Below are 57,671 nucleotides of genomic sequence, written 5' to 3'. Positions count from 1 at the left end.
TTACCGTGACAGGATATCGCAGATCCGTAAAGGCGCATGGGTGCTGTTGCAGACGGCGATCATCACGGTGCTTTACGTGCTTCGCAAGCCTGCCGGGCGTTTCGACCCTGTTCAATACAAGCGTTCTGTCGCCAGCAACACCGATTTCCGCAAGTTCGACGATGGGCTGAAGATGACGGTGGATGTTGATCCGGAGCGTATGAAGACAATCAAGGCCAGACTGGAAGGCGCTGCGCGTGAAGGTGTGTGCTGGTATGGTCTGCACGAGCAGGATACGGCTCTTATGACCTGTATCGTGCCGTCACCACTGTCGAAAGACCACATGCATTTTGTCGATGGCGGGGAGGGTGGCTATGCCAAGGCGGCGGCCAGTCTCAAAATGCAGATGCAGCCTGCTACCTGACATTATTGAAAACGCCACGTGTCGAGAGGAAACGTGGCGTTTTACGTTGCTTCATCAGGGCGCGTACAGCTCTCGTGAGGCTGAGCAAANCCCGATGTTCGCGCTATCATTNAGGCAGCTGTTTTCTCGGTGCTTGCAGGTGCGCAGTAAATGCCTTCGAGCGTCGCCAGAATTTTTTNCACCGATTCAGACGTGCTGGAATAGTAGATCGTCTGTGCGTCGCGACGTGTCTTGACGAGGCGTTGGGCGCGCAGTTTGGAGAGATGCTGGGAGAGAGCAGACTGGCTGAGGCCAACCTGTGTTGCGAGTACGCCGACCGGTACTTCACCTTCGACCAAGCTGCACAGGATCATCAGGCGTTTTGGATTTGCCATTGCGGAGAGAAGACCAGCTGCCGCATTGGACTGTTCTGATAGCGATTCTGTATTCATATTCTTACTTCTCCTGAGTTAAGTCCTGCTCGGACCATCTCAATGGCAAATCGAAATTTTATATGAGCTAAGTGTATCGATTCGGTATTATCGTTGTATATACCTAAATCTAAGGTACAGCCTACTCTTTATTAGAGATATATAAAATTCTAATGTTTTCGTCACCTCTTCACTAAAATAGTAAAAAATTCTATTTTAGTGAATCTTAAAATCCTTNGTTGTTATTTTTTTNGTATAATTAACGAAAATAGGAATTTCGTACCAAAAAANTTAGACGCAACGTATGAGCGAGCATTTTTGAGTTTTCGTGTCTTTCCCCTAAATTTCGCACTTGGTAAAAAAAGTGGAAAGCAGTCTGACAGATTCGGCGGGGGCGAACGGTCTCAAGGGACTCCATCTCATCACGGTTCAATTTGAAAAATTGCCGTGTTTTGGGATTTGCGGCAACGGGGCAGTATCCCACCCCGCAGCCATCTGTGTTATTTTCGTCTATGAAGTGTCAATCCACGAACCACGTCATCTGCTGAAACAGTCCCCACGACCGAACCGTTGTCGACAATCCCGATCGCGCCTGGTTGTTTTACCAGTGCGTCCAGAATATCGACCAATGGTGAGTTTGGGCGTGCGGTGCCGGAAACAGACAGTCCGGCGTTTTCAGCCGTCACGCCNGGGCGCATCACATCTGCTGCCGTCAGCATGGTGATCGGGTTCATGTTCTGCACGAAATCGGCCACGTATTGATTGGACGGGTTTTTGACGATGTCCTGAGGCGTCCCACATTGGATGATATGTCCGCCATCCATCATCGCAATCCGGTTGCCGATCCGGAAAGCTTCATCCAGATCGTGACTGACGAATAGGATGGTCTTTTTCAGGCGGCTCTGGAATTCCAGAAGTTCATCCTGAAGACGGCTGCGGATCAGGGGATCGAGTGCCGAGAACGGCTCATCCATCAGCAGTATCGGTGCGCCGGTGGCAAAGGCTCTCGCCAGCCCCACACGCTGTTGCATGCCACCGGACAATTCGCCCACCTTGCGTGTTGCCCAATCCGAGAGATTGACGAGCTCCAGTTGTTCCGCCACGCGCTTTTTGCGCTCGGCATCGGGCATGCCTGAGAGTTCGAGACCGAACCCGACATTGTCGGCCACATTGCGCCATGGCAGCAGTCCAAACTGCTGGAACACCATGGAGACCGTGTGCATACGAAGATCACGCAGCGCCTTTGTCGATGTTTNGTAGGGATCGATATAGCCCGACGGCGTTTTTACGCTGACATTGCCGCGAACGACGGGTGCCAGCCGGTTGACGGCGCGCAGAAGCGTGGACTTTCCCGAGCCGGAAAGCCCCATCAAAACGAGAATTTCCCCTTCTTTCACCGTCAGCGAGGCATTTGCCACGCCCAGCACAAGGCCGGTTTCCGTGTTGATTTCTGCTCTGGTTCGGCCTGCATCTATCAGGGNCAGTGCCGGACCGGGGTTGCTGCCGAAAACGATGTCGACGTTTNCAAATATGATTGCATCACTCATCCCTCATCCTCCGAACCAGGTAAGCGGAAAAGACGGTCGAGAATGATCGCAACGATGACGATGCAAAGCCCGGCCTCGAAACCCATGGCGATATTGACGGTGTTCAAAGCCCGTACCACTGGCACGCCGAGGCCGTTTGCGCCGACAAGTGCGGAAATGACCACCATGGACAGAGACAGCATGATGGTTTGCGTCAGCCCTGCCATGATCTGCGGCGTGGCGAAAGGCAATTCCACTTTTCGCAGCACCTGTGATGGTGTCGCGCCAAAGGCGACGGCAGCTTCCACAAGGGCGGGCGGGGTGGAAATGATGCCAAGCCGAGTGAGGCGGATCGGTGCAGGCAGGGCGAAGATGACCGTTGCAATCAGCCCTGGAACCATTCCCAAGCCGAACAGCACGAGTGCTGGAATGAGATAGACGAATGTCGGGATTGTCTGCATCAGATCAAGGGCCGGCCGCATGAAGGCGTAGACCCATTTGCGTCGTGCAGCGAGAATGCCAAGCGGAACGCCGACGACCATGCAGACAGCACTGGCCGCCAGAACCAGAGCTAGGGTTTCCGTCGTCGCCTTCCAATATCCAAGGTTGATGATGAGCAGCAACCCGAGTGCGGTAAACAACGGCATGCCGATGGATCGGCGCAGCCACGCCGAAAGTGCCGTTAAAATGGCAACGATGATAAGCGGATGCGGTGCCTGTAAGACATAGAGGACAGCGTTGATCACGCTTTCGAAANTGAAAGATAGCCAATCAAAGAAAAAAGAAAGATTTCCGGTCAACCAGTCGACAGCCTCCTTGGCATATCGACCGATCGGTAAACGATTTTGAGAAGCGCTGAGCCATTCCACGGTAAGAACAAACCTTTCGTGAACGGAGTCGTGATCGTCTTCCGACCCTTTATGAGATCGGAAGACGGGTTCAATGCAGAGTCTTCAAAGGCTAGAGGCCGATATTCTTCTTTGCAGCGGCCAGCGCATCTTCGCTGCCATCCTTGGTCTTTACGCCTGCAAGCCATGGCTCGATGGTTTTGGGATTGGCCTTCAACCACTCGGTGGCTGCAGCTTCAGCTTCAGTGCCGTCATTGAGAATCTTGCCCATGATCTCATTTNCCATGGGCAGTGTGAATTGCAGATTTTNCAGGAACGTTCCAACATTCGGGCATTCCTGCACATAGCCTGCACGGGCGTTGGTGTAGATCGTCGCACCGCCAAGGTTGGGGCCGAACACGTCATCACCGCCGGTGAGGTAGGTCAGTTTGAAGTTGGAGTTCATCGGGTGGGGTTCCCAGCCGAGGAACACGATTGGGTCGCCGGATTTTTCAGCGCGGGCAACCTGTGCCAGCATGCCCTGTTCGGAAGATTCCACGACCTGGAAGTCTTTCAGGCCGAATGTACCCTTTNCAACCATGCCCAAAATCAGGCGGTTTCCATCATTGCCCGGCTCGATGCCATATATCTTGCCGCTCAGTTCATCGCTGTGGGCTGCGATATCCTTGAAGTCCTTGATGCCCAGTTCGGCACCCTTCGTATTGGTCGCCAATGTGTATTTCGCGCCAGTCAGGTTTTCGCGCACCGTTTCCACAGATTTATCATCGCGGTAGGCTTTGATATCGCCTTCCATTGTAGGCATCCAGTTGCCGAGGAAAACGTCGATATCCTTATTTTNCAGGGAGGTGTAGGTGACGGGAACCGAAAGAATCTTCACATCAGTTTCGTAGCCCAGGCTCTTCAGAATGACGGAGGCGGTGGCCGTGGTGGCTGTGATATCGGTCCAGCCGACATCAGAGAAGCGGACCGTCCCGCAACTTGCCGGTTCTGCGGCAGAGGCAGTGTTGGTGAAGAGGGCCATTGCAGAAACTGCTGCGGCAAGGGCCAGACAGCGGTGATTTTTTGCAAGCATTGCTTACTCCCTGTTTTTTAAGTTCCCTAACCATTATCAATATCTTCGACGCGTAATCAACTAGTGCTTGTTTGCGTGCCTTGCGGTGCCGTTTGCGACGCGCGCAGAAAATTGTGCAATGCAACATGGCGGATCGGATTGCGAAAACTGTGTTTTTCGTCATTCCACTCTTGCCCTTTGCATCGCCCAACCTGCACAAGACCCTCAATAAGCGACGCGGAGGGCATGATGGCCAAGCTCTACTTCAACTATGCGGCAATGAATGCTGGCAAATCCACCATGCTGTTGCAGGCATCCTATAACTACCACGAGCGCGGCATGCGCACGGTCATCTTCACGGCAGCCTTCGATAGTCGCGCAGGGATCGGCAAGGTGGCGTCACGCATAGGGCTTTCGTCCGACGCGCTGGTCTTCGATGACAGCACGGATATTTTCGCCGAAGTGCAGCGCCTGTCCGCTGAAGAGAGTGTTGCATGCGTTTTCATCGATGAGGCCAATTTTCTGTCGGAGCATCACGTTTGGCAATTGGCCGACATTGCCGACAAGCTGGGCATTCCCGTCATGGCCTATGGTTTGCGCACTGATTTTCAGGGCAAGCTTTTCCCCGCGTCCAGAGAGCTTTTNGGCCATTGCCGACGAACTGCGGGAAATCCGCACGATTTGCCATTGTGGCCGCAAGGCTTCGATGGTCGCACGTTTTGATTCAGAGGGTAAAGTCGTCAAGGAAGGCGCGCAGATCGATGTCGGGGGCAATGAAAANTACGTATCCTTCTGCCGCCGTCATTGGGTCGAGGCCGTGAAGGGCTGAGGCAAATTGGCCGTTTGATTTTGGTCAAGGAATGTCCGCGCTCCGACGCGTAAAACCAGATGCGAAAGATCGCATCATCGCGGTTTCGCTCAGGAGTTAGGTTCATGCAGAATAATATTCTTCGTCTTTTGACCATGGCCGCCGTTGCCGGCTTTTTCACATTTCCCGCGTCTAGCGCCGATATTGAAATCAAAATGCTCAACAAGGGCTCAGATGGTCAGGCTATGGTGTTCGAACCGGCTGCGATCAAAGCCAATGTGGGTGACGTCATCACCTTCGTGCCGACGGACAAGGGTCATGATGCCTCAGTGGTGAAAGGCCTCATTCCCGATGGTTCTGAAGAATTCAAAGGCAAGATGAACGAGGCTTTGAAGATCACCGTTGAAAAAGAAGGTGCGTATGTTTNCAAATGCGCGCCGCATTTGGGTATGGGAATGGTGGCACTGGTTGTCGTGGGAACTACACCCGCCAATCTCGATGCGGTGAAGGCTGGCAAACTGCCGAAAAAGGCGCGTGAGAGACTGGACGCAGAGATCAGCAAACTCGAACTTTGAGTGCTGCTACTTTCCATCTCCCGCATTGAGAAAAGGTCGCGCATATTTATATGGGTGGCCTTTTACCACAAATCCGATTCGGGGGATGATGTTTCATGGCGAGATCGACGTCTTTCGACAGCGACATCGAGCAGGCAAGAGCCGATGCGGCGGCTGTCCAAGAACAGTCCTCCCGCCTGGCGCAATCCTTTGCAGCGCTTCCAGACGATGTTTCGGAGTCGGCTTTTGCCCTGGAAACTGCTCAGTTCACCGAATTGCAGGCGTTGGAAACGGCGTTTCAGGATCGTATCCTAACGCTGATCAATGGTTTTGGCACGCGGACAGACGCCGCCTATGCTGCCTTCGACAGGGTCGAGGACGTGACGAGGGCCCAGATACTTATCGCCTTTTTCAAGCGACGGAGGGCTGGTTCTTTCAAGGTCGTGCGCTCGCGAAAACTTGTTATCGCCGAAACGTTGAAAGCCATTCTTCTGGAGGCCGCAATCGTCCACAGCCTGCTTCAGGACCGGAAAGAACAGGCGACGGCGTTGCGCTCTGCCATTGAGCCTAACCTTGTCGCCAGCATGGAGACGCGTGGTGGCATTGTCTCTGCCATGGACAATGCCCGGCAANGGGACAAAGTTTTGGCCGCTTCGCTCGCCACCTTGCAACGCAAGATCGCCGACCCGTATGACGAGACCCGCCTGGACCAGTGGAAGGCCGAGGAAGCCGAGGCGACATCGCAGCGCGCGACCGTGTTGTCGGAGCGCAAGAGATTGAGCTCCAGGCACCAGGCACTCGACCATCAGGCAATTTTGCTTGGAAATATCATCGATTTGCTGAACGAAGAAATTTCCATGCACGCGCTTTTTCTCAATAAACTCAACATCGAAGCGGAACGGTGCATCCACCTCTATGACGCTGCGTTCGGTTCACTGGAGCCGCTTTTGGCAGATGCACAGTCCCATCTTCCCCACGCAGACGGAGAAGAAGAAGCGCCCATGCCCCTTGGCATTTTCAGCGAGCTTCTGACCCTGCATGGACAAGGGATCGTGACCTTGCAGGATATTCAGACGCGAAANCACCGGGCAGACGAGACGCTTCTTCGTCGCCGTGCGGGCGGCTTGGATACGACCGGCTGAGCAAACATCGCGGGAAATCTTGCGCCCATCCGTTGTATCGGACACGGTGGCACCATATGTGAGTGACAGCCGGTCTGCAGCGCTGACCGAGCGGTTGTGTCGCGCTGGAGTGTCATACGCTGGTTACGAGCGTGAAAGACGCTTCCGCCAGTGAAACCAAGGTATTTGCCCTGTTACAATCGAACGAGATTGGAACGGTCTATGCACTCAGGAGAGTTGAACGATGGTCGATCAGGTTATCGCGTTTTTCAAGCGCATTTTCGCAGCGCTTGGAAGAGGTGCGTCTGTCGTGATCGCATGGCTGTTCTGGCCTTTCCGGGCTGCTCATGGCTGGTATGGAAATCGAAATGGCGTGATCAAAATCCCCATTGCCATAGCGCTGGTATTTTTCATCGGACTTTATGGCTACTTCATCTGGCAGACACAGGTCTGGACGAATTTTAATCCAGACTATGTCAAGGATTACAAATTCGCCGAACGGACGTTAGCTGCAGGTCAGGAGTTGCCAGTTCCTGCTCCAATTACCACGGCCGCACCTGCTCCATCGACGACAGAACCGGCAGTTGCCGCCGCCAGGAGCTGCCAGAGCTCTGCCATCGTTGATGTGTCCGCTGGCCTGATCGACTATAACGTCGACCAGAATGCGTGGATTTCTTCGATGCTGCTGTACCGGCTGGGGCTATTCGGCATGGATTGGGACAGCACGCCGTTTCTGGATAACAAGGCGTCGTTCCAGCGTGGTGTCAATCAGGCAGTACGCCGTACATCAGTCGAACTGGTGGATTCGCTCGGTCGCGTTCGCGGCACCTCGGGTATCGATGCCAATCTGCAAAGCGCGCGCGGCAATCTTCAGTTCGATGAGTATTCCTGGTATTTCGGCCTGAACCCGTTCGGCCCAAAGACGCCGAGCCCGAGCTACTACCGTTCTGCAGCTGAAAGCCTTCGCAAATTCAATGCCAGTCTTGCGCTGTGCAATTCTGTTTTCGACGGCCGCGCCGATAACCTTATCCAGTTTGTGGACCGTATCGCCAACGACATCGGTGGCACCTCCGCCATTCTTCGCGAGCGTTCCGAAAACTACAATGGCGGCTGGTTCGATACGCGTGCAGATGATCGTTTCTGGTTCGCCTATGGTCAGCTTTATGGTTATTACGGCATTCTATCTGCTGCGGGTGCCGACTTCTCTCAGGTCATCCGCGAGCGTAACCTCACCAGCTTGTGGAACGACACGCTTCTTCAGACCCGCGCCGCATTGCGCATTCAGCCGATGATTATTTCCAACGGGGATGAAAGCGGCTGGGTCATGCCTTCGCATCTTGCAACGATGGGTTTTTACGTGCTTCGAGTGCGTTCGAACCTTGTCGAACTCCGGTCCGTTCTGGACCGTTGATAAAGCGGGCTGACACTTCGTTGGTCGAAGTGTCAGTTGATCAGCTTCAGCCGGATCGATTTTGCAACGAGTTGCGTGCGGTTGACGCAATCGAGCTTGCGGATCGCATTGTTCAGGTAGGCGTTGATCGTGTGGTCGGAAAGCGACAGGATCTGGCCGATCTCTGCGGACGTCTTGCCCTGTGAGGTCCAGTGGATGACCTCCAGCTCGCGCTTCGTCAAGGCGCGTGGCGCAACCATCTCCGTTCTGCGCATTCTCTCGTAAGCGTCAAATGCGTGAAGCGCGATCATACCGATTTCGTTGAGGGCAACTTGAGAAGGCTGGTCGCATTGACCATCGAACCGCATCAGGTGCCGGTCTCCGTTCAAGGCATTCGTTGGAATGATGAGGCCGTTGGAAATGCCATATTGGGTCAGGAGATCAACGATCGGGGCGGCGTCCGGCTGATCGGTGCCAAGGTCGGCCAGTGACCATGACTGCGGCATTATGGAATGTTTGACCTTTGGCAGGATAGGGCAAAAACGCAACAAGCGCATTTCATCGAATTCGCGAACAAAACGGATCGGTAGAGTCGTTTCCACAAGGTTCGGGGCGAGCAGATCGTCCTCCGGCCTCGGTACGCACATCAGGCTCACATAGGAATAGCCGAACTCTTTCGCCACGCCTTGGACAACCTGCAGCCAGCGAGGACGGCTTTCAGCTGCCGATATCTCCTTACCCAGTAGCGATTGCCGTTCAAGCGTAATCATCAGTGATTTCGATCGTGATAAATTTAATATGTTAACGGTGAGAAATATACCAATTGCCCGGAAATTCCACCCCTTAATTCCGATGTGGTTCCTGTTAACGGCTTAAAACCGTTGCGTTTTGATTCAAATTGAGGTGGCAAAAACGCCGGTTTTGCCTGTTTGACGTTTTTGATATGTGGAATCATCAGTTTTNCTAAAATAATCGCTCAAAGTTCCCGTCAATACGATCTCGGCGGGCCTTTTTCTCTGAAATTCACTATTATTCAAAGATCGTCAAATTCTCCGTTTTTAATCGTAGCCCGTAATCCGTTTCATCCGACATCGCGGCCGTTGAGACGGCGGTTGTCACATTTCTGCAACGCAGCATAATCGCTCTAAAGATGATATAAAAANTCATGTTTNATTAATTGACTCCAATACTCATGTTTTATAGTTCTCTGCCGACGGCGGGGCCGTAGAAATCAAGGGTATTTATCAAGCCACACTGCGACGGCGCTTCGTGTTGCCGCGCGCTTTCGTGTGCTTGCATCAGGGGGTAATCATGACGATCCGGGCTTCTCAATCCGCGTTGCTGCTCTGCACAAGCATGGCGCTTGTTTCCAGCTATTCCATCGGCCACGCGCAGGACGCTAACGTCCAGAACGGCCCGACGGTTCTTGAGCATATTACCATCAAGGGTAAACGCGTTAAGGCGGGAGACGCCGCTTCTGACACGCCTTTGGCCAGTACGATGGACGCCGAGGTCATTCGCAAGAAGGAAATCAGCAACGCACGCGACCTCGGCAACACCACAGAACCTGGCGTCGAATTGATTGAATCCAAGCCAGGTAAACCAGGTGGTTTGTTTATCAGAGGTCTTGGTGGAGCGCGCGTTACGACGCTGATCGATGATATCCCTGTTCCTTATTTCGAAAACTACCCGCGCGCTGGCGTTGCGACCACTTCCATGAGTGACACCAACAACAGTTACGATTTCTCTTCGCTTTCCCGAGTTGATGTTGTGCGCGGAGCAGATTCAAGCCGCATCGGGCCGGGTGCACTGGGTGGAGCACTTGTGTTGCGCACGCTTGAGCCCGAGGATCTAATAACGGAAGGACGCGATTGGGGCGGTGTGGCGAAGCTGACGTATGACAGCGAAGACAGAAGTTTCGGCGGCTCTGTCGCTGTTGCGAAGAAGATACAAAACACATCGGTTATGTTTCAGGGTGGTTACAAAAAGGGCGACGAGCGTAAAAGCCAAGGTACGGACGATATCATTGGCGTTAATCGCACCAAAGCCAACCCTTCTGATTACGATCAGTACAATCTGCTTTTCAAAATCCGTCAGGATCTCGAAGGCGGACACCGCATTGGTATGACGGCCGAACGCTTTAATCTCGACAGCACATCCGACTTGAAAACACTTCAGTCCGCCACCGGCCCAACGAGCAACCGAGTTGGCGACTATTGGGGGTATGACGATACTCGCCGCGAACGCGTATCGCTGGACTATGAATATGAGGCCCCGTCTACCGATGCGCAGGTCGACAGCGCGAGAATGTCGCTGTACTGGCAACGACTAGTCAAGGATGCCGGGTCTTACGGTACGCGTAACAACGGCAGCGATTATGGTCGCTACAATGAAATGGAAGAAAGCTCTGTCGGTTTGACGGGAAGCGCTGTTTCCGAGTTCACCACCGGCAATCTGAACCACGAAGTCCGTTTCGGCGGTAACCTCCAGTTTTCTCAAACCGAGCAATTCCTGACGGTCGTACCCTTTACGACAGTCGTTTCGCAGTCTGATATGCCAGATGTCGATGGAAAACGGCTCGGACTGTATTTGGATGACCGTATAGGTTTCGGCGATAGTGGTTTTGCGCTGACACCCGGCGTGCGGTTCGACTGGTATGATTACGAACCAAAGCCATCGTCAGGGTTCAGTAGCAACACCGGTTCGGGCGTTTTTGGACTACCGGAAGGGCAAGATGGTGTTCGCCTCTCGCCTAAGCTCTTGGCCACATATGATCTGACACCCGAAGTACAACTGTTCGGCCAATGGTCGATGGCTTACCGTCCGCCGACGGTCAACGAACTTTATGTCAACTTCACAAATGGAACGTTCTACGCCAATATCGGCAATCCCGATCTGAAGCCTGAAACCTCCCAGGGCTTTGAACTGGGCGCCAGCTATCAGGGCAATGATCTGACCGGAAAGATTACCGCGTTTCACAATATCTATTCCAATTTCATCGACGCATTTGGAACACCCGGAAACACCGCCGCCGGAGAACCGGCGACATTGTATACGTGGAGAAACCGAGACAAGGTCGAGATTTCGGGCGTAGAAATCAGCGCGCGTAAGGATTTCGGAAACGGCATCTTTGTTCATGGCTCGCTCGCCTATGCCTATGGCAAGGACAGCGATACCGGCGAGTTCATCCGCACAGTGGCGCCGTTCAAGTCTATTCTGGGTGTGGGCTACGAGCAGGAGCAATGGGGTCTCGACCTCTCCACCATTCTGTCGGCCGGTATGAGAGAAGACGGGCTCGCCACGACAATTACCGGGGCGACCTATCAGACATTCGACGCACCTGGTTATGGTATCACCAACCTGACGGCCTGGTGGGAGCCGGAGCAGACCAAGGGGCTCCGGATTCAGGCAGGGGTCTATAATATTTTCGACAAGACCTACTGGAATGCCGTCGGAACACGCGATGTAAGTACAAGTGGAGTAACGACTGCCAACCAACCGGTTGCGTTTTACAGCGAACCCGGTCGTTCATTCAAAATTTCTCTCACGCAGAAATTCTGATCGCAATCCCCTGACGTCAACAAAAGGCGGGGCTCATGCTCCGCCATTTCGCGTTCTTAACGGCAATACAAATATCCGCCCTTACGCTCAAGCACATCCATATGGAGGTGGTCTTGATGCGTCGCGTCGCTGCCGGGGGAGAGGACGGTGCGGAAGAACAGGCAGGCGGCGGTGGTGACTGTGCGTTGGAAAGCGCCTTCCATGGTACCGTCTTCGCCGCGAGACTTCATGACCAGCGGTTCGCCCTTGTCAAAGGTGAGTGTGGCGATATCGACTGCGTTGCCCTTGGCGTGTTCCGACATCTTGCCGGTTTCTGCGCTGTTGCGGTTGCGGCAGATATAGGTCGATGCGTTGCCGAAAGCGGTGACGTTTTTGCCCGGAAGCGCGATTTTCGCCGTTGGCACCACCACATTTTTTGCCCAGCGTGAAAGCGCAAGTGCGGCTTCACACCGCATGGTGCCTTCAGGCTCCAGTGTTATGCCTGGAATGACTGTCGATAGCTCCAGAGGCGAAGCGATGCCGCAGCCATCCTCTTCGCCTTTGATCGGCGGAAGTTCCTTGAACTCTGCGCCCAGCTCTTTCAGTTCCGTAAGGCAGGCTTTGAGCTCTTCCGGATTTNCTGCTTTCACCGGATCGCGCGGGGGCTCCTCCGACTTTTTTNCTTCTTCTTTTTTAGTTTCTTCCGGCTTCGGCACGGCGCTCTCTGCGGGCGGTTGAGCAGGCTGCTGCTCGTCCTTTTTCGTTTCTGCAGGTGCGGGTGTCACGTCCTCCTGCTCCGGTTTGGGCTGAGGAACCGGCACATCCTGTGGCGGTTGCGAGGCTGCAATCAGCAGCGCACTGGCTGCGACTATCATGAGACGATGAAGCATGTGACCGTTCGTTCCCCCGTTGCGGCAGACCCACAACGTTTCAACAGTCTTTCGGTTCAAATCCGCTTGCCATCGCCTGCGCTTGCGGCTAACAATTTGCGCCATGAACACACAGTCGAAGAACCTTGCAATCTGGTGGTGGGGCAGCTTTACGCGGCCTTGAGCACCCATGTCCTTTGACTAAGTCCAAGCCGCCCGAATTTTCAGGCGGCTTTTTTGTTATTATGCCGCCTGTCATCGGGCTTTAGAAACGGGAAGCGGAATAAATGGTAACGATTATTCAGGATGACGGGTCGGAAACTTACGAGACCAGAGGCGGCGTCAAAGTCACGCGCCAGCGCCGTGCTGCCGACTATGCAACGGCTATCGACAGCTACGTAACCGGCCTTGATGAACGTCGTGGCGCAGTGTTTTCCTCGAATTATGAATATCCCGGTCGCTACACCCGTTGGGACACCGCCATCATCGATCCGCCACTCGGCATTTCCTGTTTCGGCCGTACCATGTGGATCGAAGCCTATAATGGTCGCGGCGAGGCACTGCTGACGTTCATCACGGAAANGTTGAAAACGACGCCGGATCTGAAGCTTGGCACCTCAACCGCCCGCCGTCTGGACCTGATCGTCAACGAGCCGGACCGTGTCTTCACCGAAGAAGAACGCTCGAAGATACCAACTGTCTTCACGGCGCTGCGCGCTATTGTCGATCTATTCTATTCCAGCGCAGATGCGGCCATCGGTCTGTTCGGCGCTTTCGGCTACGACTTGGCCTTCCAGTTCGATGCCATCAAGCTTTCACTGGAACGACCGGAGGACCAGCGCGATATGGTGCTGTTTTNGCCGGATGAAATTCTCGTTGTCGATCACCACTCCGCAAAGGCCTGGATCGACCGTTACGACTTCGAAAAGGACGGCGTAACGACGCATGGCAAGGCGCAGGACATCGTGCCAGAGCCGTTCGTCAAGACGGACACCATTCCGCCGCGCGGCGATCATCACCCGGGCGAATACTCGGAACTGGTGACGAAAGCCAAGGAAAGCTTCCGCCGTGGCGACCTGTTCGAGGTCGTGCCAGGACAGAAGTTCATGGAACGTTGCGACAGCAATCCCTCGGCTATTTCGCGCCGCTTGAAAGCCATCAATCCGTCTCCCTATTCCTTCTTTATAAATCTGGGCCATCAGGAATATCTGGTGGGCGCGTCGCCGGAAATGTTCGTGCGTGTGTCCGGTCGCCGCATCGAGACATGCCCGATTTCCGGCACCATCAAGCGTGGCGAGGACCCGATTGCCGATAGCGAGCAGATCCTCAAGCTCTTGAATTCCAAGAAGGACGAATCCGAACTGACCATGTGTTCGGATGTGGACCGCAACGACAAGAGCCGCGTGTGCGAGCCGGGTTCCGTCAAGGTCATCGGCCGCCGCCAGATCGAGATGTATTCCCGCCTCATCCACACCGTGGACCACATAGAAGGCCGCTTGCGGGATGATATGGATGCATTCGACGGCTTCCTGTCGCACGCATGGGCCGTTACCGTTACCGGTGCGCCGAAGCTGTGGGCCATGCGCTTTATCGAAGCTCATGAAAAGAGCTCGCGCGTCTGGTATGGCGGCGCCATCGGCATGGTTGGTTTCAACGGCGATATGAACACGGGCATGACGCTGCGCACCATCCGCATCAAGGATGGTATTGCCGAAGTGCGGGCAGGGGCAACCTTGCTCAACGATTCCAATCCGCAGGAAGAAGAGGCCGAAACCGAACTAAAGGCATCTGCCATGATTTCAGCTATCCGAGACGCGAAGGGCCAGAACTCCGCGGTAATGCAGCGGGACTTGGCCAAGGTGGGAACTGGCGTTAAAATTCTGCTGGTGGACCACGAAGACAGCTTCGTGCACACGCTCGCCAATTATTTCCGCCAGACGGGCGCGACCGTTTCCACCGTACGTTCGCCGGTGGCGGCAGAGGTGTTTGATCGCTTCCAGCCGGACCTTGTCGTTCTCTCTCCCGGACCCGGCAACCCCAGCGATTTCGATTGCAAGGCGACGATCAAGGCGGCTCGTTCCCGCGATTTGCCAATCTTCGGTGTCTGCCTCGGGCTNCAAGCGCTTGCGGAAGCCTATGGCGGTGAGCTTCGCCATCTGGCAGTTCCCATGCATGGCAAGCCGTCGCGTATCCGCGTGCTGGAACCCGGTCTGGTTTTCTCCGGTCTCGGTAAAGAGGTGACGGTCGGTCGTTATCACTCGATCTTCGCCGACCCTGCTACACTCCACCGGGATTTCATCATCACGGCGGAAAGCGAAGATGGCACGATCATGGGCATCGAACATTCCAAAGAGCCGGTTGCGGCAGTTCAGTTCCACCCGGAATCGATCATGACGCTGGGTGGCGATGCCGGCATGCGGATGATCGAAANCGTGGTCACGCATCTGGTGCGCAAGGCAAAGACCAAGGCCGCCTGACCTGGCCCACGAACAACGGCGGCGTTATGAAACGCCGCCGTCTCCTATGATCCGCGCAGGTGATGCACAGTGAAGATTTNCAAATATCTATGCATCGCCGTGGCCTTGATTGTCGCAAGCCTTGGCGCTGGAACCTTGCTGCCAAAGCCGCTCACCCACAATCAATCGACGGTCGTGGACGCCACGTCCCGCCGCGTTTTGGTTCTCAGCAATCCCATCCACACTGACATAGCCCTTCCTGTTGATGCAGAGCTGCTGGCGCAATTTGCGTTTCTGCGCGATGGAAATCTCGACATCGATTTCCCCGGTGTTCGGTATCTCGTTTTCGGCTGGGGAGGGCGGGCTTTCTACACACAGACGCCAACATGGGCCGATCTGAAGCCGTTCCCCCTGCTCAAGGGCCTAACGCTCGACCATTCGGTCATGCATATCGCTCTTGCAGGAGATATCCCTCTCACGGACGCGAGTGTCACGTTGCTTGATCTTTCGGGGNAGGAGCATCGAAAACTCGTCGATTTCATCGTTGGCAGCTTTGCCTACTCTCAGGAAANGCCGATCCCGCTATTGGGGCAATCATACGGCCGCAATGATGCTTTTTNCGAGGCTGTAGGGTATTTCAATGCAGTGGTGGGCTGTAACACATGGACTGCGGCGGCCNTGCGGTATGCCGGTTNGCAAACCGGATGGTGGACGCCTTTGCCGCCGCTTCTCACGGCCTCGCTACGGATGCATAATGATGCCAGCATATTTNCCGTTGCCGTTCCGGCGCGTTGAGATGTGGGAATTGACAAAATCAATCCAACTGCCTTAATCGTTTGATTGTTTNGGCTTTTCTGTTTGCAGGGCGGTAATGATCGATTTCCATCAGCTTTTACTGGTTTACATCGCTTATATTATCGCCGTGGCTAGCCCCGGCCCCAGCAACATGACCATCATGGGCGTAGCCATGAGCCGAGGACGCGCACCGGCCATCGTTCTGGCAATCGGCGTCATCACCGGCTCACTGTTCTGGGCGACACTGACGGCCACCGGCCTGTCCGCAGTTTTGGCGACCTACGCCAATGCGCTGTTCTTCATCAAGATCGCCGGTGGCTTTTATCTGCTATACCTGGCCTATAAATCCGCTCGCTCGGCCTTTTCACCTGTCACGCCTCAAACCGTCGTGCAGGAAGCTCCTGTTGACCGCGCGGAATATCTGCAACTCTACCGTCGCGGATTGCTGCTTCATTTGACCAACCCCAAGGCCATTCTCGGCTGGATAGCCATCATGTCCCTCGGCCTGAAGCCCGGCGCGGGAGCATCGACCCTCGCGGCCATCATCGGCGGCTGCGGACTGTTGGGGATTACCATTTNCTGTGGCTACGCCCTCCTGTTTTCAACAGCACCGGCAATCCGCGTCTATCAGCGCGCCAAGCGATATATCGAAACCGTGCTGGCCCTGTTTTNCGGTTTNGCGGGTATCAAGTTGCTGCTGAGCAGAGTGTAGGGACTTGACCTTGCCCTCGCTTTAAATCATAGAAGCCGCAAATATGAACCGCCTGCTTGGAACCTCCGAGCGGGCGGTTCATGCGTTTNGGTGTCCATTTCTGCAATTCATTCGCATCCGCACGGGGTCAGTCATGAACGAACAGGGCAACACGCTCGTCAGGAAACTTGCTTTCTGGGGCATCCCGTTTNCCATTACGGTTTTGTGCCTGAAGCTTTCGGCATGGTGGGTTACCGGCTCTGTGGCGCTGCTGTCGGATGGTCTGGAATCCACCGTCAACGTTGTCGCAGCCTTCATCGCCTATTTCGTCATTCGTTACGCGCAAAAACCTGCCGATGACGATCATCAGTTCGGGCATCACAAGGCGGAATATCTGTCCGCCGTGGTCGAGGGCGTTTTGATCGTTCTTGCTGCACTTCTGATCGTCAAGGAAGCGTGGAGCGGCTTGATGGCTCCGCGCTTGCCGGATGCACCGGCGATCGGTCTCGCCATCAACGCCTTTGCAGCCATTCTCAATGGCATATGGGCAAGGGTCCTCATTCGTGTCGGCAGACAGCATTCATCGCCTGCACTTCTGGCAGATGGCCAGCACATCATGTCGGATGTCGTGACCTCCGGCGGAGTTCTGATCGGCCTCGTTCTGGCGATTTTGACCGGCTATGCCATTCTCGATCCGGTGCTGGCCATCGTCGTCGCCATCAATATCCTATTCCAGGGTTCGAAGGTCATCATGCACTCACTCGGTGGTCTGATGGACCGTGCGGTGGAACCGGAGGAAGACGAAGCGATCAAGAAGGCGATTGCCGAAAATTCCACTGGTGTCCTGGGGGTGCATGATCTGAAGACCAGAAGGGCAGGGGCGGTCGCCTTTATCGATTTCCATGTGGTCGTTCCCTCTGCCCTGTCTGTGGGAGCGGCACATGAGATTTGCGACCGGCTCGAAGATGCCATAAGGGAAGCCATACCCGGTGCCGTGCTGGCCATTCATGTGGAGCCTGAGAGCGAACAGGCACATGGCGTTCGGGTTGAGTTTCAAGAAACAGGAGTTTGAACCATGTCAGTCACGGATGTTTCCGGCCTGTCACAACTGGGCGCACAAGTCGCTTCCCCTGAAAGCCCGGAAAAGGCCGTTCTGGAAAAAGTACCGAACGGCAATGCTGGCACTGATTATGTCGTGCGCTTTACCGCGCCGGAATTTACGTCACTGTGCCCCATGACCGGTCAGCCGGATTTNGCCCATATCGTCATCGATTATATTCCGGGTGATTTTCTGGTGGAGTCAAAGTCACTGAAGCTGTTCCTGCATGCCTTCCGAAATCACGGCGCATTCCACGAAGATTGCTCAATCTATATTGCCAAGCGGTTGGTGGATCTGCTTCAGCCGAAGTGGTTGCGCATCGGCGCTTACTGGTATCCGCGCGGCGGCATTCCCATCGATGTCTTCTGGCAGACGGGTGCGCCACTGCAAGGTGTCTGGCTGCCTGAACAGGGCGTCGCGACCTATCGTGGCCGCGGCTGACCCTTCGGTTTCTTCAACTCAGACGAAGGAATCTCCGTCGCCTGAATCGAAATCCGTATCATCGTTGCTATCGTCGTAATCCGCTTGTTGCAGATTATCGTTGTTGCCAGCATCCTGCTGCGGCTTGTCGTCATCACCGTAATAGTTATTGATGACGGTTTCTTCCACCGGTGCGGCGCCATTTCCAGCGCCGCCCAAGGCGGAACCCCAGCCCGACGATGCAACGTGGTTCGAGAAGATGCCGCTCAGCGAATTGGCAAGCAACATGCCGCCCGCTACGCCTGCCGCAGCTCCCAGCGCACCTTGCAGAAATCCGCCGCCGCTGCTTGGGCGCGCAAAGGCAGATGGCTGCTGGTTGGTCCATGGGCCACTGGGTTGCTGCGAAGTATCGTTTGAGCGGCCCCACGGCCCCGGTGCCTGACCGGATGTATCATTTCGGTAAGTCTGCGCGGGGGCAGGCGTCGATGCTGGCGCTTGCTGCTGACTACCGCCAAAANTCGAGCTGAGGAACCCACCCTGTTGGGCCTGTTGTGGCGCGCCGTTGCCACTTTCAAGCTGGTGAATACGCTCTTCAAGCTGGGTGATATGCGCCGCTGCGGCTTCAAGCCCCTTTNCCTGCACGATCACGGCTTGTGCCAGATAATAGGGAGAGGCGGGTTGGTCTCGCACCGCCTGATTGATCAACGTTTCCGCTTCCGCATCACGCGGGGTGGAGGATGCGGATTTGACCCTGTCGAACAGGGATTTCAGCAGTTGGGTTTCTTCGGGTGACATCGGTAGCCTCCTTGGCGTGTCGAGAAACACACACCAAGGAAGTAGGGTTCAATTTTGGCTTTTGAAAGCCGAAATTTNCTTACATTTCTGTAAGGTTAGAAACCCTTGATTTACCCGCCAAACACCAGAGAAAGCCCGGCCAGTGCGGTGATGCCGCCGACGATGCGCGCCGCAACCGTGCCAAGCCTGGCAATGCCCATTCCAAGAGCGATGCCGGCAACATGGAGAAGTGCGGTTGCGATGATGAAGCCAGCGCCGAACTGAAGGGCGCCTGCGCTTCCGAGTTCACCGCCGTGGGCATGGCCGTGGAAANGGGCAAATATGCCGACGATGGCTGCAGCAGCGCCGACCGGGACACGCGTGGCCATGGCAACGAGCAGACCCAAAGCAACGACCGAGGCTAGTATGGCCGGTTCGACGAATGGCAAATCAATACTGCCAAGAGCCAAGGCAAAGCCGATTGCCATGGTGCAAACGAACGCGGCTGGAACGATGAGAAGTGCGCTTCTTTTATGGGTAGAGGCGGCGATCTGCGCAGCCCATATGCCGACTGCAATCATTACCAGAATATGGTCGGCACCAAACAGCGGGTGCGAAAATCCTGCCATGAAGGAGCCGTGCTCTTCAGGGTTGAGGTGAGCAAATGCGGGCAGGGTGGTTGCGCCGAGTGTGACAGCGGCAAGTAAAAGTTTTTTGAACATCGGTCCCTCTTGTTTTTTNGTAGGCAGGGCAAGAAGCTCTTGGGGTGCCGCTCCAACCCTGCGTCATTAACGATATCGCAAGCGCAAACACGCTGTCCATGCGTCATTTGTCGGTGGTCTGTTTATTAAGCAGTTCCGCGCCTTGCCTTTTNCACTCATTGTTTNACGAAACAAATCACACTATGTCCGGTAGGTAATGAAATACGTTGGAGACCGTCACATGAACGAAGAAGAAGACGACAAGAGCAAGGAACTGCCGATCGGCAAAGAAACGGAAGCGAATCTTTNCAAGTCGCGTTCGATCTTCATTTATGGCGGAATCACGCAGGAACTGGCACAGAAGGTTTGCACGCAGCTTGTTGCGCTGTCGGCTGCCAGCGATGAAGACATCCGCGTCTATGTTAACTCGCCCGGCGGCCACGTCGAATCCGGCGATAGCATTCACGACATGATCAAGTTCATCAAGCCGAAGGTGTGGATCATCGGCACCGGCTGGGTCGCATCTGCCGGCGCACTGATCTACGTATCGGTGCCGAAGGAACGTCGTATCTGCTTGCCGAATACTCGCTTCCTGCTTCACCAACCATCCGGCGGCACACGCGGCATGGCATCGGATATCGAAATCCAGGCACGCGAAATTATCAAGATGAACAAGCGTCTGATCAAGATTTTCTCTGTGGCCACCGGCCAGACGGAAGAAAAGATCGCCAAGGACATCGACCGCGATTACTGGTTGGGTGCCGAAGAAGCCGTGGCCTATGGCCTTGCTTCGCGCGTCGTGACCTCGCAGGGCGAGATCTAACCTGAAACTGTCCGTCAAAAAACCGCGCTGGCGAAGGTCAGCGCGGTTTTTTGTTGTTAAGCGATTATGCCGGATCAGGGGATAAGGCGGCTTTCGCGGAGCGCCGTGAACAAAGCAAAAAAGGCGTCATCCGTCGGCTGATATTCCTTGAATCCGAGGCGGCGGCTTTTGGCCATGTCGGTCACGACTTCGATGGGGCGACCGAGATCCGCATCGGTATGCCAGGGTGATGCCAGACGGGTCAGATCGGGCTCAGCCAGGTTTTCCCGAATAGCAATCGTGCTCCAAATCTCGGAATCGTGCTCCATCTGCTGTTCGAGCGGGCTGACTGTGCCATCGAATGGCGCTGGCTCGATGCCGAACCAATCTGCGATACGACCCCACATCCAGCTCCAGCGGAACACGTCACCATTCACCACATTGAACGCTTCGTTTGCTGCCTCGGGTGTTTCTGCGGCCCATAGCAACTGCTTGGCAAGAAGGTTGGCGTCCGTCATGTCGGTCAGGCCGTTCCATTGTGCAGCGGAACCGGGGAAGCGGAAGGGGCGCTCGGTTTCGCGGCAGATGGTGGCGTAGACCGCAAGTGTCGTTCCCATGTTCATGGCATTGCCGACAGCCTGGCCGATGACGGTGTGCGGGCGATGCACGCTCCATGAAAAGCCATCACGTTTTGCAGCGGCGAAAACTTCGTCTTCCTGCGCATAATAGAAGTTTTCGACATCGAGACGGCCCTGTTCCTCGCGGAAAGGTGTCTGCGGCAGTATGCCTTTGCCATAGGCCTCGAAGGGTCCAAGGTAGTGCTTCAAACCGGTGACCAGTGCCACATGGCGAGTGGATTTGCCGAGTTTCAGGCCATCCAGGAGATTGCGGACCATGGCGGAATTGACGCGGATATTTTCCGCTTCGCTGTCCTGACGAGCCCATGTAGTGATGAACACGGCGTCTGGCCGGACATCCGTCAGTGCCTTTGCCGTTTCAACCGGATTTTGTAAATCGGCGGCAACAGGAATGATGCTCTTCTGCTGCGCCGGTTTGCGCGAAAGGCCGTAAACGCGCCAACCCTGTTCGAACAGAAGATTTGCCGTGGCGCTGCCGACGATCCCGCTTGCGCCCACCACCAATGCCGTTTTAACCATGCTCGAACTCCATTTTGTAAAAGCTATAATTAGGCATCCCGCCCGCCATCGTGTAGACGGCACGGATTGGGGACATGGATACCAAAAGGTGACCACGATGAAACCGGGAAGCCATGAAGCGGAATGGCGCGAGGATTGTGCGCCCAGACGTGTGTTGGAACTGTTCTCGACCAAATGGACGAGCATGATCTTGCACACGCTGCATACCCTGCATCAGGGCACCGCCCGCACAGGTGTGTTGGAACGCAGCCTGCCGGGGATTTCCAAGAAGATGCTGACGCAGACGTTGAAGGAAATGGAGCGCACCGGACTGGTGACACGCCACGTCCATGCGACCAGACCGCCTTCCGTTGAATACTGCCTTACACCGCTCGGAAACCGGTTTATCGAGCCGGTGGAAATGCTCTATGCCTGGGGGCGGGATAATGCCGATGCGTTGGACGCGTTGGGAGAGCGGTCCACGTCAAGGCGTTAAGCCTTGGCCGCCAACCAGAGCGTATGCCGCGCACCGCCGCGCTTGCCATTGGCGCGAACGCTCACCTCATCTGTCGCAAAGCCCGCCTGTCGCAAGCGGCGAGTGAAGGCAGCATCCGGCCCGGATGACCACACGGCCAGTACGCCTTTCGGGCGCAAAGCTGTTCTGGCGGCTTCTAAACCATCGCGATCATAGAGGCTGTCATTGGACGGGCGCGAGAGGCCATCGGGGCCATTGTCGACATCCAGCAGAATGGCGTCATAGACGGCCTTTTNCGAGCGGATAAGCGCACCGACATCGCCGACATGAATGTCAACGCGGGCATCATCNAGCGTGCCCTTGTGCAGATCGGCCATAGGGCCGCGCGCCCATTCCACAACGGCTGGGACGAGTTCTGCGACGGTGACGTGGGCGTCGGAAGGCAAAACAGCAAGCGCGGCACGCAAGGTAAANCCCATGCCAAGCCCGCCGATCAGCATGGTCTGGTTCGCACGTCCGGCAATGCGTTCACAGGAGAGCGTCGCCAGGGCCTCTTCGGAACCGCTCAACCGGCTGTTCATCAGCTCATTTGCGCCCAGCATGATGGAGAATTCCTGGCCGCGCTGCTTCAGGCGCAGTTCGGTGCCATCGCCGGGTATGGCTGCTCGGTCCAGTTCTATCCAAGGAAGCATTTGATATCTCGCTGGTTGATGGCGAGGGTTTACACGGGCGTGCTGGTGAGAACAACAGGGCAGGGCATGAGAATGCTGCGCACAACTCAACGTGCGTACGTTAGCCGCTCAAAGCAACCTTGCCAGCGTGGGCGTTTTTTGATCTGGAATGATGATCGACTTTTCCCTCTGCCAGAGCCCAGCCATGTTAAAAGATTTTTCTCTCCAAAGCCTGTTCATGGGCTTGCTCACGGCTTTCGTCGGGTTCGCGAGCTCCTTCGCCGTGGTGCTGCAAGGTTTGAAGGGTGTCGGCGCAACGGATTTCGAGGCTGCATCCGGGCTGATGGCGCTGTCGGTTTCCGTCGGTATCTGCGCTATCGTTCTATCCGCCAAAACGCGGCTTCCCATCAGCATTGCGTGGTCTACACCGGGTGGCGCGCTTCTGGCGACGACGGGGGTGATCGAGGGCGGCTTTTCGGCAGCCGTGGGCGCCTTTATCATCTGTTCGGTGCTGATCATCATCGCCGGTCTGTTCAGGCCGCTCGGGCGGGCGGTTGCCTCCATTCCGACGCCGCTTGCCAACGCCATGCTGGCAGGTGTCATCATCGGTCTATGCTTTGCGCCCATCAAGGCCATCGGTTTCAACCCCGCGCTTGGCCTGCCGATCATTCTGGCATGGATCATCGTCGGTGCTTTCAAGCGTCTGTTTGCCGTGCCTGCAGCTCTTGCCGCTTTCGTTCTGGTGATGATTTTNGGCGTCGATATTCCAGCCGATGCTTTGGATAGCATCGCGCAATCACTGGCTCCGCCTATGGAATTCGTCATGCCGGTGTTCAACCTGCAAGCCCTGATATCGATTGCGCTGCCGCTGTTCATCGTGACCATGGCCTCGCAGAATATTCCCGGCATCGCCGTTCTGAAGGTCAACAATTACGATCCGCAGCCGGGGCAGCTGTTTGCCACAACCGGCCTTTTCTCGCTGCTCGCTGCGCCCTTTGGTGGTCATGCCGTCAACCTCGCCGCCATCACCGCCGCCATGTGCGCGGGCGAAGACGCCCACCCAGACCCCAAGCGTCGTTACTGGGCGGTTATCGTCAGCGGTGTCGGCTACGTGATTTNCGGGCTGCTAGCAGGTGTGGTCACCGCGTTTGTGGCACTCGCCCCGCCGATTCTCATTCAGGCGGTTGCGGGCCTGGCTTTGGTCGGTGCCTTCTCCGGCTCAGCTGTTGCTGCCTTCAAAGACCCCGAAACCCGCGAAGCCGCTGCCATCACCTTCCTCATCACGGCCTCCGGCCTGTCGTTCGGCGGCATATCAGGCGCCTTTTGGGGGCTGATCGGTGGTGGTTTGATGATGGCGCTGACGAGTTTTGTGAAACGAATGAAAAGTTGAAGATGGACTTGCAACCAAAAATTTCGCCGCTTATAAGCTTTNCTATGACCAATCGCACCGCAACCATTTTTGGCATGACCGCGCAGATTTCTGCGAAGGCTTGCCCATGCGGTGCACTCTCGCTTCTTAGCCTCGACCTTACACGCGGTTGCCGGGTCCAGTGAGGAGCGCCCGGCGGCCGAAAGCCCGCTGGTGCGAACGCTCCTCAACTCGAAATCTCACTTTATACTGGATTTAAGGCCCGTTTGGGCGCGAATTAGCACAAGGCTTTTTCAGCCGCGATGCGTGGAAGGAGCAAGATTATGGACGCCAAGACCTCTCATATTTCCAAGGGTATGCCGGACGCGAACGTGAAGTATCGCCCATACCCTGTGATCGATATCAAGGACCGGACATGGCCCTCGAAAACCATCGACAAGGCACCAATCTGGTGTTCGGTGGATTTGCGTGATGGCAACCAGTCGCTGGTTAATCCCATGGGGCATGATCGCAAGGCGCGCATGTTCAAGCTGTTGCTGGAAATGGGTTTCAAGGAAATCGAGATCGGTTTCCCATCCGCTTCCCAGACGGATTTCGACTTCGCGCGCTGGTGCGTGGAACAGGGTGGCGTGCCGGAAGACGTTTCCTTGCAGGTGCTGGTTCAGTGCCGCCCGGAACTGATTACCCGCACCTTCGAATCGCTGGAAGGTGCCAAGAACCCGATCATCCACTTCTACAATTCCACCTCCGAATTGCAGCGCCGCGTGGTGTTCGCCAAGGACGTGCCTGGTATCAAGCAGATTGCGGTCGATGCGGCCAAGATGATCACCGATATGGCCGCCAAGGCCGGTGGTGGTTACCGCTTCGAATATTCGCCGGAAAGCTTCACCGGTACCGAGCTGGAAGTAGCACTTGAGATATGCAACGCGGTGGTTGAGGTTGTGAAGCCCACGGCGGATAACAAGCTGATCCTGAACCTGCCTTCGACAGTGGAGATGGCCACGCCCAACATCTATGCCGACCAGATCGAGTGGATGTGCCGCAACATCGACAACCGCGAAAACGTCATCATTTCGCTGCATCCCCACAACGACCGTGGCACCGGCATCGCCGCAACAGAACTGGGCCTGATGGCGGGCGCCGACCGCGTGGAAGGCACATTGTTCGGGAATGGCGAACGCACGGGTAACGTGGACGTCGTCACGTTGGCGCTGAATATGTACACGCAGGGTGTCGATCCTGAACTCAATTGCCGCGATATCGAACACATCAAGTCAGTCTACGAGTACTCCAACGAGATGACGATCCCAGAGCGCCACCCTTATGTCGGTGAACTGGTTTATACGGCGTTTNCCGGCTCGCATCAGGACGCGATCAACAAGGGCATGAAGGCGATCAAGGTTGCCAATCATCCGGTGTGGGAAGTGCCTTATCTGCCCATCGATCCGAAAGATGTCGGGCGCTCCTACGAGGCGATCATCCGCATCAATTCGCAGTCCGGCAAGGGTGGCATCGCCTATATTCTCCAGCAGGATTACGGCATCAACCTGCCGCGCAATCTGCAGGTGGAATTCCGCGAGGAAATTCAGCGCATTACCGATGAAGAAGGTGTAGAACTGCCCGCCAAGCGCATCCACGACCGCTTCATCGAACAATATGTGACGCAGCCCAACGCCCGCATCAAATTTGTGGATCACCACACCTATCCGGCTGGTGACTTCCGGGGTGTGCGCGTGGTTGCCGCCGAAATCACCGACAACGGCGAGATCAAGCGCATCGAGGGCAAGGGAACCGGCCCAATCGACGGCTTCATTAACGCTCTGTCGACCTATCTCGGCATTGATCTGTCGGTCAACGATTACTCAGAGCACTCGCTGCAACACGGTTCCAACGCCTCGGCCATCGCCTATGTCGAGATGGAGCATCCTGGCGGCAAGCTGTTTGGTGCGGGTATCAACACGAACATCGTGGCAGCTTCGCTGGAGGCGATCGTATCAGCTGCCAACCGTGTGTTGGAGGAGCGGGCAGCAAAGGCCTGACCTGAACGTCACCCCTGTCGACCTCAGCAGATGCACTCTGCTGAGGTCGAAGATTTNACAGAGACTCATCGAAGACATCTATCTTGGGAGCATTCACCATTGCAGTCGGGACTGGGTGTCGTCAGCGATTTATCTGCTCCCGTTGCGTCTGGGTGGATCAATCTCGCTTCCGGAATGGAAGGTTGCGAACGGATAGAGGCCTTCTTCTCAGGCCCTGCCTATCAGCCACATCGGCATGATACCTATGCGATAGGCCGCACAATATCCGGCGTGCAGCGGTTTCAATATCGCGGCGAGGGGAGTGCCGGGGTGCCCGGGACGGTCATGGTGCTTTATCCAGACGAATTGCATGATGGGCAGGCAGGCACGGAGGATGGCTTCCATTATCAGATGATCTATCTGGACCCGCTTCTTGTACAGAATGCCTTGGGGCATGGTCATGCACTGCCATTCATTCCCGCTGGCGTCACGAGCAATCCGCAGTTGCTGAAGGCGATTGATCGCATTTTTGCACATATCAGCGAGCCGCTGGAGACCTTGCAGTTCGATGATGCGATCTACGAAATCGCTGCAGGGCTGAAAGCCGCCGGGCCTCCCAGTGGCAGGCGAGGAATTTCGCTGCCCGACTACCACGCGGCGGATAAGGCTCGCGATTATCTTCGACATTCAAATGGTCAGGTGGTTTCCCTTGAGCAACTGGAAACGCTTACCGGGCAGGATCGTTGGAAGTTGTCTCGCGATTTCAGGACAGTGTTCGGCACCAGCCCTTACCGTTATCTGACGCTACGTCGTCTGGATCATGCCAAGGCGCGTATTGTCGAGGGGCAATCACTTGTTCAGGTCGCGTTGGATGTCGGATTTGCCGACCAGGCGCACCTGACCCGGCATTTTCGTAACACCTTCGGCATGACGCCCGCTCAGTGGCGCAAGATGACGTTGACCCAACGCTGATTTGCACGATCGTTCAATATTGCCGACAGTGATGCGCTTAGATTGCTCCTATTCAACCAAGGAGCAATCGAACGATGGAAAAACAATATCAGTCTGTCAATTTCGCGGACAAACTCTCAAAGATAACAGCCTTTTGGCAGCCGCGCGTCATAGCCGAAATGAACGATTATCAATTCAAGATCGTGCGCATCGAGGGAGATTTCATCTGGCATGACCACCCGGAAACGGACGAGACGTTTATCGTCCTAAATGGTCAGTTGCGGATCGATTTTCGCGACGGCACGGTATCGATTGGTCCGGGCGAAATGCTTGTCGTTCCCAAGGGTGTGGAGCACAAACCCTATGCGGAACATGAGGTCCATCTGCTTCTGATCGAGCCGCGTGGTGTTCTCAATACCGGGCACACAGGCGGGGATCGCACGGCGCAAANCGACGTTTGGATCTAATCGTCTTTGCTGTGGAGCGTCGGGATTTTACTCGACGCTCACTCTTCCTCGCTTTGCTCCACCGGATTGCTGAAACCGAGCGGTTTACCGTTGTTGTAGAATACCCGCACGTCCTCCAGCTCCACGCCGGTACCTTTTTCGTTGAGGCCAAAGCGTTCGCAGGTCACGTTCCATGTGCCGGGGCCACCGTCGATGTGGAAAAGGTTGTACCCNGCGCGCGNTTTTTTGCCACCGGGGCCTTGGCTGGTTGAGGCGATGCAGACGACAGGCGTGTGGTCGCGTCCGCGATGGGTGTTGAGCCAGTAGACGGTGTTGAGATGCGTGTGGCCGTGCAGAACAAGTTCTGCGCCGCCCGTGCCAATGGCTGCGGCAAAGCGGCGAATGCCGATCATGCGTTTGTGCGTGGCCGCCGCGCCCCGGATTGGCGGGTGGTGGATCATCACCACACGAAACAGGCCCTGTTCACCCGCCTTGCGCAGCAATTCCGCCGTCGCGCGCGCCTGTCTGCGGCCGAAATAGCCGGTGGCGGAAAAGGGCGGGGTGGCAATGGATGTCGAGCAGCCGATCATGGCGACCGGTCCGCGCACCCGCATATACGGAAAAATCTTGCGGTCTTCGTCCCAGTTTTCCTTGTCGCCATCACCACGCACGAAGGGATACCAGGCAGCCATCGCCTTGTCATGCGCGCCGGGAACATAGGCGTCATGATTGCCCGGCACGACGGAGACCTTCAAAGGATCGCCAATTTCCTCCAGCCAGTCAGCTGCGGCGCGGATTTCAATTCCGGTTGCCAGATTGACCAGGTCACCGGTGATGGCAATGTGGTCTGGCGCCTTACTTTCCATATCATCGACCACCTTTTCCAGCGTATCGCTGAAAAGGTGCTTGCGGCGGTTAAGACGCCAGTTCACAAAGCCGAGGATGCGCTTGGATGCAAGCTCGCGGAAGGTGAGCTTGGGCAGCGGGCCGAGATGGATATCGGAGATGTGGGCAAGTGTGAACATGCGTTCAGACATAATCTATCCATGTTGGAGCGTACAATGCGAAACCTCGATTTTTCAAAGGGATAAGCGCTGACGTCGAAGTGTGAAGCAGTATCTGGTGTATTCGGTACAAGTTGACGGAGAGTTGAGACTTGAGTGACAACCATGGGCGGGGCGAAGGGTTCCGGCGCGTGCTTCGGAATGTTGTCAAACGTTTGCTGCACACGTTTTTCTTTTGGAGCCGAGGCATGACGATGGGCGTCCGCGCCGCCTGTTTCGATACGCGGGGCTATGTGTTTCTGGTTCGGCATACCTATGTTCCGGGCTGGCATATGCCCGGTGGTGGTTTGGAGCGTGGCGAGACGGGGTCGCAAGCGCTTCACAAGGAAATCCGTGAGGAGGGAAACCTCTTCGCCACATCCACGCCGCAGCTTATCCATGTTTATTTCAACAACCGCACCAGCGACCGCGACCATGTGATGTTCTATCGCCTCGAGGTGACGCAGACCGAAGCAAAGGTGCCGGACCGCGAAATTAGCGAAAGCGGATTTTTNCCGCTGGATGCGTTACCCGATGGCACGACGCCCGCCACATGCAGGCGGCTTGCGGAGTTGGCAGGCAAGGTGCCACCGGATGATTACTGGTAGCGTCAGCGCAACCGTTCCCGATCATGCGCTCTTTCCAGTTCGAGTTCAGGGCCGATGGGCACAATACCGGTCGGGTTGATGGTCTTGTGGCTGCGGTAATAATGTTCCTTGATGTGGCGGATATTGACCGTCTCCGGTATGCCTGATGTCTGGTAGAGATCACGCAGATAGCCAGTCAGGTTCGGGTAATCGTGGATGCGGCGAATGTTGCATTTGAAATGGCCGACATAGACGGGGTCGAAACGAACCAATGTGGTGAACAGCCGCCAGTCCGCTTCCGTCTGCTGCGAGCCGAGCAAGAAGCGCTTGTCGACTAGGCGCTCTTCCAAGGCGTCCAGCGTCTCGAAAATCTTGATAGCGCTTTCCTCATAGGCTTCCTGGGTGGTGGCGAAGCCCGCCTTGTAGACGCCGTTGTTTACGGTGTCGTAGATCTGGTCGTTGAGGGCATCGATCTCGGCGCGCAGGGCTTCGGGGTAATAATCCTTCGTTGATCCGGTCAGGTCATCGAAAGCGCTATTGAACATGCGGATGATGTCCGCAGATTCGTTGGAGACGATGGTGTTCTGCTGCTTGTCCCACAAAACAGGGACGGTAACACGACCGGAATATTGCGGGTCTGCCTTTGTATAGACCTGCCACATGGCCGAAGAGCCGAAGAGATGGTCCTCCGTTGCGCCCGGCGTGCGCTCATCTGCCGGTTTGAATTCCCAGCCATTTNCCAGCATCAGGGGATCGACCACCGAAACGGAAATGAAGTCTTCCAGCTTCTTCAGCTTGCGGAAGATCAGCGTGCGGTGTGCCCAGGGNCAGGCCAGGGAAACATAGAGATGGTAGCGATCTTTCTCAGCCTTGAAGCCGCCTGTACCGGAAGGGCCGGGCTCGCCATCTGCCGTCACCCAGTTGCGAAACTGCGAGGCGCTGCGCTTGAAGTGGCCCTTGGTTTCCTTTGTGTCGTACCAGACGTCTTTCCAAACACCTTCCACCAGCATGCCCATCGTGCTCTCTCCTTTGTATTGCTACAAACACTGTAGGTCATGACTTTGCGGAAAGTTAACCCCAAAGGCAGTGAACAGTGCGTTCGTCTCATCCTCACATCATTGAATGAGTTCAGTGCAGGATTTGTTCTGGACGGCTCCTAATTTTACTGATATCCGCGTTTATCACAATTCTGAGGGAATTCTGCTTTATGACCGCAACACGGATGCTCCGACGACGCTGACGCTTCGAACGCCCTAACCGGCGCAGCCGTCACATCGTCCTATCCGTATTTAACGTTCCGGTCCCTTCATGTCCAAGCACGAACTGGTCTACCTCACCGAAGACGCGTCTCATGACGCCATCATCGAACTTATCAATGCAGAAGCTTTTGGCCCAGGCCGGCACACCCGTGCCGCCGCGCGAATCCGCGAACAGGGACCACACGACCGGTCGATTTCCTACATCTGTGCCGATGATGGAGAGACGATCGCTTCTGTTCGTATGACGCCGGTTCTGGCCGGTGGCGTCAAAGGGCACATGCTTGGGCCTCTCGCCGTGCGTCCCTCCCACAAGAATCTCGGCATCGGCCGTGAGCTGGTACGGATTGCGATTGCTGCGGCGAAGCGCAAGGGTTCGGAGGGCGTCATCCTGATCGGCGATCCGCCATATTATATGCCGTTGGGTTTTGAGAAGGTGGCCTATGCAGCGCTGGATTTCCCCGGTCCGGTCGATATGAACCGGGTTCTCATTGTTCCGCTGGCCGCTGACACGCACGAGCGGTTGACGGGCAAGATTGCATGGCGCAATTGCGAAGAGGCTATCGTTTTCGAAGACGCCATTCCCGCACTTCTTCTCGCAGTGGGCTGATGGCTTTGCAATCAATCAAAGCGAATGTAAGTTTTCCGCGATCAGATAAATGATTTCTTCAAATAACTCAGTGACTCCATGCCGCTGAAATTCTCGATCGCGCCGAAAATTTCGTAGCCGCATTTCTGATAGATCGCCAGTGCCTCCGGGTTCAACGTGTCGATGTAGGCGCCCTTGCATCCGCGTTTGCGGGCTTCGTCTTCCGCTATGGCAAGCAGTTTGGGTCCGAGGCCGTTGCCACGGAGGGTTTCGGGTATGAAAAGCAGCTTCGTATAGAGCCAGCCGCGGGCGGTGTGACCGCAGAGGCCACCGATGACGGTACCGTCGTCATCGCGCAGGGAGATGACGAGTTCTTGCCAGTCACTGGGGCCGAAACGGTCGATATTGTAAGCTTTGAGGGCGGAAANTATCGCCGCTTCGCTGTCTTTGTCGGCCGTATGACTGATGGTGATATCAGGTTCCATTACCGGCCTTCACGCCACCAGAGCGCGGAAAATGCCATGAGCAGGGCGGCGAGGCCTGCGAAACCGGCAAAGAGCGGCAGCGTGTTGACGCCTTTCAGCACGGTTTCATCCGTCAGGCGAATGAGCATGCGGTCATTGTCCGCCACGCGCACATCGCCTCGCACGGGCAGGATATCCGGCAGCACGACGCGGCCATCATCGTTGACCACACGATGTATGCTGCCCTTCGTGGCATCGACCACCGGTTTCAGCGGCTCCGTGGTGGAGATCATCGCCTTGAATTCCGGTGCATCGACGGCGCCGACATGGACCAGTGTGGTGAAATCACCGTTGGTGATTTCGTAGAGGCCGGTTTCGTCCATGCGGCGTTCGATTTTATAAAGACCCGGCTCCGTTTGCGTGAACGCCATCGTCTCGGTCTTGCCGGTGGGGAATTTGACCGTGGCATTGCCGGGGTTATCGCCAATAGTCTGGCGGGTGATTTCCAGCGTGCGGCCGTTGGCGCGTGCCGTCAGCGCCTCTTCCTCAAGCTCCGGTTCCTTCATCAGCCAATGGGCGATGCGGCGGTAAAGACCCACATGCGGGCCGCCGCCTTCAAAGCCACGCGCCCAGAGCCAACCCTGATCGGACAACAACATGGCAACGCGGCCTTCTCCCTGACGGTTCAGAACCAGAAGCGGGTCCTGTCCGTCGCCCAGCATTACGGTCTGGCCCTGCGGTTGTTCGACGCCGACAGTGCGGAACCAGCGACCCCATTTCGGGGGCTCTTCGCCGGAGCCCTCCAGGCCGCGCGTGACCGGGTGTTTCTTGCCTGCTTCGGATAGCCGCGGATAAAAGGCCGATTGATGCATCTCTCCGGTTGGCTGCGCGGGCAGCACCGAGGCGAGCGGCGTCATGGCGATGGAATCCTGCCCAGCATGTTCTGGACCGGCGGCAATCAATAGTGCGCCGCCCTTTTCGACGTATTGGGCGATGTAATCATAATAGAGGATCGGCAGCACGCCGCGATGCTGGTAGCGGTCGAAANTGATGAGATCGAAGTCCTCGATCTTGTCCACGAAAAGTTCACGCGTCGGGAAGGCGATCAGTGATAACTCGTTGATGGGTGTGCCATCCTGCTTCTCCGGCGGGCGCAGAATGGTGAAATGCACCAGATCGACGGACGTATCGGATTTCAGCAGGTTGCGCCATGCGCGCTCCCCGGCATGGGNTTCGCCGGAAACCAAGAGAACACGCAGGTTCTGGCGAATGCCTTCTATGACATGAACGGCGCGGTTGTTGCTGGCGGTGACTTCCCCCGGAAGCTCCGCCACGGAAANTTCCATGACATTGTTGCCGCCACGCGGAACCTTGAAGCTGAAGGGCAGGGGCTGGCCGGGCGTGGCCTCTAACCTGGCGATTTCTTCGCCGTTCATTTTGACTGTGACCTCCGCCTGGCCTGTCTGCGCACGACCATCATCGAAGACACGCAAGGTCAGTTCCTGCTGCTCGTTGACGATGCCGAAGCGTGGTGCGCGAACGACCTCAATGCGGCGGTCGAACTCCTCCGCCCGACCCGTGATCAGGCCGTGGATCGGCGCTTTGAAGCCGAGCGTCTGCTCGATATTGGGCGTTACATTCGGAATGTCATGGATCTGGCCGTCACTGAGTAAAATCGCGCCGCCGACGCGCGACGGCGAGACGTCGGATACTGCGGCGGCCAGCGATGAGAACAGGTTGGTTGCGGGAGCATCGCTATTCGGATCGTTCTCAACGTCCACGATACGCGGCTCGATGCGTGGGAAGCGGGCGAGCCGCTCTTTAAGAATTGCAAGCGCCTGATCCGTCTGTTCCGGGCGCTGCTGCACATCCTGGCTCTGAGAGCGGTCGACAATGACAGGAACGATGGTGGAAAGTGGGTCGCGTTCCTCATTTGTCAGAAGAGGATTGGAGATGGCCAGCAGAAGGGCGGCCAGTGCCAGGCCACGCAACCAAGCGCCGCGCACATCGCGCCATAGCCCTATGATGGTAAGCACGAAGGCGGCGGCGGCGAGAATGCCGATGACGATCCACGGCAGGAACGGAGCGAAGGTCAGTGTCATGTTATTGCCCCAACCGCTGGAGGATATCGGGCACATGCACCTGGTCGGCTTTGTAGTTGCCTGTCAGCATATACATCATGATGTTGACGCCGGTGCGGAACGCATGTTCTCGCTGCACCTCATCCGGCGGCACGGTGGGTAGTACCGGTGCGCCGTTGGCATCAATGGCCCATGCGCCTGCAAAATCATTGCCGGTGATGATGATGGGCGAGACGCCGTCGCCGGAGGATGAAATGCCAGAGGTCGTTTTGGCCGCATCCTGTCGTGATTCCACCCAGAGCGGGCTTCCCGCATAGCGGCCCGGAAAATTATTCAGCAGATAGAAGGACCGTGTGAGGACGTGATCCTTCGGCACGGGTTCCAGCGGCGGAATATCGACATTGGCGAGGATTTCCTGAAGGCGCTGGCCGCTGGCGCTGGTGCCGCCCATGTTTTCGGCAGACGAGAACTGGTCGCGCGTATCGAAAAGCACCGTCCCGCCCGCGCGCATATAGGCGTCGACCCGAGAGATCGCGGCAGTGGAGGGCATAGGCGCTGTCGCGGAAATCGGCCAGTAGATGATGGGGTAGAAGGAAAGCTCATCCTTGGAGATATCCAGCCCCACAGGCTGGCCCGGTTCCAGCGTAGTGCGCCATGTCATGAATTCGGTCAGGCCCTGCAAACCTTGCTCCGAGATGCGGTCCACATCATCCTCACCGGTGCGGACGTAGGCCAGATGTGTCGTGTCCAGCCGCTCGAAAATGGCCTCGTCACCCGGTTTCGGGTCGTCGGCACGGGCCGTATTCGGCGAGAAAACCGTCAGGCACGCCGTAAAGGCAAGCAGGATGGCCGCAGCTGGTGAACGGCCACGAGGCAGGCGTGAAAAGACGCCATTCATGAAGAGAACGATGAGAGTATCGGCAAACAGCATCAAAAGGGCCGCGATGAAGAGGGCGGGGCGCAGCGACCTCGCGGCCTCTCCAACAAGACCTTCACGGGTCGTTGCCGGTCCCGCCAGCGCGGTGTCGATCGGGCGCAGCGTCGCATTCGGTGGCAGCAGATTGAGGGCGACGAAGCCGGATTCGGTGCCGTAAAGACCGGGCGGATTGTCAAAGCTGGCGCGGGGAGGCTGGCCCGGCTTTGTCTCAAGCGGACGGGCGGCTCCGATTTCCGGCGACAGTGCACCTGTGGCAGTCAGCAAGCGGTACGGCGGCAAGGCTGCAGCAGGTGCGTTGGCGGAGGCAGAAGAGCCGCCGACTTGCGAAAGCTGAACGATACGGCGCAGCATTTCCACGAAATGGCCCGAGATCGGCAAATCCGACCAACTGGCTTCGGCGCTGACATGGAAGAGAACGATGCGACCCGCATCGACGTTGCGGGTGGTCACCAGTGGCGTACCGTCGGCAAGGCTTGCCCATGTGCGCTCCGCCAAATCAGGTGTGGGTTCGGCCAAAACCTGCCGCTTGATGTGGATGCCATCCGCTTTCGGCATGCCAGCAAAGGGGCCAATGTTAGGGAAATCCGCAAGCGGCTGTGGCTCTGCCCAGGACAGGGCGCCGCCTAGAGAGCGTTCGCCTTGCCGCAACGTCACTGGCACCAGTGGGTCATCGGCGGGAGCCGCAGCAAGGCGTGGCCCCGCAAAACGGATCAACGTGCCACCGCGTGACAACCAGCGCTGGATGGGCGCATAGGTTTCCTGTGGCAGGCGACCAATATCGGCCATGACGATCACAGACGGATTGGACTGCAGCAGTTCGGGAATGGCGACGGCAAGGTCTGCCTGCCGTTGCGGCACCAGATCGACATAGGGCTGAAGCGCGCGGCTGATGTAGAAAAGCGGCTGGAGCAGCGGCTGGAAGTCGTTGCCGGTTTCGCCAGCCAGCAGTGCCACACGACGACGACGGAAGCCATCATCCAGCAGGTGCACCGAGCCTGCGGTGGACAGCCGGTCGACGGACAGGCGGGCAAAGTCGTTTCGAAGTTCAAAGGGCGCGCTCAAGACAGCAGTGGTTTCCGCCGCACCGGGGGCGAAGGTTGCGTTATTGCTGGCGAGAATACGGCCTTGACTGTCCTGCGCGTTGATCATGAGGTTGGCGGGGCCGGTAGTATCGAGACGGGAGAGCGAAACGGTCATGGTTTCAGCGCCGTTATCAGCGCCTGTAATCGCCGCAATGGCCTGTCCATCGCCTTCTACAACGCGAAACTCCGAGGATTTCATATCGGACAGACTGCTCAGCGCCGTCTGGTCGTTGGGTGTTGCTACGCCATCGGTAATATAGGCCAATGTACCGGGCGCTGCGCCGCTCATGGCTTCGCTGACGGACTGGGCAGCACGAACGCGATCCGGCACCAGAGGTTGCGGCTTGGCGGCAGCCAGTTTTTCCAGTGCCGCAGCCGTCGTGCCGGGTTCTGCATCGTGGTCGCGGTCTGCGGTGAAGGTGATGGAAACGGGGCGTTCGGCCCGCTCTGCATCACCGATCAGGGCCTGCGCCGTGCGCACACGGCGGTCCCAATCCGGTGCTGACGCCCAGCCATTATCCACGATCAGCACCAGTGGACCGTCGCCTGCCAGCGTGTTGTTGCGTGGGTTGATGACAGGATCGGCCAGCGCGAAGATGACAGCTGCGGCGAGTAGCATGCGTAAANGCGTCAGCCACCACGGGCTTTTGGAGGGTGTTTCTTCACGCTTCAGCACTGTTGCTAGAATGCGAAGCGGCGGAAACACTTCCGCCTTGGGGCGCGGCGGTGTCAGCCGCAGCAGCCACCAGATGGCGGGCAGCGCCAGAAGGCCGACGAGAATAAATGGGCTGGTGAAAACGAAGGGCAGGGCGCTCATGTCATGCCTCCGTTCTTGCTGGTAGATGGCGCGCCGGACAGATACATGTGCATGGCGACGAGTGCTTCGGATGCGAGATGATCCGTGCGATGGAACACGAAATTCCAGCCCAGGCGGCGAAGCGAGGACGACAACGCATCACGTCGTGCGAGATAGGCGCGGGTGTAGTCATCGCGAATGGTTTCGGCACGGCCGGATGTCAGCTTCTCGCCGGTTTCAGGGTCGGAAANTTCGGTACGACCGCTATAGGGGAAGATTTCTTCAGCAGGGTCGGCAATTTCCACCACATGGCCGCGCATGCCGCGCCGGGCCAACGGCGATAAGCGCTCCATGATGGTTGTGGCTTCATCCAAAAAGTCCCCAATGACCACGAGATCGCTGGAACCGCGGATCATCGCCGTGTCAGGCAATCCGGTGGTTGCGGGTGCATGCATGATGGCGGTTGCGAGGCGCTCGGCGGCATTGCGCGCCGACACTGGCTCCATAATGCCTGGGCAGCCGATCCGCTCGCCGGATCGCGCCAGAATTTCCGCCAGCGCCAGCATCAGCACCAGCGCACGGCTTTCCTTGGAAACGGAACCGAGCGTGGACTTGAACATCATCGATGGCGAGAGATCGGCCCAAAGCCAGATGGTGTGGGCCGCTTCCCATTCCCGGTCACGGACATAGGTATGGTCGTCGCGGGCAGAGCGGCGCCAGTCTATGCGCGACAGGCTTTCGCCGTCTGCGTAAGGTCGGAACTGCCAGAAGTTTTCACCGATGCCGCGTTTGCGGCGGCCATGCCAACCGGCGGTCACGGTGTTGGCGATGCGTTTCGCTTCCACCATGCAATCCGGCACCAGAGCGGCACGCTGTCGCGCACGGGCAAGCACGTCGTTACCATGAGTCTGCTCTACGATCTGGCCGATGGATGCCACATGCACTCCTTATCCGACCTGATGGTCAGTGTTTCGCCTGTTCCACGAGGCCGGCGATGACGTCGCGAACCGACATCCCTTCTGCGCGTGCCGCAAAGGTCAGAGCCATGCGGTGTTCCAGAACAGGCTCCGCCAGCGCGTAGATGTCGTCCAGTGATGGCGCAAGACGGCCTTCGTAGAGCGCACGGNCGCGGNCAGTCAGCATCAGCGACTGGCCAGCACGAGGGCCAGGACCCCATGCAACAGTCTTATCCGTCAACGCATTGCCATGGCCGGGGCGTGCCGAGCGCACCAATGCGAGGATGGCATCCACCACCTTGTCGCTGACAGGCATCTGGCGAATAAGCGTCTGTATTTCGACAAGACGATCCGCCTCGATCACGCGGCGCGCTTCGCCCGACGCCGTGCCTGTCGTGTCGAGCAGGATTTGACGTTCGGCGGCAAGATCAGGGTAATCGACATCCACCTGAAGCAGAAAGCGGTCGAGTTGGGCTTCCGGCAGCGGGTAGGTGCCTTCCTGCTCCAGCGGGTTCTGGGTGGCGAGAACGTGAAAGGGTTTGGGCAGGTCGAAGCGCTGGCCAGCGACGGTAATGTGATATTCCTGCATGGCCTGCAGCAGAGCAGACTGCGTGCGCGGGCTGGCGCGGTTGATTTCATCGGCCATCAACAGTTGGCCAAAGATTGGTCCCTTGATGAAGCGGAACGAGCGGCGACCGCTCTCGTCTTGGTCCATGACTTCGGAGCCGAGAATATCCGATGGCATGAGGTCCGGCGTGAATTGGATACGGTTGGCGTCCAGGCCTAAAACGGTACCAAGCGTCGTAACGAGTTTGGTCTTGGCCAGACCCGGAACGCCCACCAGCAATGTATGGCCACCGGAAAGAATGGCGAGAAGCGTGTTCTGGACCACTTTTTCCTGACCAAAAATGACCTTGGAGACTTCCGCCCTGATGGCGGCAATATCTGACAGCGCTTTTTCGGCAGCGGCGATGATCGCCTTTTCGTCGAGGGTTTCGCTGGTATTCATAACGCCCATATCGCTCTCCTCAAAACTCTGCCGCCGCTCACGTCTGCTGCCAGTCAATAATCGAATACAGGACGGATTTCGCGCTGCCTATAGCTTATTGCCATACTGCCCGCTGACAAGCATCCTTCGAATGACTATCTCGTTACCTATGTCAGGTACTTCAATAGGTGACAAAGCAGGGCTCGAATATGGCGGTTGAGACGATAAATTCGGCAACAGACGCGGCAGGACTGGCCGCGATGATTTCCCATGCCGCCGAACAGACGGGCGATAAAAGCCGAGGACCTGCCCCTGTCGAGCGCTGGAATCCGCCCTTTTGTGGTGATCTGGACATGGAAATCCGGGCTGACGGCACATGGTTTTACATGGGTACCCCNATTGGCCGCGCGCCATTGGTGCGGCTGTTTTCCACCGTTTTGCGTAGGGATGAGGACGGCAAGACCTATCTCGTAACACCTGTGGAAANGGTGGGCATCCGCGTCNTGGATGCGCCGTTCATCGCGGTGGAGATGAATGTGGGCGAAAAAGATGGTGCGCCGCTTCTGACCTTTCGTACCAATGTTGGTGATGTCGTGGAAGTGGGGCATGAACATCCCTTGCGCTTCGAAATTACCGGCGAAAACAAGGAGTTGAAGCCCTATCTTCTGGTGCGTGGACGGCTTGAGGCTCTTGTTTCGCGTGCGGTCATGTATGACCTGGTGGAACTGGGCGAAGTGATTGAAATCGATAGAAANGAGATGTTTNCCGTGCAGTCCGGTGGAGAAGTTTTTCCTGTGATGCCCGCCGATGAACTGGATGCGCTTTCCCGATGACAGCAGATGTAATTGAGTTTTCTGCAGCCGATTTCCGGCGTCGCGTGCTTTCAGAGGGCGAAGGCGTTGCCGAGCGCGAGGACGCGGATCATGGCGATCATGTTCTCAACCCCGGTGTGCAGCTGATAGGTGAGGGCATTCGTTTGAAGGATGCTGCCGTGCTGGTACCGGTGGTGGATTACGGCGATGAGGCGCGGGTCATTTTTACCCAGCGCACGTCAACGCTTCGCAAGCATTCCGGCCAGATTTCCTTTCCCGGTGGCGGGATTGACAAGGAAGATCGCTCGCCGGAAGACGCAGCACTTCGTGAGACGGAAGAGGAAATCGGTCTATCCCGTTCCTATGTCGAAACCGTCGGGCGATTGCCGGATTATATTTCTGGTACCGGTTTCCGCATCAAGCCGGTGCTGTCAGTGGTCAAGCCCGGCTTCGATCTCACGCTCAACCCGACCGAGGTGGATAATGTCTTCGAGGTGCCGCTGTCTTTTCTTATGAACCCTGACAACCACCAGCGCGGTAGCCGCATGTTTCAGGGGAGGGAGCGGTTTTTCTACGAAATGCCCTATGGCGACCGTTACATTTGGGGCATTACGGCGGGCATTATGCGCAGCATTTACGAGAGGTTCTATTCATGAGCAACATTGCCGGACAAGACTGGTTTTCAAAACCGGCTCTTCAGCGGATTTTGGCGCTTTTGAATGCCGATGGCGGCGAGGCGCGTATCGTCGGTGGTGCTGTGCGCAACGCGTTGATGGGCATGCCCGTGGGCGATATCGATATGGCTACGACGCTGCCGCCGCAAGACGTTGTTGAGCGCGCCAGGGAAGCTGGCATCAAGGCCGTGCCAACCGGTATCGAGCATGGCACCGTGACGCTGGTTCTCGATGGCGAGGGTTTCGAAGTCACCACCCTTCGCCGTGATGTAGAAACCGATGGTCGTCATGCGCAGGTGGCCTTCGGCACCGACTGGACCGAAGACGCCGAGCGGCGGGACCTCACCATCAATGCGCTTTATGCCGACACCTCCGGTGACGTGATCGACCTCGTCGACGGCTTGGCGGATATCGAGACACGGAATATCCGCTTCATCGGTGATGCCCACCAGCGCATCGCCGAAGATTATCTGCGCATTTTACGGTTCTTCCGCTTCTTCGCGCATTACGGCTCAGGACGCCCGGATGCGGACGNCCTGCGGGCAAGTGCGCGGGCCAAGGACAAGATTTCGACGCTGTCTGCCGAACGCGTCTGGAGCGAGATGAAGAAGCTGTTGGCCGCAGACGATCCATCGCGCGCGCTTTTGTGGATGCGCCAGTCCGGTGTTTTGGCGCAGGTTCTGCCGGAAACGGAAAANTGGGNCATCGATGCCATTCACGGGCTGGTGACTGCCGAGCAGGCGCTTAGCTGGAAGCCGGACGCGCTGATGCGGATATCTGCCATTGTGCCGACAGATGCAGAGCGGGTGAGTGCGATGACGTCAAGGCTTAGAATGTCGAAAGCAGAGGCCAAGCGTCTTGCACAGTGGGCGTCCGCTCCGGCCGTCGATCCTGCTATCACAGATGCTGCATTTGATCGTCTACTTTACCGACAGGGTGTTGAAGGCGTGGTTATGCGTCTTAAGCTGGCATTGGCAGCGGCTCGCGCATACGTCTCTACAGGCGACGCGGCCATGCAGAAGATCGCCCGTTTTTCAAATTTGTTGTCACGTGCGCAGAAATTTGAAAAACCAAACTTCCCGCTGACCGGCGCAGATGTTCTATCGGCAGGGGTTACACCTGGACCAAAAGTCGGAGAGATTTTGGGTGAGCTTGAAGAAAAATGGATTGAATTCAACTTTTCACTCGACCGGGCAGCGCTGACNGCCCGGCTTGAAACCTTGTTGAAAAATCAGGCCTGAACGTTATTTTCGTTGTGAATACGTTTCTTGATATTCTGCACCATATTCTCGCGGATGGCGGTTTCGCCGTGCGCCTGTCGTAAATGCTCAACGGTTCGGCGTACGACTTCTGCATCCTCATCAGCGCGTGTATGCCACTCACAACCCGGCACCAGGGTTCCACATTCGAACAGTCTCATATTGGCCTCCCATTATGAAATTTCAAAGCAGAGCTCCTTTNGAAGCTCTGCTTTGATGATCAACAAACGGGTTGGGAAGGCATATGTTCCGGGCAGCCCTTATTCCGGATGCGCCCAGCAATGGAAGACAGATGATGTCGCTGCTGCCGGTACGCGACTGGAAACAGCCTTGTCGTCATTTGCGGCGGCGTCGTTTGCAAGCTTGCGCTTGACCTGCTCCACGTAAAAGGAATGCGGCAGTTCGCGATCTCCAGTGGCACGCATTTCTGCGGCCAGACGATCGATCAATTCGGATGTTGTTATGGCCCGTGACTGGTCTCGACCAATCGTGGAAATAGGCATGCTGTTCGGTGTCGTCATGACGATAGCTCCTCCACTCCATCAACGGCTTGGAGACTATCATCGGCCTTGTTTTTTAATAAGAGCTAATTTTCCAAATTGGGCGTTCACACAGTCGAAAAAAGCCAAATTTTTCGTGAGCTTCAGGGCCAGCGCACCACAGGCGGAAGTGAAGACAGGATGGAATCGACATTGCCGCCTGTCTTGAGGCCGAAAATCGTGCCGCGGTCGTAGAGAAGATTGAATTCGACGTAGCGGCCACGGCGAATCAGTTGCTCATCGCGGTCTTCTTCGGTCCATGGCTGGTTGAAATTGCCGCGGACGATCTTGGGGTAGGCCAGATTGAAAGCGCGCCCTACATCCTGCACGAAAGCGAAGTTGGCGTCCCAGCCTCCCTTTTCCTCGTCCGGGTGCAACCAGTCGAAGAAGATGCCACCGATGCCGCGTGGTTCGTTGCGGTGCTTGAGGTGGAAATACTCATCGCACCATTGCTTGTAGCGTGGGTAGTCCGCAACGGCATGCCTGTTGCAGGTGATCTCGAAGACACGGTGAAAAATCTGGCTGTCGTTATCATCCTGCGTGCGGCGTCTGTCGAGCACCGGCGTCAAGTCCGCGCCCCCACCGAACCAGTGGCTGGAGGTCACGACCATGCGGGTGTTCATGTGCACGGCTGGAACATTGGGGTTCACGGGATGCGCGATCAGGGAAATACCGGATGCCCAGAAACACGGGTCTTCTTCCGCGCCCGGTATCTGGCCACGAAATTCCTGCGAAAACTCGCCGTGGACGGTGGATGTATGGACGCCGACCTTCTCGAAGACGCGGCCTTCCATCATCGACATGACGCCGCCACCGCCTTCGCCGTTTTCGCGCTGCCATTCCTTTCGCACGAAACGACCGGGCTCTTGGTCGGCAAGAGGGCCCTGCAACTCGTCTTCAAGGGTTTCGAAGGAGGTGACGATGGTGTCGCGCAGGCTTTGGAACCATGCCTGGGCCAGCGCCTTCTTGTCCTCGATGTCGTCGGGCAAGCCTTTTGGCAGTTCTGGCCGTTCCATATCGATCTCCTTGGGTCGAATCGTTCCGTTTTCTTCGGTTTAGCAGCCACGCACGGCAGACACAAATTCGACTCGCCAAGCAGGCGTCCACGCACTATCTTTTGAACAGAGAGGTGAATGTCATGGCGAAATTTACCGGCCCGCCGCCACTGGATGGCTTGAAACGCAGGCTCGATGCGCACCGGCAGAACCGTGCCGCTGGCGGACGCAAGAACGACGGACAAGGTATGTTCGTGCGCCAGACATTCTGTCTGACGCGGGAAGAAGCGCGCGTCAAAGCGAAAGAATGGTTCGACGAGTATCCAAAAGCGGCTTACTGGACCGAGGTGGAGAGCTGGCGACCGCTGGAAGGCGACCACATAGAATTTACCATGCGCCGCCTGCCATCTGCCGACTAGATCACACAGCTTTGTCTGTCGCCCGCAGGCGGCTTTCTCCCAGCACGCCACCCTGATCCAGAATGGGGTGAGCGACGGATACAATGTGAGCGTTGATACGCTTGAGGTCGCGCAGCATATCCAGATGCAACGAACTTGTTTGCAGACTTTGCATCAAGCCATCGCGCAGACGTTCCAGATGCCGTCCTGACGACCGCTTTTCCAGCCGTCTTATATCGATCTTGATTTCCATGAGGCGGCGGGCGAGGTCGAAATCGCCGGTCACGAAAATGCTCTGGGCCGCGCGCAGGTTCTCGATGGTCATGTCGAAGAGCGTTTTCAGCTCATCGTAACCCTCATCCGAAAACTTGAAGCCGTTGAGGATTTTCTTGCGGATCTGTTCGCACAGACCCTTCTCGATGATATCGCCAATGTGCTCGAGATTGATGGCGTAGTCGATGATGGTGATTGAACGGCGGGCATCGTCTTCATCCAGCCCTTTTCGGCCAAGCTGGGAGAGATAAATCTTTACGTCCTGCTGGCGCGTATCGACTTTCTTTNCAAGCATAATGATCTCGGCCAGCGGGGCAAGATCGTTATGCTTGAATGCGTTCTCCGCACGGATGAGCATACGCTCGATGGTATCGCCAACGACCAAAACTTCGCGTGTGGCATTGGCCAACGCCACCACGGGCGTATCAAGTGCGTTGATATCGAGAAAACGGGGGCCTTCTTCGGTCTTCGGATCATCAGGCACGATCTTTGCCATCATCTCCGACATAAGCCCGGAAAACGGCCAAGCCAGAGTGGCCAGCGCCAGATTGAAGATCAGGTGGGCATCGACCGGTAGCATGTTTTGCGCCAGTGGAAGCTGTTGCAAAANCATTGCTCCATATCCAGCCAGTGGGAGGGCTATGAGGCAGCCAACTGTCCGCACAATAAGATTGCCGATGGTGATGCGTCGGGCCGATGCGGGCGCTGAGAGCGTTGCGACCACAGGCGGTATCGCGCCGCCGAGATTGGCACCGAGAATAAGGACGATGATCAGCCCCGTGGACAGAATGTCGGCGGATGCTAAGGACAATATGAGGACCACGACGGCAAGGCTTGAGGAGGAGACGAACGCCAGAACCGTCGATAGCAGAAGCGCCACGGGCCATGCGCCATCCAGAAGCCCTATAAATGCGCCAAGAGCCGGGGAATCGCGCATCGGCTCGGTCGCAGCACTCAGCAGGTGCAGCGATAGCAGCATCAAACCAACGCCGACCAAAGCCGTGCCGCCGCCCTGACGCGCCGTCGAGGTGCCCTTGCGCAACACGATGCCAGTGAGAATAAGCATTGGTGACAGCCACGCGACGCCGTTGGCGAATATCCACGCCGTCACGGCGGTGCCGATATTCGCGCCCAGTAGAACGACCTGTGCCATGCGGGGCTTTATAAGATCGCGTTCCGCAAAGGACGCGACCGTTAGGGCTGTCGCAGTCGAGCTTTGCAGGGCGATGGTGGCTAGAAAGCCGGAGAGCAGCGATCGTGGACCGCTTTTCGTTCCGGTCGCCAGCACCGTGCGCAACTTGACGCCAAAGGCGCGGGTAACGCCATCCTTGACCTGCGCGAGGCCGAAAAGCAGAAGCGCGACAGCGCCCAGCAGATTGACGATGATGATGGTGGATTGCATGCTTGGTCGCCCTCCTTCCGTCAGTATTTGTAGTCTGAGCGCCCTTCCTTGCCCGAAACCTATACGCTTTCGGACGACATGCGTGGAAAGGTTACGGAGGTGGGAATCTTTAGTTGGCTAATTAATATAGGCCTGAAATACTGCAGCGTACAGGAGTATTTGCGACATTTTGGATTAGAAAGGCGATAGGTTCAGCGCCAGGCTGTCTGCCGCAAGGCCTCTCCTGACATCATCGCTGCCGACATGGCGACATTGATGGAGCGTTGACCTTCGATCATGGGAATGATCAGCCGCTCGTCGGCTTTTTCGTGGACGTGATCCGGCACGCCAGCGCTCTCGCGACCAAAAAGCAAAATGTCATCAGGACGGTAGGCCACGTCGACATAGGGCAGGGCTGCCTTGGTCGACGCAAGAAGCAGCCTGCGACCTGTGGAGGCACGCCATTCTTCGAAGCGCTCCCAGTTGACGTGGCGGGTCAGTGATGCCGTGGTGAGATAGTCCATGCCCGCGCGTTTCAGATTGCGGTCGGAAATATCGAACCCGGCAGGCTCGATAATGTCGACGCCGATGCCCAGGCAGGCCGCCAGCCGAAGGATTGTGCCGGTGTTGCCGGGAATGTCCGGTTGATAGAGGGCGATCCTGATATTTGGCATGGTCAAGTCTTTCTTGTCGTCATCGCGGGGCCTTATCACGTCACAGGCAAGGTCGAAATAAGCAAAGCGACGCAAACCGGGGCGCTGTTGTTGCACAGACACACTCGCGTGTTACGGAGTGTTTTGCGATACTTAAGGTGGTTTGGTGCTGGTCAATGCTTATTTTTNGAGCTAGAAGAGCGCATCTTCAACACCAGCCACGGAGGTTCAGATGAATAAGCTTGTTCGATATCGCCTCCCGGCCATTGTAACGGCCTTGCAGGCTTAGGTGTTTNCGGCGGTTGATCCGCTTTNCCATTTCAATTCGTCATGTGGCTGTTGCGGCCATATCCATGTTATTCCCGTGATGGCTGTGGGCGTTTTTTGTCCTCGTGCTGCTCTTTCGGGATCATTATGTCCGGAGCTTGGCCATGTTCGGCTGGTTTGAAAAACGTCTCGACCCATTTCCCGCATCCACGCCTGTCGTGCCCCCCAACAAGCTCTTGCCGTTCATGTGGCACTACATCAAGCCAGCGGCACCCTGGTTGCTGCTGCTGGGTTTGATGTCCATGGGCATCGCGGTTGCAGAAGTGATGCTGTATCAGTTCCTCGGCAATATCGTGGATTGGCTGTCATCTGCAAACCGCGAGACCTTCCTGCAGGATGAGGGCTGGCATTTGGTCGTCATGGCGGCCATTGTGCTGGTGGCCTTGCCCTTGATGGGCTCCATCCACACCATGACGATGCACCAGACGCTGGCTGGAAACTTCGGCATGATTGCCCGCTGGCACATGCACCGTTTCCTGTTGCGCCATTCCATGACGTTTTTCGCCAATGAGTTTGCGGGCCGCGTTTCCACCAAGGTCATGCAGACAGCGCTGTCCATTCGTGAAGTGGCGTTGAAAATCATTGACGTGTTCGTCTATGCCATCAGCTTTGTTTTCTCGATGCTGTTCATGGTCGCGGCGGCGGATTGGCGGCTGGTTATTCCGCTGGTCGTCTGGCTGTCCATTTACATTGCGATTCTAACCTACTTCGTACCGAAACTCGGTCGTCTTGCCAGCGAGCAGGCGGATGCACGTTCCTTGATGACTGGGCGTATCGTTGACAGCTACACCAACATCGCCACCATCAAGCTGTTCTCCCATGCGGGCCGTGAAGAGGTCTACGCGCGTGAAGGCATGAGTGTGTTTCTGGACACCGTACACCGGCAGATGCGCAAGATTTCCGCCTTCAACATCGCCATCGACATCAACAATGCGCTGGTCATGTTCTCTACGACGTCGCTTGGCCTTTATTTCTGGCTCACTGGGTCGGTCACGGTCGGCGCTCTGGCTGTGGCCATCGGCCTGTCCATGCGTGTCAACGGCATGTCGCAGTGGATCATGTGGGAAGTCACATCGCTGTTTGAAAACATCGGCACAGTCTATGACGGCATGAGCATGATGACCAAGCCGCATGACATCCTCGACAAGGCAGATGCGCCAGCACTTTCCGCACCCAGGGGTGAGATACAGTTCGATGACATCCGTTTCCACTACGGCAAGAACAGGGGTGTGATCGAGGGGCTTTCGCTCGATATCAAGCCGGGCGAAAAGGTCGGTCTCGTTGGCCGTTCCGGCGCTGGCAAGACGACGCTGATGAACCTGCTGTTGCGGTTTTACGATCTGGAATCCGGTAAGATTCGCATCGACGGGCAGGATATTTCCACGGTGTCGCAGGATAGTCTACGCTCGCTGATCGGTGTGGTCACGCAGGATACCTCGCTGCTCCACCGCACCATCCGCGACAACATCGCCTATGGCCATCCCGGCGCGACGGACGAGGAAATCATTGCTGCCGCAAAGCGTGCCAATGCGTGGGACTTCATCGAAACGCTGGTGGACATGCATGGTCGCCACGGGCTGGATGCGCAGGTCGGTGAGCGCGGCGTGAAGCTGTCTGGCGGCCAGCGCCAGCGCATCTCCATTGCCCGCGTGTTCCTGAAAAACGCTCCGATCCTGATCCTCGACGAGGCAACGTCTGCGTTGGACTCCGAAGTGGAAGCGGCCATTCAGGAAAACCTGTTTGCCCTTATGGAAGGCAAAACCGTCATCGCCATCGCCCACCGTCTTTCAACACTGACGGAGATGGACCGCCTGATCATTCTCGACATGGGCAAGATTGTCGAGGCTGGCACGCATACGGAACTGGTTGAGCAGGGTGGTATCTACGCCGACCTGTGGCTGCGGCAGTCCGGTGGTTTTATCGCGGAAGAAGAGCCCGATATGAAGGTGGCGGGGGAGTAGCTCCCNGTTTCCGTCACCCCGTATGAAGTGCGGGGTGACGGAGTATGGCGCAACCATTACCAAAATATAATCTCACTCCCGCTTTGCCCGCCCACTGATTCCACCTATATCGAAATCATGGCCATTACCCGTATTTTTCGTTTTTTNGAGAACTGGATCAAGCCCTTCGCCCGCAAGGATGATCTGCGTCCGCCGGAAGATACCTTTGCTTTTATCTGGTTCTATCTCTCCCAGGCAAAANCGCCCTTCTTCGCCATGCTTGTACTGGGTGGCATGACGGCGGCCATCGAGGCGGCGTTGTTCTGGTTCGTCGGGCGGCTGGTGGATATTCTGGCCACGGTCAAGCCGGGTGAGGGCTGGGCCGGGTTGATTGCAGATCACGGCTACGAGCTGGCTGGCATGCTTGTTCTGATCGCCGTCGTGCGCTTCGTCGTCACCATGATAACAGCGCTGGTGGATCAGCAGGTCATTACGCCCGGCTTTTATAATCTCGTACGCTGGCAGTCCTATATGCATGTGGCGCGGCAATCGTTGACCTTTTTCCAGAACGACTTTTCCGGCCGTATCGTCACCAAGGTCTGGTCTGGTGGGCAGGCGGCGGGCGATCTGGTGACATCGCTGATGGAAAGTGTCTGGTTCGTCGGTATTTATTCGGTCTCGATGCTGTTTCTGATCGGCGGGCTGGACTGGCGTCTGGCCGTGGTGGTTCTGGTCTGGGTTGGCATATTTTCCCTGCTGGCGCGCTATTTCGTGCCGCGCATCAGGAAACATTCCCGAGAGACGGCAGAGGCCGCCTCCATGCTTTCTGGCCGTATGGTCGATGCCTACAGCAACATCCAGACGCTGCGGCTGTTCGGACGTGACGACGCCAATGATCGCTATATGCGGGAAGGCTTCGACACGTTCCAGAGCACCACGATGATGTTCACGCGCTTCATAACCGGCGTGCGCGCATCCATGGCTCTGTTGTCAGGCATCATGATTACGTCGATGGCAGCTCTCTGCATCGATCTGTGGCTTTCCGGCAGGATCAGTTCCGGCGCGGTCGCCTTTACGCTGGCGCTGGTTCTGCGACTGAATTTTCTGCTGGGTCGCCTGATGACGCAGTTCAACGGCATCATGCGCAACTTTGGCACCGTGCAGAATGCCGCCGAGCTTATTTCACAACCCATAAGCCTTGTGGACGTACCTGGCGCGCCTGCGCTGGTCGTCTCCAAGCCCGGCATCCGCTACGAAAATGTCAGCTTTCACTACGGGCGATCCAAAGGCGTCATTGATCATCTGAGCCTTCATGTCGAGCCGGGTGAAANGGTGGGGATCGTCGGCCGGTCGGGTGCGGGAAAATCCACGCTGGTCAATCTCTTGCTGCGATTTNACGATGTCGAGAAGGGCCGTATCCTGATCGACGGGCAGGATATTGCGAAGGTTAGCCAGGAAACGCTTCGCGGCCACATCGGCATGGTGACGCAGGACACGTCGCTGCTGCACCGTTCCATTCGCGACAATATCATGTTCGGGCGCATGGACGCCAATGATGAACAGTTGCTGGAGGCGATCCGGCGGGCCAAGGCGGATGATTTCATTGCGCAACTGGAAGACCAACGCGGCCGCAAGGGGCTGGACGCGCATGTGGGCGAGCGTGGCGTGAAGCTTTCCGGTGGTCAGCGACAGCGCATCGCCATTGCCCGCGTGATGCTGAAGGACGCGCCAATTCTCGTTCTGGACGAAGCGACCTCGGCGCTGGATTCCGAGGTTGAGGCGGCGATCCAGAGCAATCTGGATGAGTTGATGCGCGGCAAAACCGTGCTGGCAATCGCCCACCGGCTTTCCACCATCGCGGCTCTTGATCGCCTGATCGTCATGGATGCGGGGCGGATCGTGGAGCAGGGCAAGCACGGCCAGCTGGTTGCGAGCGGCGGGCTTTATTCAGAGCTTTGGACGCGCCAGTCCGGCGGGTTTCTGTCTGCGGATGATGTTGCGCCGGTTTAAGGTGCGGCAATCACGAAATCGGCCACCAGCCCATAATGGTTGGAGCCGAGGCTGTCCGGCAAACGCTCCAGCTTCATCAAAGTCGCGGGCTTTCGAGCGAAGATGTGGTCGATGGCAATGCCGAACTGCCTGGCTTCCACCGGCCATGTTGCCGGTTCCCACGGTGCTTTCTTCAGATCGGTCGCCAGCAGGAAATCCTGCATATCGGGCGCAATGCTCGCAGAATTGAAGTCACCACCCAGAATCAGTGGGTCCGTGACGGACGAGAATGCGGACCGGATGCGGCTCAGTTCGTTGCGGTGGTATTCATCGAAGTAGGGCTTTGCCAGATGTGCGGCTGCGAGCGTCAGCTTCACGCCATCGACGTCGATCATCGCCATGGCAAATCGTTCGCGGCTGACGTAACTCAAGCTGCCGATGCGGGCATTTTCAAGCGGTCGTTTTGACAGGATCAGCAGATCGCAAGACTGCACACCCTCGCCACAGCCAATCCGGTAGGGGTAGATTTGGCTCAGGCGCGGCAGGACGCTTGTCAGCGCTGCGGCCTCCATGACGTAAACTGCGTCGGCATTCGACGTAAGAATAGTGTCGGCGATTGATTCGGCATTGCGCGAATTTTCCATCAGCACGTTGAAAGACAGCAGCCGGAAGGGTTTCGCCCCTGTCGGGGCAAATGCGTCTGTCACGAATTCCCGATGCATATAAACCGCATGGGCGCAAAGCATGAGAGCCCAAACCAACAGCACGATAAAGACGCGCGATCGCAGGACGATAAGGCACGACAACGCCGCGAATGCAGCCAGAACGGCAATGTGAAGCTGGAAGCTGTTGACGAAGGCCAACAGCCAGGAATCCATGAGATATCGGATACTTATGACGAACAGCGCAAGGAAGAGCGCAGATGCTGCGACGCAGGCGAGCCTAGCTTTCAAAATCAAAACCTCAGTTGTCGGCTCCCGTCGCTGTGATTATCACGCGCCAATGTGCCGCACAATGTTGCAGGATGGACAGCTCGGTCGGAAAAGGCAGAGAAAAATGGCTCGGAAGGCAGAATTACGGCAGCTTTGTGTGCTTTCCTCTTGCCAAGGTCCGGCATATTTNGCGATCAAGCAGAATAGGCGCGAATTTAATCGTCGCGCAGTGACCGAGACTTGGGGGATCGAGTTTGTCTTGGATCAAAACAGAGCTGGAGGACTCATGCGACTTTCAACGAAATCAGCGCAGAGGATGGTGTAGCGGTGAGTGAGCACGTTAATGATCATGACGCTACGGGTGAACCGACCCGTCGCGATTTTCTTTATCTGGTGACAGGTATGGCAGGCGTTGTCGGCGCAGGTGCGGCCGTCTGGCCGTTCATCGACCAGATGCGCCCCGATGCGTCCACGTTGGCGCTCGCCTCCATCGAGGTGAACGTGGCGAGTGTCGAGCCTGGCATGTCCCTGACGGTGAAATGGCGCGGGAAGCCTATCTTCATCCGCAACCGCACTCAAAAAGAGATCGACGAAGCAAACGCCGTTAAGCTGACGGATCTGAAAGATCCGGTTGCGCGCAATGCCAACCTCGATCCCGCAGCGCAGGCGACCGACGTTGATCGTTCTGCCGGTGCTGGCAAGGAAAACTGGATCGTGATGGTCGGTTCCTGCACGCATCTTGGTTGTGTTCCGCTGGGTCAAGCCGGCGATTTCGGCGGGTGGTTCTGTCCCTGCCATGGCTCGCACTACGATACAGCGGGCCGCGTTCGCAAAGGTCNNGCGCSGNNAANCCTGCATATTCCGACCTTCGCATTTTCATCCGATACCGTGATCAAANTCGGATAAGGGGACATTTGAAATGAGTGGTCATTCCAGTTACCAGCCCTCGACCGGTATCGAAAGATGGGTCGATTCTCGCCTGCCGCTGCCGCGCATGATTCATGACAGCTTCATATCTTACCCGGTGCCGCGCAATCTGAACTACGCTTACACGTTCGGCGCGATGCTCGCCGTCATGCTAATCGTGCAGATTCTGACCGGCGTCGTGCTGGCCATGCACTATGCCGCCGAAACGACGGTTGCGTTCAACTCTGTTGAAANGATCATGCGTGACGTCAACCACGGTTGGCTGTTGCGTTACATGCATGCCAACGGCGCATCGTTCTTCTTCATTGCTGTCTACCTGCACATCGCCCGTGGCCTCTACTACGGTTCCTACAAGGCGCCGCGTGAAATCCTCTGGATACTCGGCTGCGTCATCTTCCTTTTGATGATGGCAACCGGCTTCATGGGTTACGTTCTGCCTTGGGGCCAGATGTCGTTCTGGGGCGCTACGGTTATTACGGGCTTCTTCACCGCGTTTCCGGGCGTCGGTGAGTGGATTCAGCAGTTTCTGCTCGGTGGCTTTGCCGTTGACCAGCCAACGCTGAACCGCTTCTTCGCGCTGCACTATCTTCTGCCCTTTATGATCGTGGGTGTCGTTATCCTCCACATCTGGGCACTGCATGTGACAGGCCAGACCAACCCGACTGGCGTCGAAGTGAAGACCAAGACGGATACGGTTCCGTTCACGCCCTATGCAACGTTGAAGGATGCGCTTGGCGTTTCCATCTTCTTGCTCTTCTACGCATATTTCGTCTTCTACATGCCGAACTTCCTCGGTCACCCCGATAACTACATCATGGCTGACGCGTTGAAGACACCTGCGCACATCGTGCCGGAATGGTACTTCCTGCCGTTCTACGCCATGCTGCGCGCCATCACCTTCAATGTCGGCCCGATCGACTCGAAGCTTGGCGGCGTTCTTGTGATGTTCGGTGCCATCGTGGTGCTGTTCTTCCTGCCTTGGCTGGACACGTCGAAGGTCCGCTCCGCTGTCTACCGTCCATGGTACAAGATGTTCTTCGCGATCTTCGTGGTGAACTCCATCATGCTCGGCTGGCTGGGTTCGCGCCCTGCAGAAGGCCTCTACGTTGCCCTGTCGCAGCTTGGAACGGTTTACTACTTCGGCTTCTTCCTAATCATCATGCCGCTTCTCGGTCTGTTTGAAACGCCAAGGCGTATTCCGAATTCCATCACCGAGGCTGTTCTGGAAAAGAACGGCAAGGCCGCTGCAGCCCCTGCGGCTGCGGTGAAAATATGAGTGCGAGAGGGACGATTACAATGAAAAAGCTTGTAACGAGCATCGCGCTTATCGCTGTCATGAGTGGTTTTGGTTCTGCGGTTTCGGCCGCAGAAGAAGGTCATGATCTCAAGGCGCAGACTGAACATGCAATTGCGGGCGGGCACTTCCCGATCCTCAAGCCGCAAGAAGAAAAATGGTCTTTCGCAGGACCTTTCGGCAAATACGACAAGGGCCAGCTTCAGCGTGGATTGAAGATCTACAAGGAAGTCTGTTCCGCCTGCCATTCGATGAACCTCGTCTCCTTCCGTACACTGGAAGGTCTGGGTTACTCTGAAGATCAGGTCAAAGCCTTTGCTGCCGAATATGAAGTGCAGGATGGACCTAACGCCGATGGTGAGATGTTCTCGCGCAAGGCTGTTCCATCCGATCACTTCCCTTCGCCTTATCCAAACAAAGAAGCGGCTGCGGCATCCAATGGCGGCGCCGCTCCTCCAGATATGTCACTTCTGGCCAAGGCTCGTGGTGTAGAACGTGGTTTTCCGCAGTTCGTGTTCGATATGATTCCGGTTGTCGGTGGTTATCAGGAAGGTGGACCTGACTATATCCACGCCCTTCTGACCGGCTATCAGGATGCGCCTGCTGGTATCGAAGTTGCCGAAGGTACGCACTACAATCCGTATTTCGGAAGCGCGATAGCGCTCAAGATGGCACCGCCGATCAGCAAAGATCAGGTGACCTATGATGATGGCACTCCGCAGACGCTGGACCAGTATTCACAGGACGTCTCCGCGTTCCTTATGTGGGCTGCAGAGCCGCATCTGGAAGAACGCAAGCGCACCGGCTTCATGGTCATCGTGTTTCTTCTGATCTTTACGGCACTGATCTACCTGACGAAAAAGTCCGTATATTCCAGAAAAGAACACTGATTGGTTCTATTCAACGCCTGATACCAGCCCTCACGGTTCATCCGTGGGGGCTTTTTGTTGTTTGGAAGCAGGCTCCCGCTTCGCATGGATGGGCATTTTCTATTGGTGCGCAACGTGCGAGTTGATAAGGTCGCCCGACGTTCAATTTATTCAGAAACCATCGGACATTCCATGACTGTTATTGCTTCGGAGCTCTCTGCTGCCATTCGCTCCATTCCTGATTATCCCAAGCCGGGGATCATCTTTCGCGACATCACAACGCTTCTCGGCAATCCGCGTGCGTTCCGCCGTGCGGTGGACGAATTGGTTCAGCCTTATGCCGGAACGAAGATCGACAAGATTGCGGGCATGGAAGCGCGCGGCTTTATTCTCGGTGGCGCGGTCGCACACCAGCTTTCCGCAGGTTTCGTGCCGATCCGCAAGAAGGGCAAGCTGCCGCACACCACCGTTCGCGTAGCCTACAGTCTGGAATATGGCGTGGACGAGATGGAGATGCATGTGGATGCCGTGCAGCCCGGCGAGAAGGTCATTCTGGTCGATGATTTGATTGCCACCGGTGGTACGGCTGAAGGTGCCGTTAAACTGCTGCGGCAGATGGGGGCGGACATCGTCTCCGCGTGCTTCGTCATCGACCTGCCGGATCTGGGTGGTCGCAAGAAGCTGGAAGATCTCGGCGTAGAAGTGCGCACGCTGGTGGAATTTTCCGGGCATTGAGCCAAGAGCGTCTGGTCATCCCAACCTCAATACATCGATCTTATCGCGATGGCTGCGGAAGGCTCAATTTTAGCAACGGACTTCGGAGTGTTTATGAGTAATTTAAAGGATATCAGATCGAAGATTTNCCGATCACTGTGGTATTTTTTAACAAGGCCAAAGCCATGGGTCGAACCTTCGCTGCAAGGCCGCAAGGTTGTAGTGGTTGGTTCGGCTCCACACTCATCCATGCCTCTCGGTTTCGACCCGTCATATATGACGATATCGGTCAACGGCTCGCAGATTGTCGCGAAAAANTGGGGTGTGGAAAAACCGGATATAACGTTGATGACGTTCAACCAAATTGAAGGCACCAACACCAACGCAAAAGAAGTCCGACGCGTACTGGATGGCGAAAGAACCGGAAAGCTTTATCTGTTGTTGTGGCAGCACAGCAAAAAACGGCTCATGGCCGGCCTTACTCGCTTCAACTACAGATATGACGACCTTTACATCGCTGGCCGCAATCGTCGCATTGCGCTTGTCCATGCTATAACCGGCAAGGTGAATTTGGAGATCGAGCGTCAGGCAAAGTTTTCGAACGGTGTCATCGGTGTCATGCTGGCGCTCCAGAGTGGGGCAGAGGCCGTGGTGATCGCTGGCATAAATCCAGCCTCGAAGGGACATATCTATAATGTCGAAAACCTGGACAGAGGCCATAGTGGACCGGACCTTGCTGCATTGATGGAAATGCGGAGAAAAGGCCTTCCGGTTTACACTGCGGACCCTGATGTTGCCGAAGCGACAGGCCTGCCATTGTGGACTGGTAGTAACTGACCAGCAAGGTCTGGCCGAACCGATCGCACCCAACTGGCGTTACTCGAATTCCAGAACATTGCTCTCGAAGGTTACGACCGCCTTGCCATGCTGGTTCACGCCCTCGTTGAGCGCTGTATTCATATGCATACCTGGCCGGGATGCGAGCGGGCGAGACGCGATCATGGTTGTGAAATAGGTCACGTCGTCACCCGCATAGACTGGACGTAGCCATCTGAGATTGCGAAAACCGGGCGAGGGGCCAAGTTTTGGCGGCTCTATCCCTTCTGCGTGCAGCCTCGCAACTTCCTGTACCCAATAGTCCAGAAANCATTTCATCCAGGAGGCACTGGTCTGCCAGCCGGAGGCGCAGAGCCCTTCGAAGATCGAGTTTTTNGCTGCAGCGGCGTCCAGATGGAAGGGCTGCGGGTCGAATTTCTCGGCGTAGCGAATAATGGATTCAGCTGAGAAATGCACAGTGCCGAGTTCGATTTNGACGTCACTTGGGTATAGCTCGATGAACCTCATGATGCGGCCCTCTCGGTGCTGGTGGCCAGCATCGCGTTCAATTCCACAACGCAGACCGTTTCGCCGCGCTGGTTCTGCAATTCGTGCCGCAGTTTGACGACACCCATCTCAGGCCGGGATCGAGACACACGCTGCTCCAGGACCGTCGATGTTCCACTCAGCGTGTCCCCGGCAAGCACGGGCCTCTTCCATTCGACGTAATCGACACCAAGCCCTGCCTGAGAGGGGGACTGACCGAGGTAGCTGTCCACCGTCATGCGCATCAACATGCCACATGTGTGCCAGCCCGACGCCGCGAGCCCGCCCAGAATGCTTGCTTTACCCGCTTCTTCGGACAGGTGCATGGGTTGCGGATCGAATTCAGTGGCGAAGTCGATGACCTCGTCCGCGGTCACTGTTTTGGGTCCAAGCGGAAAGCTCCGACCTGGCGTGAAATCCTCAAAAGCATATTTCACCGGCGAACTCCTCCTTCGCTGAGATGTGTTTGCCAGCGTAGCGTAACTCTATCTTTNACGTAAAGGTAAAAATTGGTGGGGGACCGGCTGATGTCGGTGACTTCAAATGAATAGGCCCGCGACGAAGCGCGGGCCAATATGGCTGATGGAAGTCGGTTCAGGTGTTGAACCGGAAGTGGATCACGTCGCCGTCGTGAACGACATATTCCTTGCCTTCGTCGCGGCCCTTGCCCGCTTCCTTCGCGCCGACTTCGCCCTTGAAAGCAACGTAGTCGTCATAGGCAATGGTGAAGGCGCGGATGAAGCCGCGTTCGAAATCGGTGTGGATGACGCCAGCAGCACCCGGTGCCTTGGTGCCGCGCACGATAGTCCACGCGCGCGTTTCCTTGGGCCCTACGGTGAAGTAGGTGATGAGGTCGAGCAATTGGTAGCCGGCACGGATCAGACGGTCGAGACCGGCTTCTTCCAGACCCAGAGCCGAAAGAAATTCTTTCGATTCTTCGTCAGGCAGCTGCGCGACTTCCGACTCAATGGCTGCGGAAATGATCACGCATTCCGCGCCTTGCGCCTTTGCCATTTCGGCCACGGCCTTGGTATGTTCGTTGCCATCCACGGCATCGGCTTCCGCTACGTTGCAGACGTAAAGCACAGGATGCGAGGTCAGAAGGTTCAGACCCTTCAGCACTTCGATCTCGTCATCTGCAAGTGTCTTCAACAGCAGGCGGGCAGGCTTGCCGTCGTTCAGCAGCTTGATGACCGCCTCCATGACGGGCAATTGCGCCAGCGAATCCTTGTCCTTGGAAGACGCACGCTTGCGGGTCTGTTCCACGCGGCGCTCAAGGCTTTCAAGGTCGGCCAGCATCAATTCGGTTTCGATCGTATCGGCATCGCCGACCGGATTGATGCGACCTTCGACGTGGGTGATGTCATCGTCTTCGAAGCAGCGCAGCACGTGAACGACGGCATCGACTTCACGGATGTTGGCGAGGAACTTGTTGCCCAGACCTTCACCCTTGGAAGCGCCACGCACCAGACCGGCAATATCCACGAAGGAGATGCGGGTCGGGATGATTTCCTTGGAGCCTGCAATATCGGCCAGCACCTTCATGCGCGGGTCCGGCACGGCCACTTCGCCGGTGTTGGGCTCGATGGTGCAGAAAGGATAGTTTGCTGCCTGAGCCGCCGCCGTCTTCGTTAGCGCATTGAAGAGTGTGGACTTGCCGACATTCGGCAGACCGACGATACCACATTTAAAGCCCATGGCTTGAACCTGCCTCTATTTAAAGAATTCCGTTAGCGAGCCTTTTGCGGAAACGGTCGAGCAAGGTCAAGCCTTGTTGCGGCAAACCATCCGGATTCCCCGCAAATGAAGCGGTTATACCGTTGCCTGACCCAAGCCGAACCAAGCCGAAATCAAAGACCAGCCGCCATAGATTATCGCCCCGCTGGTCAGTACGGAGAGGATGGCGAGCACAAGGCCTGTCAACACCGCGAGATCATCTCGCTGCGCCAAGCCAAGCGCGATGGCCAGCACGGCAAGTCCCGGAAGCATGTTACCAAAGGGAATGGGCAGCGCAATCAGTACAGCCATCAGAAAAATGACGATGCCGATGGAGACATGCCCCAGATATTTCGCCAGCACATGGCCGCGTGGACGCAGCAATGCCTCAAGCTTCGCCAGACGGGGTGCCGCCTTGTCCGCTGTCATCTGAATAATGGTGCGGGACACCGAAAGTCGCCCTAGAAAGCCTGGCAGCACCAACCGTCGCGATCCAAAAATAATCTGGAGAGAC

The 57,671-nt window shown here is 56.6% G+C and carries 54 protein-coding genes and 2 pseudogenes (2 of these 56 running past the window's edge); 29 read left to right on the top strand and 27 right to left on the bottom strand.

Annotated elements, in window-relative coordinates; genetic code table 11:
• Nucleotides 1-403 carry the end of a DUF3095 domain-containing protein gene (locus CUC55_RS20310; protein WP_067644846.1) on the top strand. The gene continues 767 nt to the left of window position 1, outside the view, so the window shows 403 of its 1,170 coding nt (coding positions 768-1,170); its start codon lies off the left edge, out of view; it ends in the stop codon at nt 401-403.
• 116 nt (nt 404-519) lie between these two features.
• On the opposite strand, the pseudogene CUC55_RS20305 reads toward CUC55_RS20310, so the two are convergent.
• The 4 genes and pseudogenes from CUC55_RS20305 to CUC55_RS20290 form a co-directional block, all read right to left on the bottom strand.
• Nucleotides 520-834: pseudogene (locus CUC55_RS20305) on the bottom strand (ArsR/SmtB family transcription factor); the annotation flags it as partial.
• Nucleotides 835-1,313: 479 nt separating this feature from the next.
• Entirely contained in the window at nt 1,314-2,360 is a 1,047-nt protein-coding gene (gene choV / locus CUC55_RS20300; protein ID WP_103088963.1) for a choline ABC transporter ATP-binding protein, read from the bottom strand.
• Complete coding sequence (gene choW, locus CUC55_RS20295; RefSeq protein ID WP_103088962.1) at nt 2,357-3,208, bottom strand: choline ABC transporter permease subunit; 852 nt, start codon at nt 3,206-3,208, stop codon at nt 2,357-2,359. The genes choV and choW overlap by 4 nt, the downstream gene beginning before the upstream one ends.
• Nucleotides 3,209-3,299: 91 nt before the next feature.
• Nucleotides 3,300-4,259 carry a choline ABC transporter substrate-binding protein gene (locus tag CUC55_RS20290; RefSeq protein WP_103088961.1) on the bottom strand — a complete coding sequence of 320 codons (960 nt, stop codon included), beginning with the start codon at nt 4,257-4,259 and terminating at the stop codon, nt 3,300-3,302.
• 228 nt (nt 4,260-4,487) lie between these two features.
• Between CUC55_RS20290 and CUC55_RS20285 the strand changes: the two are divergent.
• The 3 genes and pseudogenes from CUC55_RS20285 (at nt 4,488) to CUC55_RS20270 (ending at nt 8,132) form a co-directional block, all read left to right on the top strand.
• A pseudogene (locus CUC55_RS20285) lies at nt 4,488-5,067 on the top strand (thymidine kinase).
• A 104-nt stretch (nt 5,068-5,171) separates the two neighbouring features.
• On the top strand, nt 5,172-5,621 hold the full coding sequence (locus tag CUC55_RS20280; RefSeq protein ID WP_103088960.1) for a pseudoazurin: 450 nt from the start codon (nt 5,172-5,174) through the stop codon (nt 5,619-5,621).
• Nucleotides 5,622-6,965: 1,344 nt separating this feature from the next.
• On the top strand, nt 6,966-8,132 hold the full coding sequence (locus CUC55_RS20270) for a DUF2333 family protein (RefSeq protein WP_067644872.1): 1,167 nt from the start codon (nt 6,966-6,968) through the stop codon (nt 8,130-8,132).
• A 32-nt stretch (nt 8,133-8,164) separates the two neighbouring features.
• Here the strand turns inward: CUC55_RS20270 and CUC55_RS20265 are convergent, their stop codons facing one another.
• On the bottom strand, nt 8,165-8,881 hold the full coding sequence (locus tag CUC55_RS20265; protein WP_067644875.1) for a helix-turn-helix transcriptional regulator: 717 nt from the start codon (nt 8,879-8,881) through the stop codon (nt 8,165-8,167).
• A gap of 541 nt (nt 8,882-9,422) precedes the next feature.
• Between CUC55_RS20265 and CUC55_RS20260 the strand changes: the two genes are divergently transcribed.
• Nucleotides 9,423-11,672: a TonB-dependent hemoglobin/transferrin/lactoferrin family receptor gene (locus CUC55_RS20260; RefSeq protein WP_067644878.1), complete on the top strand. Its 2,250-nt coding sequence runs from the start codon at nt 9,423-9,425 to the stop codon at nt 11,670-11,672.
• 56 nt (nt 11,673-11,728) lie between these two features.
• Here the strand turns inward: CUC55_RS20260 and CUC55_RS20255 are convergent, their stop codons facing one another.
• Nucleotides 11,729-12,541 (bottom strand): extensin-like domain-containing protein, encoded by an 813-nt coding sequence (locus CUC55_RS20255; protein WP_103089212.1) that lies wholly within the window; start codon nt 12,539-12,541, stop codon nt 11,729-11,731.
• Here CUC55_RS20255 and CUC55_RS22775 point away from each other — a divergent pair, their 5' ends adjacent.
• The 6 genes from CUC55_RS22775 to queF all read left to right on the top strand — a co-directional run bounded on the left by CUC55_RS22775 (nt 12,542) and on the right by queF (nt 18,002).
• Nucleotides 12,542-12,721 carry a hypothetical protein gene (locus CUC55_RS22775; protein WP_157940984.1) on the top strand — a complete coding sequence of 60 codons (180 nt, stop codon included), beginning with the start codon at nt 12,542-12,544 and terminating at the stop codon, nt 12,719-12,721. It abuts the gene before it with no gap.
• A gap of 86 nt (nt 12,722-12,807) precedes the next feature.
• Nucleotides 12,808-14,997, top strand: coding sequence for an anthranilate synthase (locus CUC55_RS20250; RefSeq protein WP_103088958.1), 2,190 nt, complete (start codon nt 12,808-12,810; stop codon nt 14,995-14,997).
• 69 nt (nt 14,998-15,066) lie between these two features.
• The gene (locus tag CUC55_RS20245; protein ID WP_245417793.1) at nt 15,067-15,771 is read left to right on the top strand and encodes a TIGR02117 family protein; all 705 of its coding nucleotides are present in this window, start codon (nt 15,067-15,069) and stop codon (nt 15,769-15,771) included.
• 76 nt (nt 15,772-15,847) lie between these two features.
• Nucleotides 15,848-16,483: a LysE family translocator gene (locus tag CUC55_RS20240; protein WP_103088957.1), complete on the top strand. Its 636-nt coding sequence runs from the start codon at nt 15,848-15,850 to the stop codon at nt 16,481-16,483.
• Between the two features lie 133 nt (nt 16,484-16,616).
• Entirely contained in the window at nt 16,617-17,534 is a 918-nt protein-coding gene (locus tag CUC55_RS20235) for a cation diffusion facilitator family transporter (protein ID WP_103089210.1), read from the top strand.
• A gap of 3 nt (nt 17,535-17,537) precedes the next feature.
• Nucleotides 17,538-18,002, top strand: coding sequence for a preQ(1) synthase (gene queF, locus CUC55_RS20230; RefSeq protein WP_103088956.1), 465 nt, complete (start codon nt 17,538-17,540; stop codon nt 18,000-18,002).
• Nucleotides 18,003-18,020: 18 nt separating this feature from the next.
• Here queF and CUC55_RS20225 read toward each other — a convergent pair whose 3' ends face one another.
• The gene (locus tag CUC55_RS20225; RefSeq protein ID WP_103088955.1) at nt 18,021-18,776 is read right to left on the bottom strand and encodes a DUF2076 domain-containing protein; all 756 of its coding nucleotides are present in this window, start codon (nt 18,774-18,776) and stop codon (nt 18,021-18,023) included.
• A gap of 110 nt (nt 18,777-18,886) precedes the next feature.
• Nucleotides 18,887-19,477 (bottom strand): HupE/UreJ family protein, encoded by a 591-nt coding sequence (locus tag CUC55_RS20220; RefSeq protein ID WP_103088954.1) that lies wholly within the window; start codon nt 19,475-19,477, stop codon nt 18,887-18,889.
• A gap of 220 nt (nt 19,478-19,697) precedes the next feature.
• Here CUC55_RS20220 and CUC55_RS20215 point away from each other — a divergent pair, with 220 nt between their 5' ends.
• The gene (locus tag CUC55_RS20215) at nt 19,698-20,279 is read left to right on the top strand and encodes an ATP-dependent Clp protease proteolytic subunit (RefSeq protein ID WP_103088953.1); all 582 of its coding nucleotides are present in this window, start codon (nt 19,698-19,700) and stop codon (nt 20,277-20,279) included.
• 74 nt (nt 20,280-20,353) lie between these two features.
• On the opposite strand, the gene CUC55_RS20210 is transcribed toward CUC55_RS20215, so the two are convergent.
• Nucleotides 20,354-21,415: an SDR family oxidoreductase gene (locus tag CUC55_RS20210; protein ID WP_067644900.1), complete on the bottom strand. Its 1,062-nt coding sequence runs from the start codon at nt 21,413-21,415 to the stop codon at nt 20,354-20,356.
• 97 nt (nt 21,416-21,512) lie between these two features.
• Between CUC55_RS20210 and CUC55_RS20205 the strand changes: the two genes are divergently transcribed.
• Entirely contained in the window at nt 21,513-21,890 is a 378-nt protein-coding gene (locus CUC55_RS20205; protein ID WP_067644903.1) for a winged helix-turn-helix transcriptional regulator, read from the top strand.
• Here the strand turns inward: CUC55_RS20205 and CUC55_RS20200 are convergent.
• Complete coding sequence (locus tag CUC55_RS20200) at nt 21,887-22,561, bottom strand: spermidine synthase (protein ID WP_103088952.1); 675 nt, start codon at nt 22,559-22,561, stop codon at nt 21,887-21,889. The genes CUC55_RS20205 and CUC55_RS20200 overlap by 4 nt on opposite strands.
• A gap of 184 nt (nt 22,562-22,745) precedes the next feature.
• On the opposite strand from CUC55_RS20200, the gene CUC55_RS20195 reads away from it, so the two are divergent.
• The 4 genes from CUC55_RS20195 (at nt 22,746) to CUC55_RS20180 (ending at nt 27,345) form a co-directional block, all read left to right on the top strand.
• Nucleotides 22,746-23,930, top strand: coding sequence for a benzoate/H(+) symporter BenE family transporter (locus CUC55_RS20195; protein WP_103089209.1), 1,185 nt, complete (start codon nt 22,746-22,748; stop codon nt 23,928-23,930).
• A gap of 302 nt (nt 23,931-24,232) precedes the next feature.
• Nucleotides 24,233-25,948, top strand: coding sequence for a 2-isopropylmalate synthase (leuA, locus tag CUC55_RS20190; RefSeq protein ID WP_103088951.1), 1,716 nt, complete (start codon nt 24,233-24,235; stop codon nt 25,946-25,948).
• A gap of 99 nt (nt 25,949-26,047) precedes the next feature.
• Complete coding sequence (locus tag CUC55_RS20185) at nt 26,048-26,899, top strand: AraC family transcriptional regulator (RefSeq protein WP_210176104.1); 852 nt, start codon at nt 26,048-26,050, stop codon at nt 26,897-26,899.
• Nucleotides 26,900-26,973: 74 nt separating this feature from the next.
• Nucleotides 26,974-27,345, top strand: a complete 372-nt coding sequence (locus tag CUC55_RS20180; RefSeq protein ID WP_103088950.1) for a cupin domain-containing protein — start codon at nt 26,974-26,976, stop codon at nt 27,343-27,345.
• A 38-nt stretch (nt 27,346-27,383) separates the two neighbouring features.
• Here CUC55_RS20180 and CUC55_RS20175 read toward each other — a convergent pair whose 3' ends face one another.
• A complete protein-coding gene (locus CUC55_RS20175) occupies nt 27,384-28,349 on the bottom strand; it encodes a metallophosphoesterase family protein (RefSeq protein ID WP_103089208.1) in 966 nt (321 codons plus the stop codon).
• Between the two features lie 227 nt (nt 28,350-28,576).
• Here CUC55_RS20175 and CUC55_RS20170 point away from each other — a divergent pair, with 227 nt between their 5' ends.
• The gene (locus CUC55_RS20170; protein ID WP_103088949.1) at nt 28,577-28,975 is read left to right on the top strand and encodes an NUDIX domain-containing protein; all 399 of its coding nucleotides are present in this window, start codon (nt 28,577-28,579) and stop codon (nt 28,973-28,975) included.
• Nucleotides 28,976-28,977: 2 nt separating this feature from the next.
• Here CUC55_RS20170 and CUC55_RS20165 read toward each other — a convergent pair whose 3' ends face one another.
• Nucleotides 28,978-29,970 carry a glutathione S-transferase family protein gene (locus CUC55_RS20165; protein ID WP_103088948.1) on the bottom strand — a complete coding sequence of 331 codons (993 nt, stop codon included), beginning with the start codon at nt 29,968-29,970 and terminating at the stop codon, nt 28,978-28,980.
• Nucleotides 29,971-30,262: 292 nt separating this feature from the next.
• On the opposite strand from CUC55_RS20165, the gene CUC55_RS20160 reads away from it, so the two are divergent.
• Complete coding sequence (locus tag CUC55_RS20160; protein WP_067644919.1) at nt 30,263-30,820, top strand: GNAT family N-acetyltransferase; 558 nt, start codon at nt 30,263-30,265, stop codon at nt 30,818-30,820.
• Between the two features lie 41 nt (nt 30,821-30,861).
• Here CUC55_RS20160 and CUC55_RS20155 read toward each other — a convergent pair whose 3' ends face one another.
• The 5 genes from CUC55_RS20155 to CUC55_RS20135 form a co-directional block, all read right to left on the bottom strand.
• A complete protein-coding gene (locus CUC55_RS20155) occupies nt 30,862-31,284 on the bottom strand; it encodes a GNAT family N-acetyltransferase (protein WP_103088947.1) in 423 nt (140 codons plus the stop codon).
• On the bottom strand, nt 31,284-33,365 hold the full coding sequence (locus tag CUC55_RS20150) for a hypothetical protein (RefSeq protein ID WP_103088946.1): 2,082 nt from the start codon (nt 33,363-33,365) through the stop codon (nt 31,284-31,286). Before CUC55_RS20150 ends, CUC55_RS20155 begins: the two co-directional genes overlap by 1 nt.
• 1 nt (nt 33,366) lies before the next feature.
• On the bottom strand, nt 33,367-36,180 hold the full coding sequence (locus CUC55_RS20145; RefSeq protein ID WP_103088945.1) for a DUF4159 domain-containing protein: 2,814 nt from the start codon (nt 36,178-36,180) through the stop codon (nt 33,367-33,369).
• Nucleotides 36,177-37,097 (bottom strand): DUF58 domain-containing protein, encoded by a 921-nt coding sequence (locus CUC55_RS20140; protein ID WP_103089207.1) that lies wholly within the window; start codon nt 37,095-37,097, stop codon nt 36,177-36,179. Before CUC55_RS20140 ends, CUC55_RS20145 begins: the two co-directional genes overlap by 4 nt.
• Before the next feature lie 25 nt (nt 37,098-37,122).
• On the bottom strand, nt 37,123-38,133 hold the full coding sequence (locus tag CUC55_RS20135) for an AAA family ATPase (protein ID WP_103088944.1): 1,011 nt from the start codon (nt 38,131-38,133) through the stop codon (nt 37,123-37,125).
• A gap of 179 nt (nt 38,134-38,312) precedes the next feature.
• Between CUC55_RS20135 and CUC55_RS20130 the strand changes: the two genes are divergently transcribed.
• The 3 genes from CUC55_RS20130 to CUC55_RS20120 are packed head-to-tail and all read left to right on the top strand — an operon-like array spanning nt 38,313 to nt 40,830.
• Nucleotides 38,313-38,936, top strand: a complete 624-nt coding sequence (locus CUC55_RS20130) for a DUF1285 domain-containing protein (protein ID WP_103088943.1) — start codon at nt 38,313-38,315, stop codon at nt 38,934-38,936.
• Nucleotides 38,933-39,571 carry an NUDIX hydrolase gene (locus tag CUC55_RS20125; protein WP_067644937.1) on the top strand — a complete coding sequence of 213 codons (639 nt, stop codon included), beginning with the start codon at nt 38,933-38,935 and terminating at the stop codon, nt 39,569-39,571. Before CUC55_RS20130 ends, CUC55_RS20125 begins: the two co-directional genes overlap by 4 nt.
• Entirely contained in the window at nt 39,568-40,830 is a 1,263-nt protein-coding gene (locus tag CUC55_RS20120; protein ID WP_103088942.1) for a CCA tRNA nucleotidyltransferase, read from the top strand. The genes CUC55_RS20125 and CUC55_RS20120 overlap by 4 nt, the downstream gene beginning before the upstream one ends.
• Here the strand turns inward: CUC55_RS20120 and CUC55_RS20115 are convergent.
• From CUC55_RS20115 to hemF, 3 genes are all read right to left on the bottom strand, one after another.
• On the bottom strand, nt 40,821-41,009 hold the full coding sequence (locus tag CUC55_RS20115) for a DUF1059 domain-containing protein (RefSeq protein ID WP_067644944.1): 189 nt from the start codon (nt 41,007-41,009) through the stop codon (nt 40,821-40,823). The two genes, CUC55_RS20120 and CUC55_RS20115, sit on opposite strands and share 10 nt — an antisense overlap.
• Before the next feature lie 99 nt (nt 41,010-41,108).
• Nucleotides 41,109-41,369: a hypothetical protein gene (locus tag CUC55_RS20110; RefSeq protein WP_067644947.1), complete on the bottom strand. Its 261-nt coding sequence runs from the start codon at nt 41,367-41,369 to the stop codon at nt 41,109-41,111.
• Between the two features lie 122 nt (nt 41,370-41,491).
• The gene (hemF, locus tag CUC55_RS20105; protein ID WP_067644951.1) at nt 41,492-42,403 is read right to left on the bottom strand and encodes an oxygen-dependent coproporphyrinogen oxidase; all 912 of its coding nucleotides are present in this window, start codon (nt 42,401-42,403) and stop codon (nt 41,492-41,494) included.
• A gap of 122 nt (nt 42,404-42,525) precedes the next feature.
• Here hemF and CUC55_RS20100 point away from each other — a divergent pair, with 122 nt between their 5' ends.
• A complete protein-coding gene (locus CUC55_RS20100) occupies nt 42,526-42,801 on the top strand; it encodes a hypothetical protein (RefSeq protein ID WP_067644954.1) in 276 nt (91 codons plus the stop codon).
• A gap of 1 nt (nt 42,802) precedes the next feature.
• Here CUC55_RS20100 and CUC55_RS20095 read toward each other — a convergent pair whose 3' ends face one another.
• A complete protein-coding gene (locus CUC55_RS20095) occupies nt 42,803-44,455 on the bottom strand; it encodes a Na/Pi cotransporter family protein (protein WP_103088941.1) in 1,653 nt (550 codons plus the stop codon).
• A gap of 191 nt (nt 44,456-44,646) precedes the next feature.
• The gene (locus tag CUC55_RS20090) at nt 44,647-45,108 is read right to left on the bottom strand and encodes a tRNA (cytidine(34)-2'-O)-methyltransferase (RefSeq protein WP_067645605.1); all 462 of its coding nucleotides are present in this window, start codon (nt 45,106-45,108) and stop codon (nt 44,647-44,649) included.
• A 410-nt stretch (nt 45,109-45,518) separates the two neighbouring features.
• Here CUC55_RS20090 and CUC55_RS20085 point away from each other — a divergent pair, with 410 nt between their 5' ends.
• Together CUC55_RS20085 and CUC55_RS20080 are read left to right on the top strand one after the other, a co-directional pair.
• Nucleotides 45,519-47,375 carry an ABC transporter ATP-binding protein gene (locus CUC55_RS20085; protein WP_067644959.1) on the top strand — a complete coding sequence of 619 codons (1,857 nt, stop codon included), beginning with the start codon at nt 45,519-45,521 and terminating at the stop codon, nt 47,373-47,375.
• A gap of 117 nt (nt 47,376-47,492) precedes the next feature.
• Entirely contained in the window at nt 47,493-49,364 is a 1,872-nt protein-coding gene (locus CUC55_RS20080) for an ABC transporter ATP-binding protein (protein ID WP_103088940.1), read from the top strand.
• Here CUC55_RS20080 and CUC55_RS20075 read toward each other — a convergent pair.
• Complete coding sequence (locus CUC55_RS20075; protein WP_067644965.1) at nt 49,361-50,296, bottom strand: endonuclease/exonuclease/phosphatase family protein; 936 nt, start codon at nt 50,294-50,296, stop codon at nt 49,361-49,363. The two genes, CUC55_RS20080 and CUC55_RS20075, sit on opposite strands and share 4 nt — an antisense overlap.
• 306 nt (nt 50,297-50,602) lie before the next feature.
• Here CUC55_RS20075 and petA point away from each other — a divergent pair, with 306 nt between their 5' ends.
• From petA to CUC55_RS20050, 4 genes are all read left to right on the top strand, one after another.
• Nucleotides 50,603-51,181 carry a ubiquinol-cytochrome c reductase iron-sulfur subunit gene (gene petA, locus CUC55_RS20065; RefSeq protein ID WP_103088938.1) on the top strand — a complete coding sequence of 193 codons (579 nt, stop codon included), beginning with the start codon at nt 50,603-50,605 and terminating at the stop codon, nt 51,179-51,181.
• A gap of 13 nt (nt 51,182-51,194) precedes the next feature.
• Complete coding sequence (locus tag CUC55_RS20060) at nt 51,195-52,478, top strand: cytochrome b (protein WP_103088937.1); 1,284 nt, start codon at nt 51,195-51,197, stop codon at nt 52,476-52,478.
• Between the two features lie 20 nt (nt 52,479-52,498).
• The gene (locus CUC55_RS20055) at nt 52,499-53,386 is read left to right on the top strand and encodes a cytochrome c1 (RefSeq protein WP_067644977.1); all 888 of its coding nucleotides are present in this window, start codon (nt 52,499-52,501) and stop codon (nt 53,384-53,386) included.
• A 171-nt stretch (nt 53,387-53,557) separates the two neighbouring features.
• Nucleotides 53,558-54,100, top strand: coding sequence for an adenine phosphoribosyltransferase (locus CUC55_RS20050; RefSeq protein ID WP_045019026.1), 543 nt, complete (start codon nt 53,558-53,560; stop codon nt 54,098-54,100).
• Nucleotides 54,101-54,955: 855 nt separating this feature from the next.
• Here CUC55_RS20050 and CUC55_RS20040 read toward each other — a convergent pair.
• The 4 genes from CUC55_RS20040 to CUC55_RS20025 all read right to left on the bottom strand — a co-directional run.
• Nucleotides 54,956-55,423, bottom strand: a complete 468-nt coding sequence (locus tag CUC55_RS20040; protein WP_103088935.1) for a MaoC family dehydratase — start codon at nt 55,421-55,423, stop codon at nt 54,956-54,958.
• On the bottom strand, nt 55,420-55,878 hold the full coding sequence (locus CUC55_RS20035; RefSeq protein ID WP_245303836.1) for a MaoC family dehydratase: 459 nt from the start codon (nt 55,876-55,878) through the stop codon (nt 55,420-55,422). Before CUC55_RS20035 ends, CUC55_RS20040 begins: the two co-directional genes overlap by 4 nt.
• Nucleotides 55,879-56,035: 157 nt before the next feature.
• Entirely contained in the window at nt 56,036-57,139 is a 1,104-nt protein-coding gene (ychF, locus tag CUC55_RS20030; protein ID WP_067644989.1) for a redox-regulated ATPase YchF, read from the bottom strand.
• Between the two features lie 114 nt (nt 57,140-57,253).
• Nucleotides 57,254-57,671: the 3' portion of an exopolysaccharide biosynthesis protein gene (locus tag CUC55_RS20025; RefSeq protein ID WP_425352896.1), read on the bottom strand. The gene runs 182 nt beyond the window's last position; only the last 418 of its 600 coding nucleotides appear in the window; the start codon falls outside the window, past its right edge — the gene reads right to left on this strand; the stop codon is at nt 57,254-57,256.

Origin of the sequence: Agrobacterium bohemicum (assembly GCF_002896715.1) — a bacterium.
GTDB classification, from domain to species: Bacteria; Pseudomonadota; Alphaproteobacteria; order Rhizobiales; family Rhizobiaceae; genus Agrobacterium; species Agrobacterium bohemicum.
The sequence above is the reverse complement of the archived record's forward strand: the minus strand, read 5'-3'. Positions and strand labels throughout refer to the sequence as shown.

Coding starts and splice junctions, on each gene's coding strand:
- CUC55_RS20270 (WP_067644872.1), top strand. CDS start 6,966: ATGGTCGATCAGGTTATCGCGTTTTTCAAGCGCATTTTCGCAGCGCTT.
- CUC55_RS20265 (WP_067644875.1), bottom strand. CDS start 8,881: ATGATTACGCTTGAACGGCAATCGCTACTGGGTAAGGAGATATCGGCA.
- CUC55_RS20260 (WP_067644878.1), top strand. CDS start 9,423: ATGACGATCCGGGCTTCTCAATCCGCGTTGCTGCTCTGCACAAGCATG.
- CUC55_RS20210 (WP_067644900.1), bottom strand. CDS start 21,415: ATGGTTAAAACGGCATTGGTGGTGGGCGCAAGCGGGATCGTCGGCAGC.
- CUC55_RS20205 (WP_067644903.1), top strand. CDS start 21,513: ATGAAACCGGGAAGCCATGAAGCGGAATGGCGCGAGGATTGTGCGCCC.
- CUC55_RS20160 (WP_067644919.1), top strand. CDS start 30,263: ATGTCCAAGCACGAACTGGTCTACCTCACCGAAGACGCGTCTCATGAC.
- CUC55_RS20125 (WP_067644937.1), top strand. CDS start 38,933: ATGACAGCAGATGTAATTGAGTTTTCTGCAGCCGATTTCCGGCGTCGC.
- CUC55_RS20115 (WP_067644944.1), bottom strand. CDS start 41,009: ATGAGACTGTTCGAATGTGGAACCCTGGTGCCGGGTTGTGAGTGGCAT.
- CUC55_RS20110 (WP_067644947.1), bottom strand. CDS start 41,369: ATGACGACACCGAACAGCATGCCTATTTCCACGATTGGTCGAGACCAG.
- hemF (WP_067644951.1), bottom strand. CDS start 42,403: ATGGAACGGCCAGAACTGCCAAAAGGCTTGCCCGACGACATCGAGGAC.
- CUC55_RS20100 (WP_067644954.1), top strand. CDS start 42,526: ATGGCGAAATTTACCGGCCCGCCGCCACTGGATGGCTTGAAACGCAGG.
- CUC55_RS20090 (WP_067645605.1), bottom strand. CDS start 45,108: ATGCCAAATATCAGGATCGCCCTCTATCAACCGGACATTCCCGGCAAC.
- CUC55_RS20085 (WP_067644959.1), top strand. CDS start 45,519: ATGTTCGGCTGGTTTGAAAAACGTCTCGACCCATTTCCCGCATCCACG.
- CUC55_RS20055 (WP_067644977.1), top strand. CDS start 52,499: ATGAAAAAGCTTGTAACGAGCATCGCGCTTATCGCTGTCATGAGTGGT.
- CUC55_RS20050 (WP_045019026.1), top strand. CDS start 53,558: ATGACTGTTATTGCTTCGGAGCTCTCTGCTGCCATTCGCTCCATTCCT.
- ychF (WP_067644989.1), bottom strand. CDS start 57,139: ATGGGCTTTAAATGTGGTATCGTCGGTCTGCCGAATGTCGGCAAGTCC.